Origin of the sequence: Neobacillus sp. OS1-32, from assembly GCF_030915425.1 — a bacterium.
Lineage (GTDB): Bacteria > Bacillota > Bacilli > Bacillales > Cytobacillaceae > Neobacillus > Neobacillus paridis.
The window spans coordinates 921,307-978,977 of record NZ_CP133263.1; the positions used below are offsets into that span (position 1 = coordinate 921,307).

The following is a 57,671-nucleotide window of genomic DNA, read 5'->3' on the forward strand; positions in this document are numbered from 1 at the left end:
TCAAATCAAAATCACTGTCTTCGCCTTAATAAAAGCTCATCAATCTGTAAGTTTTCTTTTAAATAGAAAGAAGATGAAAATGATGATGGATCGCAAGGCATTCTTTATACTAGGATTCATTATGTTTTTGACGATGACAGGTTATGGAATAGTGCTTCCTACATTACCATTCTTAGCAGATAACTTAAACCTTTCATCCGTACAAATGTCATCTTTAATTATCATCTGGGCCATAGCCCAATTGATAACGGCCCCGCTCTGGGGGCGTCTTGCCGATAAGCTAGGAAGAAAACCGGTACTGATATTTGGCGTATTTGGTTTTGGAGTTGCCTTCCTAATCTTGATTTTTGCTCAGAGTTATTGGCAGCTGCTTCTGTTACGGTTAATTGGTGCAGCATTGTCATCAGGCGCCCAGCCGGCAGTCTTTTCAATGGTAGCCGATCAAACGGAAAGGAAGAATCGCAGTCAATCGATCGCAAAGATGGGGGCTGTCAATGGTCTCGGCTTTTTATGTGGGCCTGCCGTAGGAGGTGTGTTTTCACCTTTCGGGGTATTGGTGCCCTTTATTGTTGCCGGTTCATTGGCATTTATCACGCTTCCATTCGCCTGGTTGTTCATTAAAGAAACCGATTTTCAAAGAGAAAATAAGAATCCTTCCGCAAAAGGGAGTGAGTCCTTATCCCTGTGGCAATCAATTGCGATGGTAACCAAGAAAGGATATTGGGACCTTTATACGATCATTCTCGGTTTATCTATTGCTGCATCCAGCCTTTTTGGTCTGCTGGGCTATTTTATGATCGCGCGCTTTGATTCGTCTCCTGAATTTGTAAGTCTTGCATTTAGCGCTCAAGCCGGTTTTTCCGTCATTGTGCAATTCTTTTTCCTGAAAAAGTTTACCGATTTTTTCGAGGAAGACACCATTTCCAAAATGGGGTTAATCATTTCCACCTTTGGCTATTGTTTAATCAGCATTTCTTCATTCGAATGGGTTGCCATTGCCGGATGTATGTTTACCGGCTTCGGTCAGGCGTTAGTACGTCCTATTGCGACAGCTATGTTGTCAAAACGCAACGAAATGGGTCAGGGGATTACGATGGGGTTGCAACACGCCATGGATAGCTTAGGAAGGATACTCGGTCCGCTTTGGGGCGGGTGGGTATTTGCCTACATGGTATCAGCGCCGTTTATTACCTCCGCGATTATAACCGCATTGCTTTTACTCATCGTGATGATGACTTCAAAGCAGCCGAAAATCCAGCTTAAGAAGCTGCGTCAAAAGGATACCGGACATAAAAATTACCACGCCTAAAACATATAAAAAAACTACTTTAGATCTTTTTTCTTGTTGAGCTTTTACCTTTAATCATATTGGAAAATAAATAAAAAATGGAGAGGGTAATATGCTGCTAACAGAATTAATGAATGAAAATATTAAAAAGTTTGGCGAGTACAATCTGCTCTATTATGGGGACAAAACGTATACAAATATTGAATCCCAAGCAATATCCCGGAAGGTGTCGAATGTGATGCGATCGCTGGGTGTTGAGAAAGGGGATCGTGTCCTGATCTGTATGCCAAACTGTCCCGAGGTGATTTTTTCCTATCAAGGCGTGTTAGGTACGGGGGCCATTATTGTCCCTGTGATGTATTTACTGCATGAAAATGAAGTGAATTTTATCCTCAAAAATTCTGAAGCAAAAGCAGTGATTACGTCATCTGCGATATTACCGAAAATGATCACCGCAACATCTGATTTAAAGGTTAAACCTAAGGTTATTTCTGTTGGTAAACCGAATCCAGCCGATTTATTACAAACGGATTTGGATGTGGTGGAATGGGATCAAGCGCTGTTAGCTGTTGAACCTGATGAAATCCAAGTTGAAATGAATGAAGCAGATGTAGCGGTGATTTTATATACATCAGGAACTACAGGTGCCCCAAAGGGTGTGATGTTAACACACAAAAATTTGTATGCCAATACTGCATCGGGGCTTTCATTGAGAGATGATAAAGATGATAGAGCAACGACAATCGGGGTTCTCCCGTTAGCGCATATCTATGGTTTTGGGATTATGAATGGAATGTTGGTTCTCGGAAGTTCTGTGGTCATTTTCTCAAAATTTGACGCAGAAGAAGTGTTTAAGGTGATTGAAAAATATAAGGTTAAGTCATTTGCAGCCGTTCCTGCAATGCTTCATGCGATGTTATATCATCCAAATGCGGATCAATATGATTTGTCAAGTTTGGAGACGGTAGGATCGGGGTCGGCAGCATTGGCCGTAAGTCTGCGGCATAAATTCCGGGAAAAATTCGGTGCTGAAGTCCGCGACGCCTATGGATTATCGGAAGCTTCACCGGGTGTAGCCTCACAGCGGAATAATATGCCGATCAAAGAAGGTTCGGTTGGGATTCCGATGCCGGGCGTCAAAATCAAGATCGTTGATGAAAACGACCAAGAAGTTCCAACTGGAGAGGTTGGCGAATTATTGGTGCAGGGCGACAATGTCACACCGGGATATTTCCGAAATCCGGAAGCAACGGAAAAAGCCTTGAGAAATGGCTGGCTTCATACCGGTGATTTGGCAAGAGTGGATGAGGATGGCTATTTATATATTGTTGACCGTAAAAAAGACTTGATTATTCGCGGTGGATTTAACATCTATCCACGTGACCTGGAGGAACTGCTGATTAAACATGAGGCTGTTTTGGAAGTAGCGGTGGTGGGGGTTCCTTCAGAAAGAATGGGAGAAGAAATTGTTGCCTTTGTCGTGAAGAAAGAAGGAAAAGAAGTAACCGAAGAAGAGTTAATTGAATATTCACAAAAACACTTAGCCAAGTATAAAACTCCCCGTCATGTTGTGTTTATCAAAGAGCTTCCAAGGAATGGTGTTGGGAAAATACTGAAAACAAAATTGAGGGAAAAACTTGAAAATGTAAATCTCAAAATCTAACAGAACTCCATTTTTTAGTAGAAAGGAGGATGTGTGATTGGCCGCAAATACAACACCACTCTTACAAGTGGAGGATATGAAGACGGTTTTTAAAACGAGAATGGGCGTTGTCGAAGCAATCGCCGGCGTGTCCTTTCACATTTCTAAAGGGGAAACGGTTGCGATCGTCGGAGAATCCGGTTCCGGCAAAAGTGTTTCGGCTTTGTCAATTTTAAGATTGCTGGATAGTAATGGGGAGGTTACCTCAGGAAAAATATTATTCAATCAGTTAAATTTAAAAGATTTAACTGATGCAGAAATACGCAAAGTCAGAGGAAACGAGATTGCCATGATCTTTCAAGATCCGATGACTTGTTTGGATCCGGTTTATACCATTGGGGATCAAATTATTGAAACGATTAAGATTCATGAGGATCTTTCGAAAAAAGAGTATAAAGAGCGCGCCATAGAGCTCTTGCGTCTAGTTGGGCTTCCTGATCCGGAAAGCCGGATTGATGCCTATCCCCATCAGCTGTCAGGGGGACAAAGGCAAAGGGTCATGATCGCCATTGCATTGGCATGCCGGCCCAATTTAATTATTGCAGACGAACCAACAACGGCATTGGACGTGACGGTTCAAGCACAAATTATGCAATTATTGAAAGACTTACAATCTAAATTTGGAACGTCTATTATCCTGGTGACACATGATTTGGGTGTTGTAGCGGAAATGGCCGATCGGGTGGTGGTTGTTTATGCAGGTCAAGTAGTGGAACAATCTACTGTTATCGATTTATTTGAAAAACCGGAACATCCGTATACGGAAGCGCTGATGAGAAGTATTCCGCGAATTGAAACGGATCGGAACAGACGCCTCCAAACGATCAAAGGCAATGTCCCCAGTTTAAAGGAACTACCTTCGGGCTGTCGGTTTCATCCACGCTGTCCGCTTGCTTCAGAAAAATGCGGGACTGAGGAGCCGCCTCTTTTTAAGGTAGGGGAAGGCAGGGAAAGTAAGTGTTGGTTAGCAGGCCGGGACTTGAAAGTAAAACGGGAAGCTGCTGATAAAGAAGAGGAAAGCGATGAAGCAGTAACAGCTTTCGAAAGTAATAAACACTTGGATGATCAACAATTATTATTAGATGTAAAAAATCTAAAGAAATATTTTCCGATCACAAAAGGCATCCTTTCCCGAACTGTTGGGCATGTTCGGGCGGTTGACGGTGTTTCACTCGATATTTATAAAGGCGAAACTCTAGGGCTTGTCGGCGAATCAGGATGCGGAAAGTCAACGGTTGGCCGTTTAATAACAGGATTAATCAAACCTACGGCAGGAGAGGTCGTTTTTGAAGAGAAACATCTATCCAAAATCAGCCGCCAAGACATGAAACAATTAAGAAGACGAGTTCAATTTGTCTTTCAAGATCCGTATAGTTCTTTAAATCCAAGGATGACGATCTTGGACATTATCGGAGAACCGTTAGAAGTCCACAACCTGGTGAAAGGAAAAGAGATCCAAAAGCGGGTCGGTGAACTTCTGGAAATAGTCGGTTTAGCAAAAAGTGATATGCATAAATTCCCGCATCAATTTTCCGGCGGACAAAGGCAAAGAATTGGCATTGCCCGTGCTCTGGCTACCGAGCCGGACCTATTAATTTGTGATGAAGCGGTATCAGCCTTAGATGTTTCCGTTCAGGCGCAGATTCTTAACTTACTAAAGGATTTACAGGTGAAAATGGGGCTTTCTTATTTATTCATCTCGCATGATTTAAATGTAGTCAAGTATGTGTCAGATCGAATTGCCGTCATGTATCTTGGAGAAATTGTGGAAGTGACCGATTCCGAAACGTTGTTTAATGAACCTCTGCATCCTTACGCCAAAGCACTTATTTCGGCTGTGCCCGTCCCGGACCCGAAGGCTGAACCGGACAGAATGATTTTAACAGGCGAGGTACCTTCTCCTGCTAATCCGCCAAGCGGCTGTAAATTTCATACCCGCTGCCCGTTTGCAATGGATATTTGCAAGCAGGAAAAGCCGGAATTAAGAACGATTTCTGAAGGACACACGGTTTCATGTCACTTGTACGGAAAGGAGTGAGGGCATGGCTGAATATATCATCAAAAGATTAATCTACAGCGTATTGGTATTACTTATTATGACTACCTTTATTTTCGTGGTAATGAGAGCTGTTCCCGGCGATGTAGTAACCCTTCAACTGGCCAATTCCGGAGCAACAGAGGAGCAAATGGCGGCACTAAAGTCAGAATTGGGATTGGATAAAGGGATAACGGCTCAATTAGGTGAGTGGGTATCCCATGCTGTTCAGGGTGATTTGGGGACATCTTTATGGTCAGGCAAAGCCGTGTCTGACGTCATTTTTGAAAGAATCCCGGTCACATTACAACTGGCAGTCATGTCGATGATTTTGGCGATTATCATCGGTATTCCGGTTGGCGTTATTTCTGCCGTAAAGCAAAATACATTAATCGATCATTTCCTACGTGTCATTTCAGTAGGCGGCTTATCCATTCCGAACTTTTGGCTCGGCTTAATTTTGCTCACAGGATTGTCATTGGCGTTAAACTGGATTCCGCCTTTAGGCTATCAATCCTTTGCAGAAAATCCTATCGTTAATCTTCAACAGATGTTATTACCATCGATCTGTTTAGCAATTACGTTAAGTGCCAGTATTGTCCGTATGACCAGATCCGCTGTGCTGGAGGTATTACATTCTGAATTTATTCGGACCGTTCGCTCCAAAGGAGCAAAAGAATGGGTGGTCATTTTTAAACATGCCTTAAGAAACTCGCTGGTTTCCGTCATTACGCTGATTGGTTTACAAGTCGGCTATCTGCTTGGCGGCACTGTGGTACTTGAATCTATTTTTTCGCTTCCGGGATTAGGGAACTTGATTTATGAATCAGTATTGTCCAGGGACTATCCCATCGTTCAAGCGGCCGTATTAATGTTCGGAACGATGTTCTTGCTTGTAAATTTAATCGTTGATGTCATGTATGGCTGGGTGGACCCAAGAATTCGGACTAGATAACTGCTGTATAAACCTGAATTCAGGAAAGGAAGTGAAAGAAATGTCTCAAGTTCAGTTAGATACGGATTTGCCAAAGGGAAGAGTAACAGCTGGCAGGAATCTGCATTTGAAAAAGTTCGGGGGTGAGTGCAAACGCTTTATTGTTACCCAGAAAATTGGCTTTGTCTCCCTTTTAGTGATCCTTCTTGTTATTTTAGTAGCCGTTTTTGCCCCTATCATCGCACCCTTTGACCCTGTAGCGCAAAATCGGGAAGCTATTTTGGCTGCTCCCGAACCTCAATTTTTCATGGGAACGGATGATTTGGGAAGGGATGTGTTTAGCCGGATTGTATATGGTTCCAGGATTTCTTTACTGGTCGGTTTTGCAACGGTAGTGATATCAATCTTCTTGGGGATTTTGTTAGGTATGGTCTCAGGATACTTCGGCGGTATTGTCGATATGGTCATTCAAAGGATTATGGATGCCATCATGTCCATCCCGGCGTTAATTTTAGCCTTATTTATCGCCGCGCTTTTGGGTCCAGCGATTCAAAACGTGATTATTGCCCTAACCATTATTGAGGTCCCACGATTTGCCCGGATTGTCCGCGGAGAAATGCTGCGAATCCGCGAAACCAATTATGTTGAAGCTTCACGATCAGTTGGGGCCAACGCAGTGAGGATTATTTTTAAACACGGCCTGCCCAATATGATGGCTCCTATCATTGTCATGTCAAGCTTAGCATTTGGGCAGACCATTATTGCTGAAGCCTCACTCAGCTTTCTTGGGATCGGAACGCCACCGCCTAATCCTTCTTGGGGATTGATGCTTAGTGATGCCAGCAGATATATGGAAAGTGCCCCTTGGCTGGTATTATTTCCGGGCCTGGCCTTAAGTCTTTTAGTATTAGCCTTTAATTTACTGGGAGATGCATTAAGAGATTTTCTGGACCCGAAAATGTCCGCTTAAATTTTTATAAGATTAAGAGGATCAAGGAGGTTTGTAAATGGTTAAAAAGCTAAGGTTGTATATAAATATTTTGCTGGCTGCTTTACTGTTACTGGGAGTGAGCGCATGTTCCTCGGGTACTTCCAAGAATACCAATGGAAAAACAAATTCAACTGGTGAAAAAGGCTCAACTGAACCAAAAAAGGGAGGAACCTATACCATACTGGCTGCTGCGGATCCTGATATGCTGGACCCTCATCGGCAGTCTTCTATCTATACGAATTCCCTTGCCGGGTTAGTGTACAATAAGCTGGTTTCCTTTGAAACAGGACCTGGTGTGGAATTTACCGACTATAAGGTTGTCCCGGATCTTGCCGAGCGTTGGGAAGTTTCTGATGATGGCAAAGTCTATACCTTTTATTTACGTGAAGCTTACTGGCAGGATAAACCACCCGTAAATGGCAGACAGTTAACGGCTGAAGATGTTGTGGCAACAATGGAAAGGATTATTAATTTACCTGGACACCAAGCTTCACTACTATCAGCCGTTGAAAGTGTCAAAGCAACAGATGACCGGACGGTTGTATTCACATTAAAACAGCCATTTGCCCCGTTTTTAAATTTCATGGCCAATCACTTTATGTGGATTTTGCCGAAGGAAGGTATTGAAGGGAAATTCGATTTTGCGACTGATATGATTGGTACAGGTCCATTTATTTTGGAGGAATGGAAGGACAATGTGCAGGCTACTTTCAAGCGGAATCCCAATTATTACGAGAAGGGCAAACCATATTTAGATAGGGTGATTTATAAAGTCGTACCAGATCAAAGCGCACGGATCGCCGCATTAAGAACCGGACAGGCGGAGGCAATTGGGCAGTTATCACCACAAGAACTCGCACAGCTTAAGAAGACGAATCCGGATTTTGACATTTTTGAAGCGTTATTTCCGACCCAGGAACAGGTATACGTAAACATGAAGAAAAAACCATTTAACGACTTGCGGGTACGGAAAGCGATTAGTCTTGCTATTGACAGGCAAAAAATGGTAGATAATATTTATGGCGGCGGGGAGATCAGTGGTCCGGTGAATCCTTCCTTAGGTGATTGGGCACTGCCTTTAAAGGATAGAGAACAACTAATGCCATACGATCCAGAAGCGGCGAAAAAATTACTGGCAGAAGCAGGCTATCCAAATGGATTTGACACGACTCTAATGGTTACAGATGGTTATGGGCCACAATTGGTTCGCGTTGCCCAATGGATTGCGGAGGATCTGCGAAATGTAGGTATTAATGCAAAAATTGAAGTAGTAGAGTATGCAACCTATTATTCTGAAAGATGGCCGAAAGTTGAATATGATATGGGAATCGGCTACCAAACTTATTTCCAGGAACCGGATGAATGGCTGCGTACACAACTTCATACAAACGGTGCGAAAAACTGGTATAACATCAGTGATCCTAAGCTGGATAAAATGCTTGATGAACAACGGTTGATCCTCGATCAGGAAAAGAGAAAAGAATATGTTCATGACATTCAACGTTATGTGCTGGAAAACTTGGTCAACCCGATTCCGATTTCAACCTATTATACGAAGACTCCACGACCTCCTTATGTTAAGGATTCGTATCCACATGCTTCCTATGGTTATGGTTACTTGCGGAATGTTTGGTTCGACAAATAAGACCGATCTATACAAAGGGTGATAGAAGCTAGTCTTTACTTCATGAAACATCCTCCGGTGCGGAATGCTATAGCGCTCATGTATTGGAGGGAAAATAATCGGAAAGTACACTATTACAAAGGATTTGAGGGATGTGCAAAGAATTGAAAAATTGGTACTGCCAACAAATTTCCCCATTGGTCCCGTCCATGCTTATCTTGTATTTGGAGAGAAGCTGACCCTGATTGATACCGGCTTAAAAACGGATCAGGCATGGAAAGAACTAAATATTGGGCTTGAAAGGCTGGGTTTAAAACTAACAGAAATTGAACAAATCGTATTAACACACCATCATAACGATCACGTGGGATTGCTTGATTGGATATTGGAGAAACATCCTACTGTCCCAGTGTTTGCTCATCGTGATACACTAACGTTTTTACAAGATGAAGACTACCTGGATTGGACCGGAGAATTTTTTGAGACGCTGCTCCAAGAATTTGGATTACCGAAAGAGATGGCCTACAAATGGGCATTCCGGAAACGCGGCCGTACCCTATCCAATAATTTAGAAATTGAAACGGTACTGCAAGAAGGTGATAAAGTGCCAGGTTTATCGGATTGGCAAGTGATTGAAACACTTGGGCATTCACAGGACCATCTCTCTCTCTATAACGCTAAAGACCAGATGCTTATTTGCGGGGATCATATTATTAAGGGGATGCATTCGGGGATATTTTTGGATGCGCCGCTATATGGAAAGCCAAGGGCAAGACCATTGATCCAGTATTTTCAAAACTTAGAAAAATGTAAAAATCTGCCGATCAAGCTTACTTATTCAGGCCATGGACCAGATATTGATCATTTAGTTGAGGTCATTAAAGCAACAGAAGAAAATATAGAAAATCGCCTTCAACGTGTTATCAATGCTTTGAAGAAGGCCAATGGGAGCGCCACCGGTTTTGAAATCACCCAGGATGTGTATCGGAGACGTTATGAAAAGGCGGTTATCACATTTGTGTTTGAAATCGTGGCAGTTCTTGATCTGTTAGAGGAACGGAACATCATCATTGCCGAAAAAACCAATGGGGTCTATCACTACCGTCTTGTAGATTACTAGAGGAAGAGGATAGTTTATTCCCTATATTTTGAATATTGTGATTAGGAGGAATAAAGGATGACCAAAAGATTTGAAGGAAGAACAGCATTCGTAACTGGCGGCAGCCGCGGGATCGGGAAGGCCATTGCCGAAGAATTCGCAAAAGAAGGGGCAAAAATTGCCATTATTGATATCAATGAGGAAGCCTTAAGTGAAGCGAGAGCGGAGTTTAGAGAAAAGGGTTATGAGATTCTAGCAATACAGGCGAATGTAGTGAAAGCAGCTGAAGTTGAAGCGGCAATAGAAGAGGTTGTAAATACGTTTGGCTCATTGGATATTTTAGTCAATAATGCTGGAATTATCAGAGATAACTTGCTGTTCAAAATGTCTGACAGTGACTGGGATCAGGTAATCGATGTTCATTTAAAAGGATCCTTTCATGCTGCTCGGGCAGCACAAAAATATATGGTACAGCAAAAATATGGCAGGATTATTAATATTTCCTCGACCTCTGCACTAGGAAACCGCGGGCAGGCAAATTATGCAACGGTTAAAGCAGGGCTGCAAGGCTTTACCAAAACGCTTGCAAAAGAGCTCGGGAAATATGGTATTACATCGAATGCCGTTGCGCCTGGTTTTATTGAAACAGAGATGACCAAAGCAACTGCAGAAAGAGTTGGCGTTCCTTTCGAACAATTTGTTAAGGGAGCAGCAAGCCGGATTCCAGTTGGCAGAAGCGGTAAGCCGGAGGATATTGCTAATGCCGTTGCCTTTTTTGCCGATGAGAAATCTTCTTATGTCAATGGTCAGGTTCTCTATGTAGCCGGCGGACCGACAAATTAAAAATGGGGAGGAGAAAATAAATGTATCGCGATGCAATCGGAAAGAGATCTCCAAAGGTGAAGAATGTTGTGGAACGAGGGCTAGTAAGAAGATTTGCCGAGTCCATTGGTGACTTACATCCCATCTATGTTGATGAAGAAACCGGAAAGAATTCACGTTATGGAAATAATATTGCTCCGCCAACTTTCCCGCGTGTCTTTCTTTCGGGAAACATCGAGGGGCTGAAGCTGCCTGGGAAAGGTTTAATTCACGGTGAACAGATTTATCATTACGAAAGGCCGCTTTTAGTAGAAGAAGAAGTCTTTTGTTATTCCGTAATTGAAGATTATTACGAAAAAGAAGGCAGCACAGGTAAAATGGGCTTTTTAAAAATGAAACGATACGGAGAAGATGCAAACGGAAAATTAATTTTTACCGAAGAGTCGGTCATCATTATTACAGAAACAGTCAGGAGGGCGATGCAGGTATGACGAGCATTACGGAGCTGCGCGCAGGCGAATCACTTCAGACGACACTTTCTCCTGTCTCCAGAATGGATTTAATCAAGTATTCTGGAGCATCGGGTGATTTTAATCCGATTCATACCATTGATGAGGAGGCAAAAAAGGCGGATCTTCCGGGGATTATTGCCCATGGAATGTGGACGATGGGAAATCTTCCAAAACTATTTACACCATATTATGAAATTGGTTTTATCCAAGATTATCAGATTCGTTTTGCTGGCATGGTTTTTTTAAATGATGTCATTACATTACAGGCTGAATTAGAAGATAAAACGGAAGAACATTTACATTTTAAAGTTAGCGCAATAAATCAGAAAGGGAAAGAGGTTATTAAAGGGAAAGTCAGATTTGCACTTTATTAATTCACTATCTATGTGAGGTGTATAGTCCATGAAAAGGGATGCTGTAATCGTATCGGCAGTTAGATCGGCTATTGCAAGGCAAGGGGGAACTTTGGCAAGAGTTCCTGCCCATTTATATGGAGCTGAGGTTATCAAAGAAGCGGTCAATCGAGTGAATCTTGATCCGGCACTCATTGATGATGTCATTTTAGGTAATGTATTAAGCGGTGGTGGGAATATTGCCAGATTAACCGCTTTACAAACAGGCCTATCTATAAATATCCCGGGTCTTACGGTTGATCGCCAGTGCGGATCAGGAATTAATGCCGTTGCTTTAGCTGCCCAAGCAATTCAATCTGGGGCCGGTGATATTTATATTGCTGGTGGCATTGAGAGCATGAGTCGCGCTCCTTACTTGTTGGAGCGGCCGGAACTTCCCTTTAGCCCAATGCCGCCAAAGTTCCGCGGTTCGCTTTTAGCACCGGAGGAAATTGGTAATCCGCCAATGGGGATTACAGCGGAGAATTTGGCAAAAAAATATAATATTACACGAGCAGAACAAGAATGAATTCTCGCTAAGAAGTCAACAAAAAATGGCGCGAGCAATGGAAGAGGGGCGTTTTGATGAACAAATTGTTCCAATCAAAATACCTGTGCGAAAGGGTGAACCGATTATTTTTAAGAAAGATGAACATCCTCGTCCAAACTCTACATTAGAAGGGTTGGCCAAATTATCTCCTGCATTTTTAAAAGATGGTACCGTTACGGCCGGCAGCAGTTCCGGACTGAATGATGCCGCCTCTGCTTTAGTCATTATGGCCAGAGAAAAAGCCGAAGAGCTTGGTATCAAGCCAATGGCCGTTATTCGGGGGACAGCAGTTGCAGGGGTTGACCCGAATATTATGGGAATTGGGCCGGTACCTGCTACGAAGAAGGTATTGGAAAAATTGGATCTTTCCTTAGAGCAGATGGATCTTATTGAACTAAATGAAGCCTTTGCCGCTCAAGTTATCGCCTGTGATCGTGAATTACAAATAGATCCGGAGAAACTGAATGTGAATGGCGGGGCGATTGCCCATGGTCACCCGCTAGGTGCAACCGGGGCCATTTTAATAACAAAAGCTGTATATGAACTGAAACGCTCTGACTCCAGGTACGCCTTGATTACGGCTTGTATCGGTGGTGGGCAGGGAATCGCCACGGTTATTGAAAGAGAATTAGATTCATAGATGACACCATTGAGTGATTGAAAGGATACGACTAATGAAGGATAAAATCATGAAAGAAAGTATCGACCTGTTTGATAGTAAGGGATTCAGTAAGACATCGATTCAGGATATTGTGGATAATATTGGTGTGACAAAAGGGACATTTTATTACTATTTTGAGAGTAAACAAGAGTTGTTACGAGATATCCATTTAAGTTTTATTGAAAACTTACTCCATCAACAGGAAGAAATGATTAGCGATAAAAATTTAAACAACAAAGAAAAGTTATATAAATTGGTTTATATAATAATAAGTGAAATCAAAACATCAGGCAAGAGTGCGAGAGTTTTTAATCGGGAGATCCGCCATTTGGAAAAAGACCATATAGATAATGTGAATTCAAAAAGGCGCGAATTTCGACTTAATTTCCAAAAGGTCATTGATGAAGGTATTAGAGAAGGAGAATTTAGAAACGATTTAAGAAGTGACATCGTGACTTTCGCTATCCTTGGTATGGTAAACCGCTCATATAGTTGGTATAATCCCGATGGTGAAATGTCGGAAGACGAGATCGTAAATCTTTATATGGAATTAATTTTGAACGGATTAACCAAATAGTTTTCTCATTCTCCCATTCAAGAAAATATAAAAATTAGAAATAGAGATTTTCCTGTCTAAACAGTATAATCAAGAATGGGAGTTGAGACAGTTTGAATAAAAAAGACATTGCAAATATCCGCAAACAATTTAAATTAGACAATTACCGGATGAATATTCGCGAAATCTTCAATGTATATGTAAAAAAGGAATCTGGTGAGATTTACCATCAAGTCTGTCGGCCGTTTCAAATGTTGGAGCAGGAAACGCAGGAATTATTTTTAGCTAACTTTAAAAAGATTTTGACCGGCCATCTTGATGCCAAACTGTTTGAGTTAAAATTCAAGCGGGATGTAGATTACAGTACCCAAACGATTCTTTTCGAAGGAATGCAGGCGGAATCTGAAGATTGGCAGGATGACATGCTGGAGATCGTTGGAAAAATGTTTGCCTACGCTGCCTACGAATTTGATACGGTAGTGACATTTATCCGCGGAGAATACCGCAAGCCAACTAAGAAAAGGAATTTAGAATCAGAAGAGGGCGGGGATGATGAGGTTTATGCCAATTCGTTTATCCTTTGCAGTCTGAATAAAACGGATCAGCCAAAAAAAGCTCTGCTGTTTGACTATATTGAAAAAGAATTTAAACCATCTCAAGGTGTGGATCCGATTATCAATTTGGACTCTCCGATGTCAGGCTTTCTGTTTCCTGCTTTTAACGACAATGCCGCCGATGCGAACCATATTCTCTATTGTGCCGGAAAAGTAAACCAACCGGATTTTACTTTTATCGAAAAAGTTCTTGATTGTGAAGACATTATCACCGCGCAGGAAGATAAGGACTGCTTTGACTTTATTTTAAAGGAAGTTATCGGGGATGAAGTGGACTCCACGGTCATTTCGAATGTTTATGAGGAAATTGATCGAGTAGTGCTGGAGAGTGCGGAAAAAGAAGAAGACGAAATTCCTACATTGGATCAGCGTGACATCGAACGGATCTTAACCGTCAGCGGCGTCGAAAATGTCGAACCAGCCAAAGTCGAGCATGCCTTCAAAGCGGTCGTAGAAGACGAAAAACATGAATTTAAAGCAAGCAGCTTAATTCCGAAAACAATCAAAATCAGCACCAAGGTGGCAGATGTCACCATCAATCCGAAGGACATGAAATATGTAAAGTACATCACGTACGAAGGAAAACGGTGCCTGTTACTTGAAGTGGATGAAGAAGTCGTGGTCGAAGGATTCCGGTTGGAAGCAAAGAGCATGTAACATTTTTGGAAGGGCTTTTCCAAAAAGGAAAAAGTCCTTCCATTTTCATTTAAAGGTTTACTACATCCTGATTAGAAAAAAGTCTTTCCAATTTTCCATCTTCATTTGTATCAAAAAGGCTTAAAAATGTTTCGGCTATCTGCGGATCAAATTGGATTCCTATATTTTCGCGAATCTCATTAAGCGCATAATCTAATTCGAGTTTATCCCGATAAACACGGTTGGAAGTCATCGCATCAAAGGCATCTGCTACGGCAACAATCCGCGCCACAAACGGAATTTCACTACCTCTTAAACCCAATGGATAACCACTTCCATCATATCTTTCATGATGGTACAAGACAATGTCTAAAACCCCATCTTCATGAAACCTGTCGACATTCTTAATCATATCGTAGCCAATCATCGGATGAGTTTTAATAACCTGATACTCCTCATCTGTCAATTTTCCAGGCTTGTTTAAAATCGTTTCTTGAATCCCGATTTTACCAATATCGTGTAATAATCCGCCAATATAAATCGTTGTGCACATTTCTTTTGACAACTTCATCTGCTTGGCGATCATAAGCGCATACTTTGCGACATTTTCGGAATGATGCATCGTATAGGAATCTCTCGAATCCAAAGCGTTCGAAAGAACCATGGTCAATTCTATTTCATTTTGCTCGACTTTTTGAGTGATTTTTCTTAACCCAACTGAGATGGAGACAATTAAAAGATATGTGAATAATTGAATAAAAAAGGAACCAATATCAATATTTTCAGCTGGTAGAAAAGCCCTGCAGAGAACAGTAAAAACAGTAAGTAAAAAAATCACCCATGCAGGCCGGTCATAAAATCCAATTCCTAAAAAAATCACGGTAATAACAAATAAAATAAAAGTATTACTGTGATTTTCCGCAACCAAACAATATAGGATACTGAGCATTAATAAGAGGAAATATCCGTAACGGAAATATGTATGATGGTTTAACCATTTATAAAATGTCTTAACTACCGTTCGTTTATACAATTGTTTTATTCTATCCAAAACTTTTCTCACTACTTAGACATCCTTCCGCTAAACACCTGAATTTAGGAAAGCTATATCTATAGTAGCATATCGAATCATGTCGATATATGACGAATTTTTAAAAAATATCTTACTTTCAATTTAAATAGATACCTAACTAAATTTTTTTCTATTTTCCTGGAAAAGGACGTGCCGAATTATTTGGAATATTGCATAATAAAAGAAAAGGTATATTTGAATTGGCCTTTGTTTACTGGCACAATGATTACTGAAAGGGTGGATGGCTAATCTTTGCAAATTTCATTTTTACCATTATATTTATCATCGGAATCTATTATTTATTACGGAATCTATTGCTTTTATCATCGGCAGCAACTGCCTCGAAAGATGCGCTGTATCCGAAAACGGAAGAAGAGTTTGCCGGTATTATCATTCCAAATGAATGGAAGCCAATGGAACCACTGACCAAAAGTTCAAAATCCTATCGACTTGTCAAATGGGGCACAGTTGTCATCCTTTGCGTACTAGCTGTTCTTTTGGTGTTAGTTGTCATGACTGATTGGCTGGGAGAATCATTTTTCACCTTGGCCTATATTTTTTTCATTCTTATTAATTCTGTTCGACATAGCGGCAATCTATTTATTTTACCAAAGGGAATCATCCTTAATGGTAAATTGGTTTTTTATCATCAAATCAAAGATTGTGAGACTGAACAAATTATTCGCTGGCATCCATTGTACGGCCTTGATGACAAAGTGAACAACGCCTATAAATTAACATTCAGGCTGAAAAGAACCCTTTTCCAGCCACAATTCATTGTAGTACAAACAGCTGCCCAACTGGAGCAAATTATCACTTTGCTGAACCAGAGAGGAGTTCGTTGTTATAAACAGTTGCCTGATCAAAAGGAGCGGGCACCGTATGTTTAAAAAAAGAGTACCAGGCAACCGAACCGATAAAAGAGTTGCCGGGTACTCTTTTCATCTTTCTACGATTATTCTTTTAAAGAGCAAACCTTAAAGAGCGGTCATTATACTTAAATCTCTAAGAATAGTTTTATCTAATACCTTTAAACCCTTATTTTGATAATGTCATAAAAATGAGAAAAATGATAGAAAAATAATCCTATCTGAGGAGATGAATCCTTGGAATTATAGGTTTGGATTATTTTGAAGAATAAGTAATTGGCTTAAAGCAAAGAAATCTATTCCATTTAACCAGTGGTGAACAACCTTCACCGCTATTTTTATGAAAAAAAACGAAATTAACAATTTTTTTTAAAATTATTTAAACAAATCTTGTAAATATTCTTTTAATTCGTAATATAGTGTGTTATTATTACTTCATTACAGTAATACTAAAATTATTTTCAGTAATACTAAAATTTTATTACTATACTTCAAAGGAGTTTCATATGGATGAAATTTATAAAAAAATCAAGGAACTGCGCCTATTAAGGGGTTACACCTTAAAGGAGCTAAGTGAAAAAACGGATCTATCGATTAGTTTTTTATCGCAAGTAGAAAGAGGGACGACTTCCTTAGCGATTACCTCCCTGAAAAAAATTGCGGATGCTTTAAATGTTAAAATTACTGAATTTTTCGAAGAAGAAAAGACACAGGAAGATTATTTAGTAAAAGCTGATCAACAAAAACCATTTAAATTAACTGGTTCAGATTTTCTTTACTCAAGATTGAATGGAGAATTTGCAGGAAGAATGCTTGAACCGCTATTAGTAAACATTCCCCCCAATCAAAAGCAAACGCAAAAATACGGTCATCCAGGGGAAGAATTTTACTTTGTGTTGAAAGGAAATGTTATTTTCTACATTGATGGTAAGGAATATGTCGTACGTGAAGGTGACTCAATTCATTTTCCATCCACGTGTCCACATTCACTGGAAAATCCTTTTAATGAAGAAACAATCCTTTTGTCAGTTTTGACTCCAGTTATTTTTTAACTGAAGTTTTCAAAATATCAAGCTTTATAGAAAGGTGGAGTATACATGCGTGTAGCAACAGACATTGGTGGAACATTCACTGATTTAGTGTATGTCAATGAAAATGGAGAAATTGGCGTGGCGAAGAGCCATACAACGCCTCCAAATTTTGAAAAGGGTGTCATTGATGTCATTGAAAAAAGTGGAATTGATCAAACAGCTATCCAAACATTTATTCATGGAACAACGGTTATTATCAATGCCTTGACGGAAAGGAAAGGAGTTAAGACCGGTTTGATTACCACGAAAGGTTTCCGTGATGTCCTGGAAATTGCCCGTGGGAACCGTCCTGACTTATTTAATGTTCGCTATCAAAAGCCGGTGCCATTTGTTGAGCGTTATTTAAGACAGGAAGTTGAAGAACGTCTTAACTATAAAGGTGAGGTACTCACGCTGTTGAATAAAGAGCAAGTAAAAGAGGTTATCGCTTATTTCCAAAAAGAAGAAGTGGAAGCTATCGCGATTTCCTATTTGCACTCCTATGTAAATCCTGTTCATGAAATTGAAACAAAAGAGTTGATTCATGAGCTTTGGCCAGAAGTGGCGGTTACTGCTTCGCATGAAGTTACGAAAGAATGGCGGGAATATGAGCGGACAAGTACAGCGGTGTTTAACTCTTATGTAAAACCAATTGCCGCATCTTATGTAGACCGTTTGCATGCAAAACTATTGGAAAATCATACAGACAGCCAAAATTATATTATGCAGTCAAACGGCGGAACGACAACATTTAATAGCGCTAAGCAAACACCGATTAATATGGTAGAATCGGGTCCAGTCGCTGGAATTTATGGTGCGGCGGTACTTGGAGAGATTATTGGTGAAGAAAATATTATTGCTTTTGACATCGGTGGAACTACTGCGAAGTGTTCTCTAATCAATAAAGGAGAAGTAAAGGTTTCAACTGACTATTTTATTGAAAAAAATGAGCGAAATGCTGGCTATCCCATTAAAGTGCCGGTGGTTGACATTGTAGAAATTGGCAATGGTGGCGGTTCGATCGCCTGGATAGATAGGGCTGGTTCCTTAAAGGTAGGACCACAATCAGCAGGTGCACTTCCAGGACCAGTTGCCTATGGACAAGGTGGGACTGAACCAACAACGACTGATGCCAACTTAGTTACAGGACGACTTTCCACTGAGAATTTTGATTACCAAGTGGACTTGGAAAAAGTTAAGTCTGCGATTAAAGAAAAGGTTGCTGATCATTTTGATTTGTCAGTTGAAGATGCAGCGTTGGGAATTATTCGCATCGCTAATTCTAATATGTTAAATGCCTTGAAGCTTATTTCTGTCCGTAAAGGACATAATCCACGTGAATTTTCGTTAGTTGCCTTTGGTGGCGGCGGTTCGATGCATGCGACCGCACTTGCGAAAGATTTAGGTGTGAAAAAAGTCATTGTTCCGGTCGCATCTTCAGTATTCTCCGCTTGGGGAATGTTGATGACCGATTTGCGCCATGATTATATCCAGACATATATTAGAAGGTTAAATCAGGTGGACTTGACTGAACTGAATAATGAATGGCATTCCCTTGAATCCCAGGCACTTATGCAATTTAAGGAGGAAGGTCTTGAGAAAAGTAGGGTATTGTTCACCAGGTTTGCAGATATTCGTTATCTTGGACAAGAACATACCGTAAAGGTTCCGGTTCCAAATGGAGATTGGACTTCAGAAACGATTTCAGGAGTGGTAGAGCGTTTCGGCAATCTTCATGAGCAGAATTATACATTTAAGTTGGAGGGAACCCCGACAGAAATTGTCAGCTTGCATTTAACGGCCTTTGGGAAGGTTGTAAAACCATCGATAAAGAAATTGGAGTTCAGCGGTAAGGCTGAAGATGCTTTAAAAGAAACACGCCCTGTTTATTTTGAAGAACAAGGCTGGATGGATACAAAGGTTTATCATCGTCATTTGCTTGGTAAGGATTGTAAGGTTTCTGGACCAGCAATTGTCGAAGAAACTTCTGCTTCAACAGTCCTTTATCCTGGTCAGACGTTATCTGTTGATGAATATGGAAATCTTATCATTGACACGGGGGTGGAGTGAAATGACACAAAATGTCAAACCAAAAGTTGATCCATTTACATTGGAGATTGTTAAAGATTCATTGATTGCTATCGGTGATGAAATGTTTATTGCCTTGGCAAAAACTTCAATGAGCCCAATTATTTATGAAGTTCTTGACTATGCCAGCGGCCTTACTGATGCGAAAGGCCAGTTATTAACACAGGGGAATGGTGTGACAGGATTTATTGGCATGCTGTCCGATATGGTGAAACAAACGCTGAAAAAATTTGGTGACGGTAAGTTAAAACCAGGCGATATCATTATTATTAATGATTCTTATGGCGGTGGGGGCTCCCATTTATCTGACGTTGGACTTGTATTGCCAATATTCTATAAAGGTGAACTGGTTGCTTTTTCGGCCAATAAAGCACATTGGACAGAAGTTGGCGGTAAAGACCCGGGATCCTACAGTAACGATGCAACGGAAATATTCCAGGAGGGTTTGCAATTCCCTTGTGTAAAACTGTTTAATGAAGGACAAATTAATCAGGCAATTGTTGACATTATTGAAGCAAATGTACGTTTCCCTGATTTGTCTCTGGGAGATATGTGGGCGCAGGTCGCTGCCTTAAGAACGGGTGAAAAACGAGTCATTGAATTATGTGACAAACATGGGAAAGATATCGTTCTTTCGTCAATTGATTACTTGTTGGATCACGGTGAGGAGCTTGCCAGACAAGAACTTCGCAAGCTTCCGAAAGGGACATATGAGACAGAAGGATTTATTGATGATGATGGTTTCGGAAATGGACCTTTCAAAGTAAAAGTTAAAGTGACCATCACAGATGAAAAATTTATTGCCGACTTTCGTGGAAGCCATCCACAAGTACCAGGACCGATTAATTGTTCCTATACTGCACTTGTATCAGCGGTCCGTGCGATATTCTTAGCAATTACCAACCCATCACAGGATGCTAATGATGGCGTATTCCGTCTTTTGGAAGTTATAACCGATGAAGGGTCTGTACTATCGGCTAAACGACCGGCTCCAGTATCAATTTATTGGGAAAGTATGCAAGCTGGTGCCGATTTAATATGGAAGGCACTTGCCCCTGTTGTACCACATCGTTTGTCAGCTGGTCATTTATTATCCGTCTGCTCGGTTGTTTTATCAGGTGTTCATCCTGATACAAAAGAGCCATTCCTGATTGTTGAGCCATCTGTTGGAGGATGGGGGGCTGCTGAAGGTCAGGATGGCGCAAGAGGACAGTTCTGTATTGGCGATGGTGAAACTTACAACGTACCAGTAGAGGTAGCAGAAACTAGATACGGCGTATTGGTCGATGAGTACAGTCTTCACACAGATGGTGCTGGTGCTGGCGAATATATCGGCGGTGCGGGGGTTGTACGCTCATATAGAGCATTGACGGATAATCAATCGGCTTCGATCACATTTGGCCGCCATAAATTTGTTCCATGGGGGATCAATGGAGGAAAAGACGGATCAGCAAATAAATTTTATGTGGAAAAGGTTAATGGAGAAGTAGATGGACCTTACGGAATTTATCCAAGATATCCATTAAATACCGGTGATGTTATAAAGCTCGTTACTGCAACCGGTGGTGGTTATGGCAATCCATTTAACCGCCCTGTGGAAAAAGTGGCGAAGGACGTAAAAAACGGTTATATTTCGATTGAACAGGCGCATGACGATTACGGTGTCATTGTGAACCCGGAAATGTTTACTGTTGAGGGCGTAACCTCAAAAAGACATCAGGGGGGAGAATAAAGTGGAAGTTTTGAACATTGAAAGTTTACCAGAAGATGTGAACGCTACCGTACCGTTAAAAACCGTTTTTTCACAGGCGTCTCTTTCGGGAAATTTAGCGATGGGCACCGTCACCATTCCACCAGGAAAAAGAGTTCCTCTCAAAGGAGTATCCAAACATGAGGAAAATGAATATTCCATCATCGTGAAGGGCTCGATTGTAACGGAGGTAAACGGAAAAGTTTATCGGGCATCAAGCGGAGAAGCTACTTTTATTCCAGCAGGAGAGGAACATATTGCCTATAATGACAGTAATGAAGACTGCAAAATTATCTGGGTATTAGTTGGATAATTAATTCCCCAAAAAAAGCCTTGCTAGGCAAGGCTTTTTTACTAAAGGGAATTTACGGAATATTGGTAATCATCAGTCAATAAGTTATATTAGAAAATATTAAAAGGAGTTGAATTTGAATGGAAGATGTTTCATTAAGAAAAGGAGGAAAGGATGAGGCTCTTGCGGCTGTTCCATTAAATCAACGGCAACATTGGATCTCACCTGCGATCATTTTTGGCGGTTTGGAATTTACAATACCTGTATTAATGGTTGGTGCGTCTTTAACCGCCAGTTTTGGTTTAGGAAAGTTATTATGGATATTGATTATCGCTTTATTCGTTTTTCAATGGATTGGAAATACACTTGCTGGATATATTGGTGCAAAAACAGGTCGCTCTTCTTCCGTTATTGCTAGAACAAGCTTCGGTTCAACACAGGCGAGATTTATTGTTGGACTCACAATCTTTATTGTTTCAATGGGTTGGTGGGCATTACAAACAGCCGTAGCAGGAAATGCGATTGCTGCCATGTTTGGAATTGATTATAAAACTGAATGGGTTTCGTGGGCCATTGTTACGGTTATTGCCGGACTTCTGTTCGCTTTACCTTCGATCATCGGATATTCTTCCATGAAATGGACCGATTATTTAGCGGTACCTGCTGGTCTTTTATTAATAGCCGGCGGAATCTTCTATGCATTAAAAAATACCGGCTGGGACAAAATTATGTCTTGGAACCCGGAGCCGCAAATGACCTTCCTTGCAGCAATTAGCCTAGTAATTGGAATCAATGTTTCTCAGTGGGTTATTGCATCTGATTATACCCGGTATGCCAAGCCTACTGTAAAAGATAATATTCTTATACCTTTGGGGATTGTTGCTGTGGGTTTTCCACTATTTTATGTAGGAGCGATTATGTCCATTGGTGTTGGCGATGCTGATATTGTTAATGTCATGATGAATCTTGGTTTTCCTGTTTGGGGATTCTTGATTTTGTGGCTTGCTACATGGACAAGCCAATTAGTAAACAACTATAGTATGGGACTGGCACTTGCCAATATGTTAAATGTCAACTCAAACAGGGGCCGTGCGCTGCTAACACTAGCTGGAACACTGGTATCAATTGTTATTGCTCTGGCAGGAATCCTTGATTATTTTATGGATTTCCTTTATATGACGGCATTAATTTATCCGGCCATCGGCGGTGTCATCATGGCTGATTTCTTCTTTATCCGCAAGCAAAAATGGGTTGATCATAAAGGTTGGAATTGGATGGCGACCATTTCTTTAGTGGTAGGAACATTATTAGGATATTACACCCAATATGTGAATCCAATCGGATTACCTGCCGTTCAATCAATTATCGCCTCCGCAATTGTCTATTTTGCTGCCATGAAGATAAAAGCAAAAGTCGCACCTGATCGGTTTACGGAAATAATAGATGAGCATGAATCAAAGCAAACAGAAGAGGAAAATGCAGTTTAGATATAGAAAAAAGTGATGAATAGGCCTCATCACTTTTTTTATGAATGCGGTTTGAATTACCACGAGGAACGTCCTAAGAATCTGGGTGGGTCCTTAATATTATTCGCAACAAACTGGGATATGACAAGCAGCTGGAACAATCGCAAAGACCTTGAAATTTAACAAAGATTACTTGTTTAGATAAAGGAGTTGCCCGGTACTCTTTTCATTTATCTTGACCTATTTACATACTCCTGGACCGTCTCGGCAGTCACGATTTTTCGTTCAGGAACAATGCGTAGAGGAATACTATTCATCTTCCTCGTTACCTCATTAATCTTATCGGTTGAAAAAGATTTGCCTTGTTTACAGAGTGATATGGCTTCTTCAATATACTTTTCACGCAATTCATCCAGCTGCAAAAATGATTGATAGTCTTGATTTTGCTTTTGCGCATGGCGAATTAAATCTTTATGGACGCTCATTATTTCCTCCTGCAGTCATTAAATTTATCATTATCATATCATGTTTTTTATACGATATTAGCGGGTTTTATAGATTTATTAGCGAATTTAATGGTTTTATTAGCGAATTTGAGTCATTTATTAGCGGAATGAAGGGTTTTATTAGCGATTCATTAAGAAGTATAGCGAGTTGCGAAAGTAAAGAATTCCTGACCTTTTGAAGAGTTTGTCTAGTGAACAAACACGTGGATTCGCTTGGTGGAAAGTTACGATCAAAATAGATTATAATCTAACTGAGGAAAATCCATCCAATAGCACATGAAAAAAACTGCAATCAGTGGGTTTTTCCATATTCCCGCTGATTTTTTATTTTGGAGGGTTGAAATTTGGACGTTATTCAAAAGGCGATCAATTTTGCTGCCATCGCTCACAGGGACCAAAAGCGGAAAGCGACAGAAATCCCTTATATTACACATCCATTTGCGGTAGGAATGCTTCTTCAAAAAGCAAATTGTTCTGTTGACGTTATTGCTGCCGGCATTTTACATGATACGTTGGAAGATACAAAAACAACTTTTACAGAGTTGGAAGAACATTTCGGCAGGAGGATTGCCAATTTGGTGTGTGCCGCGTCAGAACCTGACAAGAGCCTTCCCTGGCATGAAAGAAAGCAACATACGATTGATAGGCTAAAGGCAGCAAATTTGGAGGAAATCCAGGTCATTACAGCTGATAAATTGCATAACCTACAATCTATTCATGATGATTTGAAGCTTGTTGGTGATCAAGTCTGGGCGCGGTTTAAACAGGGAAAGGAGCAACAGCATTGGTATTATGCCAGTATCGTGAAGGAGCTAAACCCCAGAAAAAATGAATTTACCCTTATTGGAGAATTAGAGAAAGAAGTCAGGAATGTGTTTGAATCATGAACTTATTAGCAAATAACCAATAAACCATCAAAGTGGAAACTAGAGGTGTTTAAGATGAATAGCAACTTAGAAACTTGTACCGACCTAATTAAAAATGCTCAAAACATTGTTGTACTGACAGGTGCCGGAATTAGCACTGAGTCTGGTATTAAGGATTTTCGCTCAGAAACAGGTATTTATTCGATGGCACCTGAATATTTGCTCTCGCTCAATTATTTTTTTCGCCATCCTGCAGAGTTCTATCAGTTTGCCATCGAAAACCTTTATTACCCTGACGTCAAACCAAATCTGGGGCATGAAATATTAACAAAATGGGAGAAGCAGGGGAAAGTTCGCCAGATTATTACCCAAAACATAGATGGCCTCCATCAAAAAGCTGGCAGTCAAAACGTGATTGAGTTTCATGGAACGATCAAGGATGCAGCCTGTTTGCATTGTGGGGAAGTTTATTCCACGGAAGCAATGGTTAACCGGATGGAGGAAATGCAAGACTTTTACATTTGTGATCATTGTAAAACAAAGAGGGTACAAGAACGTTATATTAAACCGAATGTTGTCTTATATGGGGATGCTGGTGAGTGGTTTACAGCCGAGGGGTTTGAAACAATTATCCAACTTATCGAGCAGGCGGATTGTCTATTGGTATTGGGTACGAGTTTAAAGGTAACTCCTTTTTCAACCTTTCCACAATACAGAAGGCGTGGGGTCCCGTTGGTCATTATTAATAAAGGAGATACTCCCTATGATAACGCTGCTGGGGCCTTTGTTATCCATGATTCAATTGGAAAAACATTGAATAAAATTGATAAAGCATTATCTGGACTATAGAACGGTTGAATTTTAAAAAGGGCTTTAGGCCCTTTTTAAGTGCGTTTTTTTCGATGAGATCTAAAACGAAAAATGGAAAACTGTTTCTCACCAAGAAACAAAAAAATCGGCCTATCACTTATTGGTCGTTATTCCTTAAAAAGTTTTGAAAAACTGTACAGTTTTGTACTAAAATAATTTAATAGAATTGTTGCCAGAGTTTGGAGGAACGGTTTATGGCTGAAATTAAATCAGTAAAAATAGATGGGGAGAGTATCCACTTTTTTAACAGTGCCATTTATATTTATGAATCTAGCGAGGGAAACTCGTTACAAATCGATTTAATTATAACGGAAGTAGCATTAAAAAAGTATCAAGATCTTGACAATTTGATTGTTGAAATAGAATTAGACGACGGCAGAATGATAAACTCGATTATGCATGTGAACTGTGTAGCAGGCAGCCTGCCGCAGCTAAATTTATATACTGAACTTGATGATATTCAGGAATATAAAAATTTTTCGATAATCAACGAAAACGACCCGGAGTTTCCAAATATTAAAAAAGGTATTACATTGGAAGAAATTCGAAAGGTAGAAATGCCTAATGAAGACATTAAATTAAAACTAAATCTGCCAATTGACCAAGTGGAATGGCTGGTAAAACAAAAAAAGGCCGTATTAAACGAATTATTTAAAGAATTTATCTATGATTATTGGAAAAAGCAGAGGCTGCAGAAATAAGAGGGGGTTTCGGGAAAATCCACCCTACGATTAAATTTAACCAATCCCCCCCAATAAAGAGACCGTCTAATTATGGTATGTAGACGGATTTTGAATCGTAATCAAGCGCTTTCATTATTCGCTTAAGAAATAATTCCTTTCCTAAATAATTCTCCAACCGCATGTGCCCGATTTTTTGCCCCAAGTTTTTTAATCGCTGATTTTACGTATTGATTAATCGTTAATTCACTTATCGCCATTTGGTCAGCCATTTCTTTTGTACTTTCTCCTGTTGCTATTCTTTTCATTACTTCCAATTCCCTCCGGCTTAAAAACTGTATCTCGTCATCATTATTACCGGCAATCACCTTTCCAACCAATTTTCCATAAAGGGTAAAAGCCGATAGCAACTGATCGTCCATGATTGTACCTAGTTTAAATTCTGAACTACATATATAGCCAAATACAAACGAGTGATAGAAGATGGGAACAACTAACAGGGAATTATTTTTTGAAGAAATTGTATATTTATTACTCATTTGTTTGAGATATTCTGATCCGGTGCAATATTTTGCTTTTCTTTCACGAATCGCTGAAAAAATAATGGGGATTGAACGAATATCATCACGAATTTCCCCTATATGTACACCACCAGTTGAATTAAGGAAAATGATTCCTTCTGCAAGGTAGCCTAGAGGAGAGTATCTTAGTAAGTAGGAATCCAGGACAGGGAAGAGTTCCATGTAAATTTCTAAAATTTTCACAAGCTGTTCCTCATGACTTATAGGAGACTCTAGCCTTTGAATAGATTGTAAAATGGTATCATATAAGACCATAAAACATCCCCTTTTTTAAGGATAGTATACTCAAAAATTACGGAATATTCAAATATTTCTAAAAGAGTTATCCTTAAACTAGCAACATGTTATTTGCAGTCAAGGAAGGAATTGGTAAGGAGTTTGCAGATTACGATCATTTAAAGTTAGGGAGGTAGGTAAAAGTGGCAACAAATCAAGAGAATAGCTTTGATGCAGTCGTTTTAGGAGCTGGCTTTTCCGGGTTATACATGCTTTATCGTTTACGGGAAGCGGGCTTCTCCACCCGTGTGTATGAAGCTGGAGATGGGGTAGGGGGCGTTTGGTATTGGAACCGTTATCCCGGAGCACGTTGCGACATCGAAAGTATTTATTATAACTATACCTTCTCGAAAGAGCTTTACCAAGAATGGACTTGGACATCAAAATATCCGGCACAGGATGAAATTCTCCGTTATCTTAATTATGTTGCCGAAAAATTTGCTCTCCGCCGGGACATACAGTTTAATACTCGAATCACTGCAGCACATTTTGATGAAGCAAACAATCGTTGGACCTTACAACTAGATGATTGCACAAATGTGACAGCAAAGTATTTTATTTCGGGAGTGGGATGTCTTTCAGCAGCTAATCTACCTAATTTTAAGGGCCTGAATCGTTTTAAAGGCCAGTGGTATCATACCGGCAAATGGCCCAAGGAAAAGGTTGATTTTACCGGGAAGCGGGTTGGCGTCATTGGCACCGGTTCCAGCGGCGTTCAGGCAATACCGGTTATTGCGAAAGAAGCGAACCACTTAACTGTTTTTCAACGAACTCCTCAATATACGATTCCTGCAAGAAACTACCGCTACGACCCAGAGTTTATCAAACAAACGAAAGAAGACTTCGAAGAGGTTAAAAGACTCATGCGTGAATCCTCAACTGGCAGTGGCCTCTTGATTCGAAATGTTTCAGCACTGTCAGATCCGCCGGAAAAACGCCAGCAAGTTTATGAGAAGGCTTGGGCGGAAGGAGGATTTGCTTTAACCTCTGCCTATTACGATCTTTTTATCAATGAAGAAGCGAATAAAACCGCAGCTGATTTTATCCGTTCAAAAATAAAGGAAATTGTTCATAATCCGGAAGTTGCCGAAAAGCTATTGCCAGACTATTATTTTGGTACAAAACGCCCCATTTTGGATACTGATTATTATGAGACTTATAACAGAGAGAATGTTACTTTAGTTGATGTCAAGAAAGAACCCATTGTCGAAATTACCTCAAACGGAATTCGAACAAAGGAATCAGAATATAAACTGGATATCCTTGTTTTTGCTACCGGGTATGACGGGATGACAGGTCCATTATTTAAAATCGATATTCGCGGCAAGGATGGGGTAAAACTGAAGGAAAAATGGGAAGAAGGTTCGAAGGTACGAACTTATCTAGGTCTAGCGACTGAAGGTTTTCCCAACTTTTTTATGATTACGGGTCCAGAGAGTCCTTCTGTTCTAGTAAACATGCCTTCGGCGATCGAGCAGCATGTTGAATGGATTGCCGATTGTTTGCAGTTTTTGCGGGAGCATGAAGTGGAAACAATTGAGCCTACATTAGAGGCAGAAGAAGCATGGAGCAAACATTGTCGTGAGGTAGCGGAAATGACGCTTTATGTGAAAACCGATTCTTGGTACACCGGGGCAAATATTGCCGGTAAACCGCGTAGTTTCCTCATTTATTTAGGAGGCTTTGACAATTACAAACATAAATGTAATGAAGTTGCAGCTGCAGGGTATGATGGGTTTACATTGTCGCCGATAAAAGCTTTACATTAACAATATTTCAAATAACTACAATTCTCTAATCAAATTAAGTGAACCCCATAAGTCGGACTCAGAAGACCAGCGTTACCTGAAGAGATTGCAAACGTTGTTTGTTTTCTCGCTTCACCCGAAGCCAGTTATATGAATGGTTCAATTGTTACAATCGATGGTGGATTAACAGCTTAACAAAAAAACCGCGTTTAAATAATTATAAACGCATACATCATTGGAATAGTTTTTCATGAAAAGAATAGATTTTAATAATAAATGGACAAAGGAGAATTGATCATGAGAAATAGAATTGATCCTGAATTAGTAGAGACACTTGATTTATTCCCGCCGCTAGATTTGGATAATGTCGAGGCCACAAGAGCGGCAATGGCAGCAATTTCACAATCTATGGAAATACCAGTCGACGAGTCTGTTACCATTACAAACAGAATGGTACCTGGACCAAAGGATGCTCCGGAAGTGAGGGTACGAATCTATGAACCAAAGGAGAACAATGCTGTCCTCCCTGGTCTGTTGTGGATTCATGGCGGTGGTTATGTCCTTGGCGCCCCTGAAGGTGATGATGTCTTATGTCAACGGTTTGTGACGGAGGCCAATTGCGTAGTAGTATCGGTTGATTATCGCCTCGCGCCGGAACATCCATATCCTGCCGGATTAGAGGATTGCTATGCTGCGTTGAAATGGTTTGCTGAACAGGCGTCTGAATTAGGAGTTGATGCAGCAAGGATAGGGATAGCGGGGGCAAGTGCTGGCGGCGGATTAACCGCAGCATTAGCTTTGCTTGCCAGAGATCGAAAAGGCCCGGAATTATGTTTCCAAATGCCATTATATCCGATGATCGATGATCGAAATAATACACCATCTAGCCTCGAAATAACTGGGAATATGATTTGGAATCATGATTTAAACGAAAAAGGATGGACAATGTATTTAAATGGTGAAAACGGTAAGGACTCGGTTCCCCAGTATGCGGCACCATCTCGTGCCACTGATTTAACAGGCCTGCCATATACGTATACTTGTGTGGGACAATTAGATCCATTCCGTGATGAAACACTGGATTATGTAACACGCCTTTGCCGTGCCGGCGTCGACGTTGAATTCCATTTGTATCCGGGGTGCTTTCACGGATTTGAAGGTGTTGTCCCAACCGCTGCTGTCAGTCAAAGAGCACTGACCGAGTATATCGGGGCGGTAAAATATGTACTTAACCGTAATGTACTTGTAAGAAAAGGACAGTAATCTTCTATGTCGCTTATCGATGCCGTCAAGCAGTTAATGAATATATAGAAAAATTCCTTTCCAAAAAACGATAATAGCTGGCCAGTTTAATGGCTGGCTTATTTTTTTGCTCTTAAAAATTCCATTCAAAGAAAAACGAAAGCGATTCCTTTATGATAAGAATCGCTTTTTCACAAATCGATAAGTTTAATGCATCAATTTCATGCAAATAATGAATTGGATGTTATAAAAAGAGTTGGAGTAAGATAAGAAAGTGTCAAAAATATTTTAGCGAGGTAAATCGATGGAGTGGCATCAAATCCAATATTTTCAAACGGTGGCAGCCACCGAGCATATTACAAAGGCAGCGGAGATGCTTTCGATATCCCAACCAGCATTGAGCAGAGCGATCTCGAAGCTGGAAGAAGAGTTGGGAGTCAAGCTGTTTGACAGAAACGGCCGAAACATTACCTTAAATCAGTTTGGAAAACGATTCCTTTATCGTGTGGAGCGGGCCATCCGGGAAATGGAGCTGGGGAAACAGGAAATTCAAGATCTGATTCATCCTGAGCATGGAACCATTTCATTAGCGTTTTTACATTCACTTGGGATTAGTTTTATTCCGGAAATTTTAAGTTTATTTTTACGTCAATTCCCCAAAGTGAAATTTAACCTGAGCGAAGCAGGAGCTGGCCAACTCTATGAACAATTGCTTTCAGGTGAAACGGATATTGCTCTGGTTTCACATGTGGAAGACTACAAGGAATTTTTTCGCGAAACTTTATGGGAGGAAGAATTATTTCTGGCTGTTTCTGTCCACCACCCGTTAGCAGAAACCGAGGAGGTGAATTTACTCACCATAAAAAACGAACCGTTTATCGCCTTTAAGAATGGGGCCGGACTTCGGAGCATTACCGATCAACTTTGTAAACGTGCAGGATTCTCACCATTAATCGCCTTTGAGGGGGAAGAGATTGGTACGGTGGCCGGATTAGTGGAAGCAAATTTAGGTGTTTCAATCATCCCCAATTCCAAGTTGTTGGACCGCAATAAAATCAAATTGCTTCGAGTTAAAAAGCCGGTATGCAGCAGGCAAATTTGTCTAACCTGGATACAAGGGAAATATTTATCACCTGTTACAAAGAAATTTATTGATTTTGTACGGAACTTGTCAGTTGATCTGCATCGATAATTGCAATGCATGGTTTTGTGAAATAGCAGTAATTTTAGGGAATTCTTTTAAAGGACTTGAATATTTATGCAAAAGTTATGGACTAAAGATTTTGTGATTGTATCATTGGAAAATTTCTTCGCTTATTTTACTTACTATACGTTGATCTCAACGATTACCGTCTTTGCCATTGATCAATTTCATACTTCCACAAGTATGGCCGGATTATCGGCAGGAATTTTTATTCTTGGTGCGGTGTTCGGAAGACTGTTTACCGGAAGTTGGATTGATCGTATTGGATGGAAAAAGATGCTATATATTGGCTTTGCTTGCTTCTTAATCACGACGTTTTTATACTTTTTTATTTCCAACTTGCCATTATTAATTGTTCTTCGAATTTTGCATGGCGCCGCCTTTGGTGTCTGTTCAACATCGACAGGAACTATTGTCGCTAGTATTATCCCGACATCACGGCGCGGTGAAGGGACGGGCTATTATGCCTTAAGTACGACACTTGCCTCTGCAGTAGGTCCATTTCTAGGAATGTATCTTGTGCATCATGCCAGTTTTCAAGTTAATTTAATTCTTTGTACTTTCATCGTCATGATAGGATTTTTAGGAGTCATGATCTTAAAAGTTCCTAAAGTAGAAAAACCTATTGCTGATGTAGGGAATAAAAGAAAATTTAACATCAGTGATTATGTCGAACCAGCGGCCGTCCCGATTTCGATTATCAGCGCCTTTATCGGCTTTGGGTATTACAGTGTTTTGTCTTTTTTGACTTCATATTCTCAAGAAATTAACCTTGTGGAAGCGGGTAGTTTCTTCTTTATTACCTATTCGGCAGCGATTTTAGTTTCGCGACCAGTGATCGGCAGATGGTTTGATAAGACGGGAGGAAATATCGTGATGTATACCACATTTTTCCTATTTGCATTTGGACTGTTTCTATTAAGTCAGGCACATAACGGATTTGTGCTGCTGCTTGCTGGCGCTTTTGTCGGGTTGGGGTACGGGAACTTTTTGTCAAGCGCCCAGGCATTGTCCATTAAGGTTTCACCCAAACATCGGATGGGCTTGGCAACGTCCACGTTTTTTATGTTTACTGATGGAGGGGCCGGGATTAGTCCTTTTGTATTAGGAATGTTCATTCAAACAATTGGTTTCCGGGAAATGTATTTAGTCATGGCCTTCTTCGTTTTGGCCTGTTCGCTTTTATATTTTTTGATGCTGGGAAAGAGAAAAAGTTATGTACTTGAAAAAAGCTATCGTTAAGATTTTGCAACGATGACACGCCATAATAGGTGTGTCTCGCCCCGATCCATACGAAAAAAATTTATTTCTTAGTTTTTCATAAAAAAATAGTGAAAACCAAACATTCATCATGATATTTTAGTATAATAGTTGTCAGATAGGATGACGGGCGACATTTCATTTTATCTAATCACAAATTGTTTGGAGTATGGGTCATGCGTAAAAGAAATATTATCATCAGCAGTGTTATTGCAATTATTATTATCGGGACGGGCATCCTTTACTATCATCAGGCAACCCGGTTTAATGCCAACATTAAAATCAATGACACCAAGGTCGGCGGGCTGACTGCTGAACAAGCATTGAAAAAGCTCAAAGGAACAGTCTTGAAAAACGAAGTTTATGTTGGACAGAAAAAAATATTTAATGGTAAAGATTCCAAGATGGGCTTTACCAAAAATGATCTGACAAGTGTGGAAAAAATATTAAAGAAACAGCAGACGTTTTTTCCATCTTCAAGGGAAAAAAATTATTTGCTGGTTCCAAAGAAACAGGATCAGTATCGTAGCACTACGATGAAGAAGGAAGTAAAAGCAAAGCTGCTTTCTTTGAACAAGAGCTTAAAAGCTCCGGTAGATGCCGAGGCCCATTTAGAGCAGGGCAACATGACAGTCTCAAAGAGTAAAAATGGAACAAAATGGGATGTTGCCAAGCTGTTAAAGGATTATCAACGGCATAAATACAGCAGTGAAATTCATTTGAAACCTGTATACATACAGCCGGTCAGAGAAAATAGTCAGATTGTCAAACAAGAAAAGAAACTGCTGCAAAAACTGCTCCAGCAAACGATCGCTTATCAACTGCAAAATAAGGTATATTCATTAAAAGCCAGCGAACTAATTAAAAATGCTTCAGTTTCCAAAAACATGAAATATACCATTGACACCACTGAGCTTAACGCTAAGATTGCTGAAATCAATAAATCCCAATCCACCCTGGGTAAGGATTATACCTTTAAAACTCACTCGGGATCGTTAATCAAGGTAAAAGGAGAAACCTTCGGCTGGGCAATTGATGTCGATAAAGAAACGGAAATGCTGAAAAAAGCCTTCGAAAAGGGGAAAAGGTCGGTTGAAGCGGAACATATTTATGGAATCGGCTGGACTACCCGCGGCACTGGCTATAATACGACCACTAATTATGGAATCGGCGATACGTATGCTGAAGTATCGATCAAGGAACAGCGAATTTGGATTTATAAAAATGGTAAGCTGCAAGTAACATCTAATGTTGTCACTGGACGGCATAATACCCATGAAGATACACCACCAGGAGTCTGGTATATCATGTACAAAGAATCGCCGTCGATCCTTGAAGGAAGCGAAGTAGGCAATTTAAATTATTCCGTTAAAGTAAAGTTTTGGGCGCAATTTACCAATGGCGGCGTCGGCTTTCATGATGCCAGCTGGCGCTCAAACTGGGCAAGCAATGCCTACTTGGAACATGGCTCGGGCGGCTGTGTTAATACTCCGCTAAATGTAATGGAATCGGTTTATGCCAGTCTGATTCAATATGAACCGGTAGTTGTTTATTAAACTGATTATTTACGATAACTTGCTGTAATCCACCTTTTTTGGGTGGATTTTTGCCTTTTTTGGCTGTTTTCGTGTAAAATAATAAATTGGTGATAATTAAAACTTAAAATAGATAGCATGGAGGAAATGCGGTGGCCTACATATTAAAAAAGAATTTTAAAATGTTCTCATTAAATTCAAATCGACAACTAGCTGAGGAAATGGCCAAGCTTTTAGGTTGTGAGCTTGGGAAATGTTCTGTTAATCAATTTAGTGATGGAGAAATCCAGATCAACATTGAAGAAAGCGTTCGCGGCAGCGAGGTCTTTGTGATCCAATCTGCATCTGAACCAACGAATACACATATTATGGAGCTATTGATCATGATTGATGCTTTGAAAAGAGCATCGGCTAAAATGATTAATGTGGTTATGCCTTACTACAGCTATGCCCGGCAGGACCGAAAAGCACGATCCCGGGAACCGATAACAGCCCGATTAATCGCTGATCTGTTAGAAAAGACGGGGGCCACCAGAGTACTGACAATAGATTTTCACGCTCCCCAGGCGCAAGGATTTTTTGACATACCGGTGGATCACCTGACAGGCATTCCGATTCTTTCAGCTTATTTCGTCAAAAAGGCGTTGGACGATGTGGTCATTGTTGCACCGCATAATGGTGGTGTGGTCAGGGCAAGAAAAATGGCAAGTTGGTTAAACGCTCCGATTGCTTTAATTGACAGGCGGCGCCCGGAACATGATGTTTCGGAAATCATGAACATTGTCGGAAATATTGAAGGTAAAAATGCCATTATTATCGATGATTTAGTGGACACCGCCAAAACGATTACTACCGGTGCTAATGCTTTGCTTGAGAATGGGGCAAAAGCAGTTTATGCCTGCGGTACCCATCCTGTGCTATCTGGTGAGGCGGTCAGCCGCATCGAGTCTTCGGCGCTTAAGGAATTAGTGGTGACGAACACCATTGAGCTGCCAGAAGAAAAGCGCATTTCGAAAATTACTTCTTTGTCGATTGCCCCGCTGCTTGTAGAGGCGATTGAACGAATTCACAATGAAAAAGCGGTAAGTCCGTTATTTGAATAGGATTTCGTTACATTCAAGAAAACGCACGGCAGAAAGAACCTGTCGTGCGTTTTGCTATCGACGGGTAAACCAAATCCGTTGTATCTCCGAATAAACCCTCTTTAATAGGGAAAAGTACAGTCATATAATACTTTTCCAGCGCTGTTAGGGGGAGAATCGTTTGGAAGAAACAAAAGAGACAGACCGAAAAAGGGCCTTATTTAGAATTATCTGTATCGTGATGGTTGCGATACTTTTTGTTCCACTCCTTTATTCAGGAATTTATCTCAGCGCATTTTGGGATCCCTACAGTCGTTTTGACAAAGTGCCGGTTGCTTTTGTTAACCAGGATCAACCAGTTGTTCGCGATGGAAAGACCTATCATTTGGGCCGGGAAATTCAAGAAAGCCTCGAAGACAATAAAAGCATCGGCTGGCATTTTGTATCGTATGATGAAGCCAAACGGGGAATCAGAGGAACGACTTATTATGCGATGATTGTCATTCCTGCAGATTTTTCCAAAAAGATTGCCGAATCGAAAAAGGGAAAACTGGAACGGTCAACAATTATTTACGAAGGGAATAAAGGAAAAAACTATGTGTTCGCGCAAGTGTCCCAGAGGGCGGCGGAGAATATAAAAGAGAAAATTACCGGGACGATTCAGAAGGAAGCAGTGAAGGCGCTGGCAAAGGGTTTGTACGATGTGAAAGATTCTTTAAAGGTTGCCAGTGATGGAGCCCATGACCTGCGAAATGGAACGAAACAGCTGGCAGCTGGTTCTTCCCAGCTAGCCGCAGGAATTCATAATGCCGCAAACGGCTCACAAAAGCTGCAAGATGGGTTAGAAAAGGTGGCAGCCGGGCAAACAAAGCTCTCTACCGGGCTGAATACAATAGTCGGTGGCCTGGCACAGTTTAAGAGGGGGATAACGCAAAGTGCAAGTGATATCTCTGTCCTAACGGAGGGTGCAAATACGGTTTCAAACGAATTGCAGCAGTTGACCACCGTAATAGAACAAGCTAATCTTTCGCAAGGAGATCTTATTAGCCAATTAAAGGAGGCGCTCAGCCAGACTTCCGCCCTTTTAGAAAAAACGGACGATCCTGCCAGTATTGCCCGCGCAAAAGAAATCGTTACTCAGCTCAACACTACCTTGAATGGCAAAAATCCGGAAAAAAGATTAACAACTTCGGCCACCGGTGCCGAAGATTTAGTCAGCTTCCTTAAGAAGCTAAAAAGAGGTGCCGATAAGGTTGCAGAGGGAACAAAAGCACTAGAAAATGCAGCTCAAGGAGTGAATCAGCTGCTTGACGGAGCTAAAAAGCTGCAATCTGGAAGTCATGATTTGCAAAAGGGCTTAAATACAGCAGCGAATAAAACAGCGGAGTTGACGACAGGATTAACGAAATTAGAGACTGGAGCCAACCAGCTTAATGCCGGAATCGATTCCGCTAATCAAGGAGCCGGAAACTTGCAAGCCGGGCTAAAAGCCGGCTACGAAAAAATGAATGATCATCTGACCTTTACCGTCGAAGGGATTTCCGACTATGTAAAAAATCCATTGGCGATCAAAGATAAAACGATTAATAAAGTAAAGTACTATGGTGAGGGACTCGCTCCATATTTTATTTCCTTGTCATTATGGCTGGGGGCGATGTTAATGAACTTGGTTTTGTCGCTTATCAAACTGACAGATGTTATGGAAACTAAATTTCTTAAGACGTATTTAAGAACTTTTATCTCGGGTTCGATTTTAGTGATGGTCCAAGCTTTGATTTTATCGCTGGTCCTTGTTTTTGGCATAGGAATTGATACGGTTAATCAGCCTTTATTTTTTCTAGAGAATATGTTCATCTCGGTGGTCTTCTTTTCCATCATGTATGGGCTGGCGTATGCAATTGGGCTCATTGGGACGCCGATTGTGTTTATCCTATTCATTCTTCAGCTGGCATCTTCCGGAGGAACCTTTCCAATTGAAACGGCACCGAAATTCTTTCGTGTCCTCTCCCCCTTCTTCCCAATGACCTACACCGTAGAAGGGCTCAGAATGATTACAAGCGGGGTCAACGCGTCAAGGTTAATGACCATTATCATCATCCTTGCTGTATTCTTGCTGATCTTTTTAATTGGCGGATATATTTTAAATCGCGCATTCAAGGGACTAAGAACCATTAAAGCCGAATTGGATTAAACTGGGTTTTTATGCCTGACTTATCGTCAGCTCCCTTTGAAAGCGTTTTTTATGAAAATCCTTTGTAGAAAAAGGATTTTCTTTTTTTTAGCGAATATTGAAATTTTAATCAAACACTTTCATGAAAACCATCGCAGGTATGTTTTAGATATTTTAGAGCTGGTTTGGAGGGAAATGATGAGCAGCCGATTGATGGAGTTTCAGGAGCAGGTTCAGGAAATTGCCGCAGCGATTTCCGCCGCCTTGAAACTGGATACGGAAATTGTCGATGAAACGATGACGGTAGTTGCTGGCACGGGGCAAATCAAAAAACGGATTAATCAAAAGGAGGAAAATGGCTTTAAAGAGGCTGGTTTTTTATATGGCAGAGTGCTGACGACCAATCGCCCATTTATTATTGAAGATGCACGAAATGACCCACATTACGACCCTTCTGTGTTAACAAGTGAAACAGAAGAAATTGCCGAAATATGCAGTCCGATTCGCTATCAAGGAAAAGCCATTGGCGTAATTGGACTGCTTGCTTTTACCGTGGAGCAGCAAAAACAATTGATCGAGAATAAATATTATATGCTTGAGTTTTTAGGGCAAATGGAAAAATTACTAGCTGGAAAAATTGCCGAACAGGAAGCTATTAAAAAATTGCAGTTGACCACCAAACAACTCAACACGATTATTGAATCGATTCACGAAGGGATCATCGCAATTGATGAAGTTGGCAACATTAATCAAGTGAATCCGACAGCTGAAGCATTACTGGGGCAAACGAGAAAGACACTGATTGGCCGCCATTTGTCGGATATTTTACCCGGGTCGCCGATGCTAGAGGTACTGACCACTGGAATAGAATATAAAGAGAAGGAGGAGAGATACGAAATTAATGGAGTTCAAACCGACTTTTTGGTATCCACCTCGCCCATTAGGGGAGACCAACGGATTATCGGCGCAGTTGCTTCCTTTCGAAAAAGCGCCGATGTTCACAAACTCGCCTATTCGATGACGAGCCTGCAACGCATCTCTTCTATGGGAGAAGTAATTGGCGATAGTGGCCCGTTAAAGAAGGTAAAAGAACATGCTTTAAAGGTTTGCAACAGCAAATCAACGATTCTGATCACTGGGGAAACCGGTACGGGAAAAGGTTTACTGGCAATGGCCATCCATAATGCCGGCAATCGCCGGGAAGGCCCTTTTATTACGATCAACTGCGGCGCGATTCCGGAATCGTTATTAGAGAGTGAATTATTTGGTTATGATAGCGGAGCATTCACCGGGGCAAGCCGCCAAGGGAAAATAGGAAAATTTGAGCTGGCGGACAAGGGAACGATCTTTCTTGATGAGATCGGTGATTTGCCGCTGCATTTACAAATAAAACTGCTGCACGTTCTGCAGCATAAAGAGATTGAGCGGATCGGCGGGACAAAAGCGATTCCGATTAATGTCCGCGTCATTGCAGCTACCAATAAAAACCTCGAACAAATGGTTTCGGAAGGGGAGTTTCGAGCCGATTTATACTTTCGACTGAACGTCATCCCGATGACGATGCCATCGTTAAGAGAAAGAGCCGAGGATATTCCCATACTAATGGAGCATTTTTTAAAAAAACATTTAAAAATTGCTAACAAATATGTCGAACAGTTTGAGGAGGAAACGGTAGCTCTTTTACGGGAATATCCTTGGCCGGGAAATATCAGAGAATTGGAAAACGCCGTCGAATATGCGGTTAATATGGAGAGTACCACAAGAATTACACCGGCTAGTCTTCCCCGGAGGATCCTCAATTGGAAAAAAACAAATCGGCCTTCCAGCCAGCTAAGCCTGAAAAAACGAATTCAAATCGAGGAAAAAAGAATATTGTCACAATTACTTGGAAAATACGGGACGAGTGTGAGTGGCAAAAAATTGCTGGCTCAGGAATTAGACATAAGTTTAGCCACTCTTTACCGAAAACTGGAGGAATATGAGCTTCTCAAATATGAGAAAAGTTTCTAATATTTGAGAAATGGAGATCAGGTACAGCTTCATAACGACAAACTATAAATACTGAAAGAGTAAATCTTTAAAACTTCTCAGTTTTGAGAAATGTCATTAAGCAATAGCTTGCTATTATAGCACTATTATTTTGGCATGGTTCTTGCATTTTATTGATTTGAAACTTTTAAAATATGAAAAAAGGATGGATAAGATGCAAAAATCGAGAGAAGAAAGTTTAAGATTGGCTAAGGATGTTTTACATTTCATTGAAAGTGAAGAGCTTTCAACCGAGGAAAAACAGCAAATCGTCGATGACTCTGTTGAAAACTTTGAAAAATATGTGAATCGTGCGATTTTAAAACATCGTAAAGCAGCCTCTACGGATTTCTCTTTTGTCGAATGGGAAGGCGAGGGTGCAGTATTCCGTGATACAAAAGGCCGGGAGTTTATCGATTGTCTCGGCGGTTATGGCGTCTACCTGCTGGGGCACCGCAATCCGAAAGTGGTGAAAGCGGTTGAAGCGCAAATCAAACGATACGCTCTTCACAGCCAGGAACTGATCGACCCTCTCCGCGGTTATTTATCAAAGCTGGTTGCCGCGATTACTCCGGGTGATCTGCAATACTCCTATTTAACCAATTGTGGCACAGAAGCTAATGAGATGGCCCTTAAGCTGGCGAGAATTGCCACTGGGAAAAAATGCTTTATTTCCACGACCAATGGGTTCCATGGAAAAACCTTCGGCTCACTTTCCGCTTCAGGGAAGGCTGTATTCCGTGAACCGTATATGCCGCTTCTGCCGGGATTCTATCATGTTGAATATGGCAATGCCGACGAAATAGAAAAAATGGTGAAAAATCTCGAAGCAACCGGGGAAACCGTTGCCGGTATCATCGTCGAGCCGATTCAAGGGGAAGGCGGCGTGAATGTTCCTCCACAAGACTACTTTAAGCGTCTCCGGGAAATTTGTGATGAGCACGGCTGTCTACTGATTGTCGATGAAATTCAAACCGGAATGGGACGGACTGGAAGGATGTTCGGCATTGAACATTTTGATGTTGTTCCCGATATTATGACTTTAGGGAAAGCCTTTGGCGGCGGTGTTATGCCGATTGCTGCTATGGTCGCCCGCCCGCAGCATTGGAGCAAGCTGGAGGAGAATCCTTTCTTGTTGGGTTCATCAACGTTTGGCGGTAATCCGCTCTGCTGTGCAGGTGCTATTGCTGGTATTAAGACGATTCTTGAGGAAAATATCCCTGAAGTGGCGCGAGAGAAAGGAGAATATATTTTAACCCGTCTTGGTAAAATTCAAAGTCAATATTCCGATTTGCTGGTAGCGGTAAGGGGCAAAGGCTTGTTAATTGGTATGCAGTTTGCCAACAATGAAATTGGCTTCGATTTAGCGAAACGCTTATTTACTGACAACATCTTGGTTGGGGGTACCTTGAACAATGCCACTGTTATCCGAATTGAGCCGCCGGCAGTGATCTCCTATGAACAAATTGATACGGTCCTTAACGCGGTCGAGCAGCATCTTGGAGCAATGGCAAATGAGCCACAGTATCAAACGGTGCTTTCATAATTGGCGAAAGTCTACAGGCTTCACAGATATTATCTGAATATTACGAATTATACCTTCTTTTTAGTCTGTGCAAGTGATATAATAGTAATATATGGTATTTAATATCGTTTTTTCCATAGTTTTTATCCTAATTTAGTGTATTAGGCCAAAAGTGGAACTCAATTATTTTCAACCGGCTTAATATAAATAGAATGAGAACACCTGAAAGGGGAGTGGCAATATAAATTGAAACAATTGCTTACGATTGTAGCTAGAAAACGTTGGTTGTTTCGTATTCGGATCTAGAAGTAAAAAAATTTTAGGAGGACGACTGTTTGAGTTTTAATGTAGTGATTTTAGGAGTTGGCGGTGTAGGTCAAGTTTGTGCATCGGAAGTAGTCAAAAAAGAATATTTAACAAAATTGGTGCTGGCGGATATCTCGACAAAGGCGGCGGAGAAGCTTGCGCAAGCGCTAAGAAAGACGTCTTCTGCCACAATTGAGGTTTGCCAGGTAGATGCCAGTAATACAAAAAGTGTTGCTTCTATTTTGGATGATGTAAATGTACTCCTTCACGCAGGGATACCGGAATTTAATTATTCGGTAATGCAAGCATGTGTCGAAACGAAGACCCATTATATTGACATGGCTTCCGATAGCCCGGACGACCTATTAAAGCAACTGGATTGGGGTGATCAATTTAAACAAGCGGGTGTGCTAGGTATTATGGGGTTAGGTTGTGACCCTGGTTTTTCCAATATTGCGGCTCGATATGCAGCCGACCAGTTAGATACGGTTAAATCGATTACCATTCTCGACGGAGATAATTCCGAAGTTGATTATGAGGGCTTTTGCGCTTACTTTAGTCCGCAAACAGCGATTCAGGAGTGTTTGGCAAAGCCCAATTACTGGACTGCTAAAGACGGTTTACAATATTATCCTACACCATTTGCGAATAAGGATGAGTTTGAATTTCCCGACCCAATTGGCTGGTTAGACTGCTATGTCGTTGAACACGAAGAAGCAGTAACCCTCGGAAAGTCGATTGGAAAAGGATGTGAATATGTCGAGTTCCGCTATGCGCTTCACCCGGATTTCGTGAATACACTGAAGGTATTGAGTTATTTAGGACTTGATAGTAAAGAGCCGATCAATGTTGGCGGGGTAGAGGTTGTGCCGCGTGATGTCGTTGTCACGACAATGCCAAAGCCTGCTGAATTGGCAGGAAAAATTCATGGATATTCCTGTGTGGGCGCGTATGTAAAAGGAACAAAGGGCGGCCAAAATGTAGAACTGTATGTCTATACAATCGCCAACCATGATGAAATTTATGAAAAGGTGGGTTTCCAAGCAACGGTTTGGCAAACAGGCGTGCCGCCAGTTGTCGCGGTAGACATGATTGCCGAAGGGCTGTTGACCGAAACCGGCTGCATTCCACCGGAAAAAATTGATCCCGTTCCGTTCTTAGAGCGCATGCAGGCGAGAGGAATGGAATGGTATGTGATGAAGAAAACTAGTCCAATTATCAAAACGGCTTAATTATAAACAAATGATAAACAGTGAATAGCTCCTCTGGCAGGAGCTATTCTTTCAATCTAGTTAGAAAAGAAATGGAAGCGCTTTAAAGAGTTTAATAATGATAACAAAGCGATTAAAGGAGGCCGCTATGAATGTTGCTTCAATAATCCAATTCAAAAACGTAACAAAGCGATTTGGAAATAATCCGCCTGTTTTAGATAACGTCAGCTTTACCCTTGAGCGAGGAAAATTTTACACCCTGCTCGGTCCATCCGGCTGTGGAAAAACAACGATTTTAAGACTGATTGCCGGTTTTACCGAGCCATCTGAAGGCGAAATTTGGTTTAATGGTCATAAAATTAATCACCTGCCAGCCAATAAGCGCCAAGTGAATACGGTTTTTCAAGATTATGCGCTTTTTCCTCATTTAAATGTATTTGAGAATGTCGCTTTCGGTTTAAGGATTAAGAAGGTAAAAAAAGCCGAGATTGAGGCAAAAGTGAAACAAGCATTAAGTTTTGTCAATTTGGATGGCTATGAATACCGGGAAATCCGCGAAATGTCCGGTGGTCAGCGGCAGCGCGTGGCAATTGCCCGGGCGATTGTCAACAAACCGGAAATGATCCTGCTTGACGAACCATTATCAGCTCTTGATTTAAAGCTAAGGACGGAGATGCAGTACGAATTACGGGAACTGCAGCGCAGGTTAGGGATTACTTTTGTTTTCGTCACCCATGACCAGGAAGAAGCTTTGGCGATGTCTGATGAAATTTTTGTCATCAACAACGGAAAAATCCAGCAAAGTGGAACACCAACCGATATTTATGATGAACCGATTAATCGGTTTGTTGCCGATTTTATTGGGGAGTCCAATATTGTCGAGGGTAAAATGGTAGAAGATTATTTGGTTGAATTTGTCGGAAAAAAGTTTGAATGTGACGATAAAGGGTTTAATGCCAATGAACCGGTTGAAATTGTCATTCGGCCGGAGGATTTGGAGATTACCACCCCTGAACTGGGAAGACTCCAGGTACGTGTTGATTCGCAGCTATTTCGCGGCGTCCATTATGAAATCTGCTGCTACGATAAAGACGACAATGAGTGGCTTGTCCATTCAACGAAAAAGGCAAAAGTGGGGAAAGAGATCGGTCTTTCTTTTGATAGAGAAGCGATCCATGTTATGCGTCTTGGGGAGACAGAAGAAGAATTCGACCGCCGTTTGGAAACCTATGCGGATAAGGGGGATTCCGCGCAATGGAAAGTAAATTGAGCCGCAGCCTTTACTCGTTTTCTTATTTTTTGTGGATTGTGCTGTTTGTCATTTTGCCCATCTTGCTGATTGTCTTCTATTCTTTATTCGACATTGAAGGGAATTTTTCGTTCGTCAATTATCAAAAGTTTTTCACCGCCGTATATTTAAAAATGACGTTAAGCTCCTTTTGGTACGCCTTTTTAATTACAGGGATCACTTTTTTAATTGCCTATCCTACTGCCTATTTATTAACGAAAACAAAGCATAAGCAATTTTGGCTGCTGTTAATCATTGTTCCATCGTGGATAAATTTATTGTTAAAAGCATATGCCTTCCTCGGTATTTTCGGTACATATGGGGTGGCAAACAGTATTTTAAAAGTCATCGGTATGGGGGAACAGCAAATTTTATTTACCGATTTCAGCTTTGTGTTTGTATCAGTATATATCTTTATTCCGTTCATGATTCTTCCCATTTTTAATAGTTTAACTGAATTAAATCCGACCCTGTTGGATGCGGCCCGAGACCTTGGGGCTTCTGCGTGGACAACCTTTTATCGGGTCATTTTTCCGCTGACGATTGACGGGGTGAAGTCCGGCTGGCAGGTGACATTCATTCCAGCGCTTTCCTTATTCATGCTGACGCGGTTAATTGCGGGAAACAGGGTAATTACCCTCGGTACAGCGATTGAGCAGCAATTTCTTGTCACTCAGGATTGGGGCATGGGTTCGACCATTGCTGTATTTTTAATCCTGATTATGATTTTATTCATGTTTCTGACCAATACCCGAAAGCGGGGTGTGTAAGATGGGACAACATTTATCACCATTAGCAAAGATAGGATTAGCGGCCATCTTTTTCATCCTTTATGCCCCGATTTTCTTTTTGATCTTTTATTCCTTCAATAGCGGAGACACGATGTTTGACTTTAAAGGGTTTTCGATGCAGTGGTATCGCGAACTGTTTCATGATACTCGGATGCTGATTATTGTTTTAAACACGATTATTGTCGCCCTTCTTTCAGCTCTCTTTTCGACTATTTTTGGGATATTGGGCGCCTTGGCTATCTATAATGCCAAAAAAAGACAAACAAAAAATATGTTATTGTCATTAAACAATGTGTTAATTGTCAGCCCGGACGTCATTATCGGGGCTTCGTTCCTGATATTGTTTACCATCGCCGGAGTGAAACTCGGATTCTATTCCGTTTTATTGTCTCACATTGCTTTTAGCATTCCAATTGTAGTGTTAATGGTGCTGCCAAAATTAATGGAAATGAGCCCGTCGTTGATTGATGCGGCCCGGGATCTCGGGGCAAACAGCTGGGATGTGTTAACAAAGGTAATCATTCCGTTTATTTCTCCGGGGATCTTTGCCGGCTTTTTTATGGCCTTAACCTATTCCTTGGATGATTTTTCTGTAACCTTTTTTGTCACCGGCAATGGTTTTTCGACCCTTTCAGTAGAAATATATTCCCTAGCCCGCCGGGGAATTTCCTTAAATATTAATGCCTTATCAGCGTTACTGTTCTTAGTCACACTGCTGCTTGTGGTGATTTATCACTTCATTACGTTAAGAAATAATAAGGCGAGCGGATTGGGGGTTCAAAAACGATGAAGAAACTGCTGCAGTTTTTTCTGACGATCGTGATCGTGTCGGCAGCCCTGCTGATGGTGAATGCCAATTTGAACTCTTCTCAAGGATATTCAGGCGGTAATACACTGACGGTTTATAATTGGGGTGATTATATTGACCCCGATTTAATCAAGAAATTTGAAAAAGAAACCGGGATCAAGGTCATCTATGAAACGTTTGATTCAAATGAGGCGATGATGACGAAAATCGAGCAGGGGGGCACGAATTATGATATAGCCATCCCCTCTGATTATACGATTGTGAAGATGGTGAAAAAGGGTTTGCTCGTTCCCTTGGACCATTCCAAGCTTCCTAATCTGGTCCATATTGATCAACGATTCATGGATTTGTCTTTTGATCCCGGCAATAAATATTCCATACCTTATTTTTGGGGCACCGCTGGAATTGTTTACAACCCCAAAATGCTGGGCGGGAAAAAAATAACCAGCTGGAACGACCTGTGGGACCCTGAGTTAAAAAATCAAATTCTATTAGTTGACAGCGCCCGTGAAGTAATTGGAATGGGATTAAACAGTTTGGGGTATTCGCTCAATGATACGAATAAGCAGCATTTACTTGCGGCCAAGAAAAAGCTAGATTCATTGATGCCAAATGTAAAGGCAATCGTCGGGGATGAAATCAAGATTTTGCTTGCTAACGAAGAGGCCGCTGTTGGCTTCACTTGGTCTGGTGAAGCCTCGGAAACGATATCTAATAATGAAGACTTAGATTATGTTGTTCCAAAGGAAGGCTCTAACGTTTGGTTTGATAATATGGTTATCCCGAAGACCGTCAAAAATATCGAAGGGGCCCACAAATTTATTAATTTTATGCTTGACCCGAAAAACGCCGCCAAAAATGCCGAATATGTGGGCTATTCAACACCGAATAAAAAGGCCCTTTCCTATATGCCCAAAGACGTCGTGAAGGATAAGCGATTTTATCCAGCTCCGGAATTGACGGATAAGCTGGAAGTCTATGAAGACTTAGGGAAAAAGAATATCGCCTATTTTAATGAATTATTTCTGGAATTTAAAATGCATCAAGACTAAATATCCGTTTAAAAAGGAGTGTATAGCGTATGAGTATCAAAAAAATGTATATTAATGGTAAGTGGGTACTAAGCAGCAGTGGTGCGGTACGGGAGGTAATCAATCCGGCAACAGAGGAGATAATTGCTGAAGTGACCGAAGGGACGGTTGAGGATGCGATGGCGGCAATTGAGGCCGCACATAGAGCTTTTTATCAAGATGGCTGGGGGGAAACTCATGCTAGGAACAGGGCGGAGCTGTTGATGCAGGTTGCCGACCGGCTGGAAGAAGAAATCGAGAGGTTCGCTGTTCTTGAAACGTTAAATAATGGCAAACCATTAAGGGAATCCAGATATGATGTTGCCGACGCAGTCAACCAATTTCGATACTATGCCGGGTTGGCAACGAAACCGACTGGGCAGGTGTACGATGTTCCAGACGATATTCAAGCCTATGTGGTGCGGGAACCGATTGGGGTAGCCGGGCAAATTGTTCCCTGGAATTACCCGTTAGTGATGGCAGTACAAAAGCTGGCACCGGCATTGGCTGCGGGATGCTCGGTCGTGATTAAACCTGCTGAGCAAACGCCATTAAGTTTGATTCAATTATTTGAAATTATAGATGAGGTTGGCTTCCCACCAGGAGTTGTCAATCTTATTCTTGGCGAAGGGGCGACTGTCGGCGCAGAATTGGCAAGAAATCCTTTGGTCGATAAAATCGCCTTTACCGGGGGGACAGTGACCGGAAAGAAAATCATGAAAGCCGCAGCTGATACGCTCAAAAATATTTCGCTTGAGTTAGGCGGGAAATCTCCTAATATTGTTTTTGATGATGCTGATTTTGAAACAGCTGTTGATTATGCATTGTACGCAATATTTGCCAACCAAGGGCAAGTATGTTCTGCCGGTTCGCGGCTAATTTTACAGGAAACATTATATGACCGATTTGTCCCGGAACTGGTAAAAAGAGCAAAGGAAATTGTCGTCGGAAATGGGATGGATCCATCAACAGAAATGGGACCGCTGATCTCGAAACCGCATATGGAGAAGGTACTAAACTATATTTCTCTTGGAAAAGAGGAAGGCGCACAATTATTATGTGGTGGCAACCGCTTGTTCGAAAAAGGCTTTTTTGTCGCTCCGACCATTTTCAGTAACACCACTCCTGAAATGAGAATTGTCAAAGAGGAAATCTTTGGCCCGGTATTAGTGATTCAAACCTTTAAGGAGGAAGAAGAGGCTATTAAACTAGCCAATGACTCGCAATATGGCCTAGCAGGTGCTGTATTTACCTCCGATGGAGCAAAGGCACAGCGGGTAATCCGTAAATTGCGTGCGGGAATCACTTGGATTAACACCTACCATCCTACCTTTAACGAAGCGCCGTGGGGCGGTTATAAACAAAGCGGCATCGGCCGGGAACTGGGAACCTTTGGATTTGAGGCCTACCAAGAGGTAAAACAAGTAAATATCAATTTAAATGTCCAGCCCAGTGGCTGGTTTAAAAGAAAAGAGATGGGAACAGGTGTAGCTGCTAGTAAAATGTAGCTTTGAAGGTCTGTGGGACAAAATACTTGCCGAAACCCTGCAAAGTGTCTCATAGGCCAGTTCTATCTGAAAATTCCTTTTTTGGGGATAATAGAGCAGGTCTATATGTCAAAAACAATTACCAGTATCATAGAAACTGTATTCATATGTCTAAAAATACTGTTATAATATGTCTGAAAATTTGGACAAAATTTTATTGAATCCTTGTTTTTGCTAATGATAGTATTTTAGGTGGGATTGAAAACGTTGTCAATTCCTTTTGTCAATGATCTAACAAGGGAGGAAGGAACATTTGAGTCAAGTAACAGTAGATTTAAAAGAAAAGGTAGAAAAATTTTTACTGGGGAAAAAGAAACTGTACATTGATGGTCAATTTGTTGAAAGCTTCTCTCAAAAAACATTCGATACGTATAACCCCGCTACTGGTGAGGTACTGGCTGCTGTCTATGAGGCAGAAGAAAAAGACATCGACCGTGCTGTAAGAGCAGCAAGAAAAGCCTTTGATGATGGTCCATGGTCGAAAATGAGCGCAGCTGAGCGCAGTCGCCTGATGTACAAATTAGCGGATTTAATGGAAGAAAATAAAGAAGAACTTGCCCAATTAGAAACGTTGGATAACGGGAAACCCATTCGAGAAACGACAGCTGCTGATATACCGCTGGCGATTGAACATATGCGTTACTATGCTGGCTGGTCCACGAAAATCGTGGGTCAAACGATTCCTGTAAATGGGCCGTTTTTTAACTACACTCGTCATGAGGCTGTTGGGGTTGTCGGTCAAATTATCCCATGGAACTTCCCATTATTAATGGCGATGTGGAAGCTTGGTGCGGCACTTGCTACCGGTTGTACCGTCGTCCTTAAACCGGCAGAACAAACGCCGCTGTCCGCTTTATACTTAGCAGAATTAATCGAAGAAGCCGGATTCCCGGCCGGGGTTGTGAATGTTGTTCCTGGTTTTGGCGAAACGGCAGGTCAGCCGCTTGTAGATCATCCGCTAGTTGATAAAGTGGCTTTTACCGGCTCAACCGAAGTGGGTAAGCTTATCATGGAAAGAGCTTCCAAGACCTTGAAACGAGTCACGCTTGAGCTTGGCGGAAAGTCTCCAAATATCATTCTCCCGGATGCCGACCTTTCGCAGGCTATACCAGGCGCTCTTAATGGGGTTATGTTTAACCAAGGTCAAGTTTGCTGTGCCGGTTCAAGAGTATTTATTCAGAAAAAGCAATTTGATAATGTTGTAGCGGACATGGTAAGCCACGCGCAAAAAATTAAGCAAGGGGCCGGGCTCCATGCGGATACCGAAATTGGTCCGCTTGTTTCGATCGAACAACAAAATCGCGTTCTTGGCTATATTGAAAAAGGCCTTAATGAAGGGGCGGAGTTATTAACCGGTGGCGATAAGCCGTTTGAGCAAGGCTATTTTGTTTCGCCGACCATTTTTGCGGATGTTCGTGATGAAATGACGATTGCCAAGGAGGAAATCTTTGGACCAGTTATTTCTGCACTGCCATATGAAGATCTTGATGAGTTGATTGACCGCGCCAATAACAGTCAATATGGTCTGGCAGCCGGTGTATGGACGAAAGATGTTTCAAAGGCCCACTATATCGCCAATCGCCTTCGTGCTGGAACAGTTTGGGTGAACTGCTATAATGCCTTCGATGCAGCATCACCATTTGGCGGCTATAAACAATCCGGAATTGGCCGTGAAATGGGCTCTTATGCCTTAAACAACTACACCGAAGTTAAAAGTGTTTGGATTTCCGTTAAACAATAACCACTTTTTCAAAATAGAACAAAAAGCTCTTCTCAAGCAGGTTGAGAGGAGCTTTTGCACTCGTTTAGGAAATTATAAAATAGGACACTATGGATAACTTTCTACCGGGTTAGACTTGTCCAGCTCCAGCGCCCTAGCGGCTAGTGTCCTTCGCTCTCCGCCCTACGATAAGTCAACATCGAATCGCCTCCTGCTTCTGCGCCAAAGCTTATTCAACGAAGCTGATGTTCAGCTCGTCGCAAAGCCTAGGAAGCATATTCAGGTAGTTACTTGGCTCTTCGTGTTTCCTTTATCTCAGTTGGAGCGCTCCAGGCCATACGCCGCTGACCAGGGCGCTTGCGCTTTTGTTCCTTGGATCAGTATTATAGCTTAAAAAGAAAACATACACTCTTGTTAGCAATGTGTTTTGTGTTTACATAATGGGGAGTGGAAAAATGAACTTTGAAATGCAAAAAGCGAATCTGTTGGCTGAAAATATCAATTCTTTTATAAAATTTGTCCAGCGCAACTATGAAAACAATAATAGTTTTTCGTTAAATCGCGATAAAGTCTATCAGGTCAAGCTGTTAATCGAGGAATACAAGTTTCAAATTATCGCAGATGAACTTCAGAGAATCAATCAGTTTTCCTGGGATGCGAAATATACGCATTACTTGGTTAATCAATTTCAACAGGGGATGGATATTATTGATGAATATGTGAGAAATCACTACGATGAATTGTTCATTTTTGCGGCCCGTGTCTACACATTAAGAACCCTTAGCCAGGCATTTACAGGAAGAAACCTGTCTGTTTGACCACTTTTGTCGACAAACCAGCTGGATGTCTCTGTCCCTGGTGTAGATAACAAAACAGGAGCCAATCACCCATTTTCACAAGGCAGCTGGTTCCTGTTTCTTATAATATATTTTCCCTATGGCTCAGTCAGGCTTAATCCAGCTTTGAATACAAATAATACTTAGGGTTGCGACGAGCAGGGAAACAATCGATACATGGACCAGGACGGCGCCAAGACTTAAATGGGTATAAATCAAGAGCGCTCCACTTAAAGCCTGCAGCACAATGAGCAACAAACAAATTCCGCTTAAGCGATAGAGGTCCGGACGAGTCAAATGGTACTTTTTCGCATAGGCAAAAAGGATAACAAATAGGATTACTAATACTAAAGCAAACAGGCGGTGGATCACATCTACCCAAAAGGCATTCCCCACCACGGAAAAGTGCTCCGTCGGAATCGGAAAGCCGCGGAAGGCACCACCCGACCCTGTTTTTGAAACATAACCACCAAAATAAATGGCCAGGTATAGGAAGAAAAAGACAAACCAAGAAATATACGCAAAGGAAGTGGGCAGCCGACCCTGATGGCGAATGTTCTTTTCTTGATGATAAATGACATAGGAGATATTCGCCAATGCCGAGAAAGAGATAAGTGCAATCCCTAAATGAGCCGCCAAAAGGAACGGAGACAGCGGAAGAATAACGGTTAGCGCACCAAGCGTAGATTCCCCTAGGATTCCGACAATGGCAAACAGCACCAGCCATTTGATCGTCTGTGATTTATAGCGGAACCACGATATCGCCGACACGACAAATAAAAAAAGACTGGCAAGAACCACGACAATGCGGTGGGTGTATTCAATTACCGAATGGTAGTCAGTGAAATCCGGAATAAGCTTCCCATTACATAAGGGGTAGCCACTTCCACAGCCCATGGCGGAATTTGTCATTGTATCAATAAAGCCAATAATATTTACCAAAAATATCAGCGCAGCCGCCGTAAATGAAAGCCAAAAATAGCGCATAAACAAACATCCTCTTTTAAATTTCCGTATATTCCGGTGTAACAAGTGATAAAATAGAGAACTTCCCTTAGCGCCAAATGAGGTAAAGAGGGAAGCTCCTAGCAATCATTTTGATTAGTTTTTTTATTTTTTCAAGAAATATGTGATGAATTCTCGCTAACAGGCGTACAATTATTGAACCTGGGAGTTAAACGACATAATCCATATGGCCCCAGCAACAATTGTTACCACAAAAATAATCCCCAGAATTAAGGCCATTACATTGTAACGTGGACCTTCGCCGTCGCGAATATGCATAAAGAAGAACAACTGAACGACAAATTGCAAGACAGCAGCGAGCAAAATACTGACGGTCAGGGCGGCTTTTCCCATCATATGATTCAGAACGAGCACAAGGGGAATGACTGTCAACACGATGGAAAGAATAAAGCCGGTCACATAGGCTTTGATTGAAGCTGTATGTTCTTGGTTCGACATCGTTACATCACCCCCATTAAATAAACAACTGTCAGGATGAAAATCCATACCGCATCCAGGAAGTGCCAATAAAGGCTGACCAAGGAAACTTTTCTTGTCGTCACTGGAGTAATTCCTCTTTTGGATAGTTGAAAGAGGATGGCAATCATCCAAAAAATTCCAAAAGTGACGTGGGCTCCGTGTGTTCCGACGAGAGCAAAGAAAGAAGTAAGGAAGGCGCTTCGGGAGATGGTTGCTCCTTCAGCCGCTAGATCGGCAAATTCCTTCACTTCCAGCCCAACAAACGCCGCGCCTAAAAGTAGTGTGACGATCAGCCAGCGGATCAGCCCTTTTTTATTCCCTTTATGCATCGATAAGACTGCCAGACCGCTTGTAAACGAGCTGGTCAACAGAATAAATGTTTCAATTATAAAGTTAGGTACATTGAAATCTTTTGCCGAAAAGCCGCCTTCTGTGTGGGTCCGAAGCACCGCATAGGCAGCGAAAAAAGTGGCAAATAACAGACAGTCAGTAACAAGGAAAATCCAAAAACCTAATGTCTTTAGACCTTCCTGGTCAACATGACCGTGGTTCTGGTCAGAAACATGGGCAGAAATAGTTTGTGACATGTTCTCAAAGCCTCCTAATTTGCAGTCCGATGAACCGAACCGTGATTCCTTAATGCATTTTCCGTTCTTTTGATTTCTTCTACAGAAATAAAATGATCGGTATTGTATTGGAAAGACCGTGCGAATAAGGTGATAAATACACCAATTAAACCAGCAATACCCATCCACCACCATTCAAACGTAAAACCAAATCCGGCAATAAAGAAGCAAACCGCCATCAAAAATGGTATGCCGGAATTGTTTGGCATATGAATGGGCTCATATTTGACTGCTTCTTTTTGATAGCTTCCCTTTTGCATTTCTTGTTTTTGATACCACCATGCATCACGGCCTTTTACAACAGGCAGAATCGCAAAGTTGTAAACCGGTGGTGGAGACGGAATCGACCACTCTAATGTACGGCCATCCCAAGCATCGCCTGTTACGTCACGTTCACCATGTTTAATGCTATAAAGAATTTGCCAAACTTGGAAGATGAAGCCGATCCCCATCAAGAATGCTCCAACGGTTGAGATCATGTTGAGCGGCGCCCAGCCCATGTCCCAGCCCATGGTTGAGTTGTACGTATACATCCGACGGGTCATCCCCATGAATCCGAGTGCGTATTGCGGCATAAAGCAAACATAGAAACCAATTTGCCACGTCCAAAAGGCCCATTTTCCTAATCTTTCATTCAGTTTAATTCCGAAGATTTTCGGGAACCAATAATACATTCCGGCGAGATAACCAAAGACAACGCCGCCGATCAATACTTGGTGGAAGTGGGCGATTAAGAAATAGCTGTTATGGTATTGGTAATCTGCTGGTGCTGCCGCGAGCATGACACCAGTGGCACCGCCGACTAGAAAACACGGAACAAATGCCATAAACCACAACATTGGCTGAGTAATTCGAATCCGGCCCCGGTACATCGTAAACAGCCAGTTAAATACTTTAACACCTGTTGGGATTGCGATAATCATTGTACAAATGGCAAAAACGATATTGACATTTGCCCCGGCACCCATTGTAAAGAAATGGTGCACCCAAGTGTAGTAAGAAACAATACTGATTGCAATCATCGAAAACACCATCGAGGCATATCCAAAGATGCGTTTTTCGAGAAGGTTGCAACAATCTCGGAAAAGACACCGAAAGCAGGGAGAACCACAATATATACCTCAGGATGTCCCCACATCCAAATTAAGTTTACCCACATCATCGGATTACCGCCGCCGGTCATCGTAAAGAAGTGTCCGCCAAGCAGACGGTCAATCGTCAGCATCGCTAAAGTTGCTGTAAAAATTGGGAACACCCCAAGAATGGCGATCGATGAAGCTAAGACAGACCAGGAAAATAATGGCATATCCCTTAAGCGCATGGTTGGTGTGCGCATTTTTAAGATGGTCACGACAAAATTAATTCCAGTCATCAGACTGCCAATACCGGAAATCTGAATGCCCCAAATCCAAAAGTTTTGACCTGGTCCGGGACTGAAGTCATTTTCTGATAATGGCGCGTAAGACAGCCAGCCCGCATTTGGCGATCCGCCAATGACAAAGGAGATATTCAGGAGCATCGCTCCAAGAAAGAACAACCAAAAGCTTACCGCATTTAAAAACGGATAGGCTACGTCTCTGGCACCGATTTGCAGCGGAACGACCATGTTAAATAAAGCAAACATGAACGGCATCGCCATAAATAAAATCATGATCGTACCATGAGTGGTGAAAATTTCATTATAATGTTCTGATGCTAAAAAGTGGCTATTCGGAACGGCCAGCTGAATCCGCATTAAAACAGCATCTACACCTCCGCGGAAGAGCATCAGCAGGGAAGATAAGAGATACATAATACCGATTTTCTTATGATCAACAGTAGTAATCCATTCTCGCCAAAGCCAGCCCCATTTTTTAAAATAGGTAAGGTAAATGATAATAGCAAGACTGACTAAAATAATGGAAACATCTGCACCATAAATCATTGGGTCACCTGTGACAAAAAAATGCGAATTATCCATTTATAATTTTCCTCCTGATGTACATTATTTCTTCATATTCATGTCGGACATTGTCGTGTGATCACCCATATGATTCATGTGATCATAATAGATTCCGCCATTTTTATTAACAATGTCTTCAAACAGACCTATTGGGTAAGAAGAAAAACTTAATTCTTTTTCAAGACTAGGCTTGGACAATTTCTTATATCCAGCTTTTGTTAATACAGGAGAGTCTTTCTGAACCTGTTTGGCCCATTTATTGAACTCTTCTTGCTTGACTGCTTTAACCCTAAATTGCATATGAGCAAATCCTTTGCCGGTAAAGTTGGCGCCGGAGCCAAAGTATTCTCCGACTTTATCAGCTTGCAGCCATAATCCCATCGACATCCCGGGCATGGTGTATTCCTGTCCGCCCAATTGCGGTACCCAGAAGGAGTTCATTGGGGCATCAGAGGTTAAGATGAATTGAACTGGTACACCTGCTGGAATCTCCGCATAATTGACAGTGGCAATTTTTTTATCGGGATATGTAAACATCCACTTCCAATCTAATGAAGTTACTTGGACAACAATGGGATCAACGTCTTTTACCGGTGGTTTTGTCAAATTCATTGTTGTCTTTGCAGTAAATACACCAAGTATAGCGACAATTATAATTGGAATTCCCCACCAAATAATCTCTAGAAATTTATTATCATCCCATTCAGGCTGGTAAGGGGCCTTGTTGTTGGGTTTATCCCGGTATTTCAAGACAATATAAGTGAAAATACCGATAACAGGAATGATAATAATCGCGCATAAAATGACAGATAAAATAATCAAGTTATATTCCTGCTTCCCAACTGGCCCTCTTGGATCAAGTACAATAAATTTACTTCGATCGCACCCTGATAAAAGAGCTGTGCCCAAAAAGGCGAGGAGAGAAAGTTTAGCAGTTTGGATCCATTTATTCAATGTAAGTTCCCCTTTCGCTTTAAATACTTTTACTTTGTATACACTATGTTTATAGTAAAAACTCTATATTAATATATCAAAAACAATTACCTTTTTGTATTAATTTTAATAAAAAAATCAGCCGTTCACAAAATGTTCACAAACTATAGGAATAGGATTTGTTTTTGTAAAATAACAATAATTTGCTTAAATACAAATCAACTAAGGTTTACGGAAAATGTTGGGTATTATGGTATTGGTGAGTTTGAAAATGTTCCTATTCATTTTTTATTGTAAGAATGAAAAAAATTGTTGACACAGGATAGTGAGGTGTGTAATTATAATAAACGCAAATTATTTCGTGTACGAAATATTCGTATGGAAAGCATTCTTAAAAAAGAGGGGAGTTTAATGGAGAAAGCCTTTAATAACGAAATTTTAAAATCCTTTCATGCAATTAATAAGCTTCTTTTTCATGTGACAAAACAAGATGCGGATAAAAATGGGCTGACTGTTGGTCAACTTTTTACTCTCTTTAAAATTTCTGCCAATCCGAACATTGGTTTAGTGGAATTGGCAGATAAAATTAAACTGACGAATAGTACAGTTAGCGGAATTGTAAGTCGGTTAGTGCAAAACGGTCTGGTTGAACGGGAAGCTCTGCCACATGACCGCCGGTCAGTCACCATTCGATTAACGCAAAAAGGCGAACAAAAATTGGCGGAGGTTTTTTCGTCGGAATCTTTGCTGGTAGAAAAGCTTGAGCAAATCAAGCAGTTGCCGGAAGAGGAAATACAAAATCTTTTGAGGTTACATGAAAAAATTAAAAACATCTTAAGTGAATGAGGAGGAAAAATTTATATGAATGCAAAAAGAATGATTTTACTTAATATTATTATCTTGATCATCTCTGGTTGGCGGAGGTTTTACGGGCTACTATTATTACAATCAATCGGTAAACTATATTTCTACTGATAACGCACAAATTTCAGGACAGCAGGTTAGCATTGCTTCTCCTGCCGCCGGGAAGCTTGTAAAATGGGATGGTGCGACGGGAAAAACTTTTTCAAAAAATGAAACAGTTGGCACTGTTGAAACGGCCGGAGAAACTGGAACGGTTAAAATGGATATCAAAGCCCCGGCGGACGGAACCATTGTCCAAGCAAATGCGGTAAAGAATACCATGGTTGCTGCCGGATCACCTCTGGCTGTCAGTTATGACCTTGACCATCTCTGGGTGACAGCAAATATTGAAGAAACAGATCTTAATGATGTAAAAGTGGGGCAGGATGTTGATATTTATGTTGATGCGTTTCCAAACATCACGCTGACCGGGACAGTTAAAGAAATCGGATTAGCTACTGCCGGTACTTTCTCCCTGCTGCCAAAGAATAATGCATCAGGAAATTACACGAAAGAAACGCAGGTCATTCCCGTGAAAATTTCAATTGATCATTATGGAGAGAGGTTAGTTCCTGGAATGAATGTGACCGTGCGGATTCATAAGTAGGTGATCATATGTCAGTATATATCGCAGGTTATGTCCTCATATCCATTATCCTTTTGATCATCATCAATCTGATGGTAATAAAGAAAAAGAAAAGTAGAAAAGCTGCGCTGGAAAGCAGTAGGCAAAACTTTCAGGAACAGACAATTGATCAAAAAACCAGTACTTCTCCTGATGAAAAACTAATTATCCGAGAAATGGCATCGGAACAAGCGATTCACAGTTCTTCCGCTGAGAAAGTTTCGAATCCAGTAAAACAAAAAGAGGATTTCGTCCAAGGAATTCATCATTCTCCTAATGAGCATGAAGCAAAAGCAGAAAATCAAGATAGCAATGCGGAGTCTCCACCCAATAAATCAATGGAAATTAAAGGTGGGAAAGGGAAGATTATTGCAACGATGATGCTTGGTGCATTTGTGGCAATTTTGAATCAAACTCTGCTGAACGTGGCGATCCCTCATATTATGAATGATTTTGGCGTATCTGCCAGCACCGTTCAGTGGCTTTCCACGGGATATATGTTGACCAACGGCATTGTCATCCCGATAACCGCCTTTTTGACTGCCAGACTAGGGACAAGGAAATTATTCATTTTTGCGATATTTTCATTTACAGTTGGTTCCGTGATCTGTTCCTTATCGACATCGTTTTCGCTGTTAATGCTTGGGAGGATCGTCCAAGCTGCGGGTGCTGGAATTATCATGCCGCTATTGATGACGGTATTCCTAACAATTTATCCGCCTGATAAGCGCGGTGCGGCAATGGGAATTATGGGTGTTGCGATGCTGTTTGCTCCGGCACTGGGCCCTACATTATCAGGGTGGATTATTGGTCATTATTCCTGGCGTGTACTTTTTGATATCGTTATTCCGTTTGGCATCTTGTCGATCATCATGTCGATTGCTTGGATGGTTGATGTAATCGAAATTACGAAGCCCAAATTTGATACTGCCGGGTTTATATTCTCAACAATTGGATTAGGATTTTTACTTTACGGCTTTAGTG

47 protein-coding genes and 4 pseudogenes (1 of these 51 running past the window's edge) are annotated in these 57,671 nt (G+C 41.2%); 43 read left to right on the forward strand and 8 right to left on the reverse strand.

Annotated features, from left to right (window positions below):
• Window positions 1–73: 73 nt before the first annotated feature.
• The 13 genes and pseudogenes from RCG24_RS04800 to RCG24_RS04860 all read left to right on the forward strand — a co-directional run bounded on the left by RCG24_RS04800 (window position 74) and on the right by RCG24_RS04860 (window position 14,437).
• On the forward strand, window positions 74–1,309 hold the full coding sequence (locus RCG24_RS04800; RefSeq protein ID WP_374049124.1) for an MFS transporter: 1,236 nt from the start codon (window positions 74–76) through the stop codon (window positions 1,307–1,309).
• A 91-nt stretch (window positions 1,310–1,400) separates the two neighbouring features.
• Window positions 1,401–2,951 carry a class I adenylate-forming enzyme family protein gene (locus tag RCG24_RS04805; RefSeq protein WP_308078437.1) on the forward strand — a complete coding sequence of 517 codons (1,551 nt, stop codon included), beginning with the start codon at window positions 1,401–1,403 and terminating at the stop codon, window positions 2,949–2,951.
• A 76-nt stretch (window positions 2,952–3,027) separates the two neighbouring features.
• Complete coding sequence (locus tag RCG24_RS04810) at window positions 3,028–5,028, forward strand: ABC transporter ATP-binding protein (protein ID WP_202651707.1); 2,001 nt, start codon at window positions 3,028–3,030, stop codon at window positions 5,026–5,028.
• A gap of 4 nt (window positions 5,029–5,032) precedes the next feature.
• Window positions 5,033–5,980: a nickel ABC transporter permease gene (gene nikB, locus RCG24_RS04815; protein WP_308078438.1), complete on the forward strand. Its 948-nt coding sequence runs from the start codon at window positions 5,033–5,035 to the stop codon at window positions 5,978–5,980.
• A gap of 40 nt (window positions 5,981–6,020) precedes the next feature.
• Window positions 6,021–6,929: an ABC transporter permease gene (locus RCG24_RS04820; protein WP_202651509.1), complete on the forward strand. Its 909-nt coding sequence runs from the start codon at window positions 6,021–6,023 to the stop codon at window positions 6,927–6,929.
• A 37-nt stretch (window positions 6,930–6,966) separates the two neighbouring features.
• On the forward strand, window positions 6,967–8,595 hold the full coding sequence (locus tag RCG24_RS04825; protein ID WP_308078439.1) for an ABC transporter substrate-binding protein: 1,629 nt from the start codon (window positions 6,967–6,969) through the stop codon (window positions 8,593–8,595).
• 133 nt (window positions 8,596–8,728) lie between these two features.
• On the forward strand, window positions 8,729–9,694 hold the full coding sequence (locus RCG24_RS04830; RefSeq protein ID WP_308078440.1) for an MBL fold metallo-hydrolase: 966 nt from the start codon (window positions 8,729–8,731) through the stop codon (window positions 9,692–9,694).
• A 57-nt stretch (window positions 9,695–9,751) separates the two neighbouring features.
• The gene (gene fabG / locus RCG24_RS04835; RefSeq protein WP_308078441.1) at window positions 9,752–10,516 is read left to right on the forward strand and encodes a 3-oxoacyl-ACP reductase FabG; all 765 of its coding nucleotides are present in this window, start codon (window positions 9,752–9,754) and stop codon (window positions 10,514–10,516) included.
• 20 nt (window positions 10,517–10,536) lie between these two features.
• Window positions 10,537–10,986, forward strand: coding sequence for a MaoC family dehydratase N-terminal domain-containing protein (locus RCG24_RS04840; protein WP_202651504.1), 450 nt, complete (start codon window positions 10,537–10,539; stop codon window positions 10,984–10,986).
• The gene (locus tag RCG24_RS04845; protein ID WP_308078442.1) at window positions 10,983–11,381 is read left to right on the forward strand and encodes a MaoC/PaaZ C-terminal domain-containing protein; all 399 of its coding nucleotides are present in this window, start codon (window positions 10,983–10,985) and stop codon (window positions 11,379–11,381) included. Before RCG24_RS04840 ends, RCG24_RS04845 begins: the two co-directional genes overlap by 4 nt.
• Window positions 11,382–11,409: 28 nt before the next feature.
• Window positions 11,410–12,589, forward strand: a pseudogene (locus tag RCG24_RS04850) (acetyl-CoA C-acyltransferase).
• A gap of 34 nt (window positions 12,590–12,623) precedes the next feature.
• Entirely contained in the window at window positions 12,624–13,187 is a 564-nt protein-coding gene (locus tag RCG24_RS04855) for a TetR/AcrR family transcriptional regulator (RefSeq protein ID WP_308078443.1), read from the forward strand.
• Between the two features lie 92 nt (window positions 13,188–13,279).
• Window positions 13,280–14,437, forward strand: a complete 1,158-nt coding sequence (locus tag RCG24_RS04860) for a DUF4317 domain-containing protein (RefSeq protein WP_308078444.1) — start codon at window positions 13,280–13,282, stop codon at window positions 14,435–14,437.
• 49 nt (window positions 14,438–14,486) lie between these two features.
• Here the strand turns inward: RCG24_RS04860 and RCG24_RS04865 are convergent, their stop codons facing one another.
• Window positions 14,487–15,479: an HD-GYP domain-containing protein gene (locus tag RCG24_RS04865; protein WP_308078445.1), complete on the reverse strand. Its 993-nt coding sequence runs from the start codon at window positions 15,477–15,479 to the stop codon at window positions 14,487–14,489.
• A 323-nt stretch (window positions 15,480–15,802) separates the two neighbouring features.
• Here RCG24_RS04865 and RCG24_RS04870 point away from each other — a divergent pair, with 323 nt between their 5' ends.
• From RCG24_RS04870 to RCG24_RS04895, 6 genes are all read left to right on the forward strand, one after another.
• A complete protein-coding gene (locus RCG24_RS04870; RefSeq protein WP_308078446.1) occupies window positions 15,803–16,378 on the forward strand; it encodes a hypothetical protein in 576 nt (191 codons plus the stop codon).
• 485 nt (window positions 16,379–16,863) lie between these two features.
• Entirely contained in the window at window positions 16,864–17,409 is a 546-nt protein-coding gene (locus tag RCG24_RS04875; protein WP_308079115.1) for a helix-turn-helix domain-containing protein, read from the forward strand.
• 45 nt (window positions 17,410–17,454) lie between these two features.
• The gene (locus tag RCG24_RS04880; protein WP_308078447.1) at window positions 17,455–19,497 is read left to right on the forward strand and encodes a hydantoinase/oxoprolinase family protein; all 2,043 of its coding nucleotides are present in this window, start codon (window positions 17,455–17,457) and stop codon (window positions 19,495–19,497) included.
• A 1-nt stretch (window position 19,498) separates the two neighbouring features.
• Window positions 19,499–21,247 carry a hydantoinase B/oxoprolinase family protein gene (locus RCG24_RS04885; RefSeq protein WP_308078448.1) on the forward strand — a complete coding sequence of 583 codons (1,749 nt, stop codon included), beginning with the start codon at window positions 19,499–19,501 and terminating at the stop codon, window positions 21,245–21,247.
• A 1-nt stretch (window position 21,248) separates the two neighbouring features.
• Entirely contained in the window at window positions 21,249–21,578 is a 330-nt protein-coding gene (locus tag RCG24_RS04890) for a cupin domain-containing protein (RefSeq protein WP_308078449.1), read from the forward strand.
• A 119-nt stretch (window positions 21,579–21,697) separates the two neighbouring features.
• Window positions 21,698–23,044, forward strand: coding sequence for a purine-cytosine permease family protein (locus RCG24_RS04895; RefSeq protein ID WP_308078450.1), 1,347 nt, complete (start codon window positions 21,698–21,700; stop codon window positions 23,042–23,044).
• A gap of 209 nt (window positions 23,045–23,253) precedes the next feature.
• Here RCG24_RS04895 and RCG24_RS04900 read toward each other — a convergent pair whose 3' ends face one another.
• Window positions 23,254–23,508 (reverse strand): DUF2533 family protein, encoded by a 255-nt coding sequence (locus RCG24_RS04900; RefSeq protein ID WP_308078451.1) that lies wholly within the window; start codon window positions 23,506–23,508, stop codon window positions 23,254–23,256.
• A 365-nt stretch (window positions 23,509–23,873) separates the two neighbouring features.
• On the opposite strand from RCG24_RS04900, the gene RCG24_RS04905 reads away from it, so the two are divergent.
• The 3 genes from RCG24_RS04905 (at window position 23,874) to RCG24_RS04915 (ending at window position 25,966) form a co-directional block, all read left to right on the forward strand.
• Window positions 23,874–24,416: an HD domain-containing protein gene (locus RCG24_RS04905; protein ID WP_308078452.1), complete on the forward strand. Its 543-nt coding sequence runs from the start codon at window positions 23,874–23,876 to the stop codon at window positions 24,414–24,416.
• Between the two features lie 54 nt (window positions 24,417–24,470).
• Window positions 24,471–25,244, forward strand: coding sequence for an NAD-dependent protein deacylase (locus tag RCG24_RS04910; RefSeq protein ID WP_308078453.1), 774 nt, complete (start codon window positions 24,471–24,473; stop codon window positions 25,242–25,244).
• Window positions 25,245–25,459: 215 nt separating this feature from the next.
• Window positions 25,460–25,966: a hypothetical protein gene (locus RCG24_RS04915; RefSeq protein ID WP_308078454.1), complete on the forward strand. Its 507-nt coding sequence runs from the start codon at window positions 25,460–25,462 to the stop codon at window positions 25,964–25,966.
• A 122-nt stretch (window positions 25,967–26,088) separates the two neighbouring features.
• Here the strand turns inward: RCG24_RS04915 and RCG24_RS04920 are convergent, their stop codons facing one another.
• Complete coding sequence (locus RCG24_RS04920; protein WP_308078455.1) at window positions 26,089–26,781, reverse strand: response regulator transcription factor; 693 nt, start codon at window positions 26,779–26,781, stop codon at window positions 26,089–26,091.
• Between the two features lie 164 nt (window positions 26,782–26,945).
• Between RCG24_RS04920 and RCG24_RS04925 the strand changes: the two genes are divergently transcribed.
• From RCG24_RS04925 to RCG24_RS05010, 18 genes and pseudogenes are all read left to right on the forward strand, one after another.
• Window positions 26,946–28,571, forward strand: coding sequence for a flavin-containing monooxygenase (locus tag RCG24_RS04925; RefSeq protein ID WP_308078456.1), 1,626 nt, complete (start codon window positions 26,946–26,948; stop codon window positions 28,569–28,571).
• Window positions 28,572–28,628: 57 nt separating this feature from the next.
• Window positions 28,629–28,745 (forward strand): annotated as a pseudogene (locus RCG24_RS04930) (SDR family oxidoreductase); the annotation flags it as partial.
• A 102-nt stretch (window positions 28,746–28,847) separates the two neighbouring features.
• Window positions 28,848–29,813, forward strand: a complete 966-nt coding sequence (locus tag RCG24_RS04935) for an alpha/beta hydrolase (protein ID WP_308078457.1) — start codon at window positions 28,848–28,850, stop codon at window positions 29,811–29,813.
• Between the two features lie 283 nt (window positions 29,814–30,096).
• The gene (locus RCG24_RS04940) at window positions 30,097–30,984 is read left to right on the forward strand and encodes a LysR family transcriptional regulator (protein WP_308078458.1); all 888 of its coding nucleotides are present in this window, start codon (window positions 30,097–30,099) and stop codon (window positions 30,982–30,984) included.
• A 66-nt stretch (window positions 30,985–31,050) separates the two neighbouring features.
• Entirely contained in the window at window positions 31,051–32,238 is a 1,188-nt protein-coding gene (locus tag RCG24_RS04945) for an MFS transporter (protein WP_308078459.1), read from the forward strand.
• A 194-nt stretch (window positions 32,239–32,432) separates the two neighbouring features.
• The gene (locus tag RCG24_RS04950) at window positions 32,433–33,812 is read left to right on the forward strand and encodes a L,D-transpeptidase family protein (protein WP_308078460.1); all 1,380 of its coding nucleotides are present in this window, start codon (window positions 32,433–32,435) and stop codon (window positions 33,810–33,812) included.
• A gap of 131 nt (window positions 33,813–33,943) precedes the next feature.
• On the forward strand, window positions 33,944–34,894 hold the full coding sequence (locus tag RCG24_RS04955) for a ribose-phosphate diphosphokinase (RefSeq protein ID WP_308078461.1): 951 nt from the start codon (window positions 33,944–33,946) through the stop codon (window positions 34,892–34,894).
• 160 nt (window positions 34,895–35,054) lie between these two features.
• Window positions 35,055–37,064, forward strand: coding sequence for a YhgE/Pip family protein (locus RCG24_RS04960; RefSeq protein WP_308078462.1), 2,010 nt, complete (start codon window positions 35,055–35,057; stop codon window positions 37,062–37,064).
• Window positions 37,065–37,238: 174 nt separating this feature from the next.
• Window positions 37,239–39,053, forward strand: coding sequence for a sigma 54-interacting transcriptional regulator (locus RCG24_RS04965; protein ID WP_308078463.1), 1,815 nt, complete (start codon window positions 37,239–37,241; stop codon window positions 39,051–39,053).
• Window positions 39,054–39,246: 193 nt separating this feature from the next.
• On the forward strand, window positions 39,247–40,617 hold the full coding sequence (locus tag RCG24_RS04970; protein ID WP_308078464.1) for a putrescine aminotransferase: 1,371 nt from the start codon (window positions 39,247–39,249) through the stop codon (window positions 40,615–40,617).
• A gap of 314 nt (window positions 40,618–40,931) precedes the next feature.
• Window positions 40,932–42,134, forward strand: a complete 1,203-nt coding sequence (locus tag RCG24_RS04975; protein WP_308078465.1) for a saccharopine dehydrogenase family protein — start codon at window positions 40,932–40,934, stop codon at window positions 42,132–42,134.
• A gap of 127 nt (window positions 42,135–42,261) precedes the next feature.
• Entirely contained in the window at window positions 42,262–43,383 is a 1,122-nt protein-coding gene (locus RCG24_RS04980; RefSeq protein WP_308078466.1) for an ABC transporter ATP-binding protein, read from the forward strand.
• A complete protein-coding gene (locus tag RCG24_RS04985; protein WP_308078467.1) occupies window positions 43,368–44,171 on the forward strand; it encodes an ABC transporter permease in 804 nt (267 codons plus the stop codon). Before RCG24_RS04980 ends, RCG24_RS04985 begins: the two co-directional genes overlap by 16 nt.
• 1 nt (window position 44,172) lies before the next feature.
• Entirely contained in the window at window positions 44,173–44,982 is an 810-nt protein-coding gene (locus RCG24_RS04990) for an ABC transporter permease (RefSeq protein WP_308078468.1), read from the forward strand.
• Window positions 44,979–46,052: an ABC transporter substrate-binding protein gene (locus RCG24_RS04995; protein ID WP_308078469.1), complete on the forward strand. Its 1,074-nt coding sequence runs from the start codon at window positions 44,979–44,981 to the stop codon at window positions 46,050–46,052. The genes RCG24_RS04990 and RCG24_RS04995 overlap by 4 nt, the downstream gene beginning before the upstream one ends.
• A 29-nt stretch (window positions 46,053–46,081) precedes the next feature.
• Complete coding sequence (locus RCG24_RS05000) at window positions 46,082–47,578, forward strand: aldehyde dehydrogenase family protein (RefSeq protein ID WP_308078470.1); 1,497 nt, start codon at window positions 46,082–46,084, stop codon at window positions 47,576–47,578.
• A 292-nt stretch (window positions 47,579–47,870) separates the two neighbouring features.
• Window positions 47,871–49,358, forward strand: a complete 1,488-nt coding sequence (locus tag RCG24_RS05005; RefSeq protein ID WP_308078471.1) for an aldehyde dehydrogenase family protein — start codon at window positions 47,871–47,873, stop codon at window positions 49,356–49,358.
• Between the two features lie 434 nt (window positions 49,359–49,792).
• Window positions 49,793–50,155 (forward strand): hypothetical protein, encoded by a 363-nt coding sequence (locus RCG24_RS05010; protein ID WP_308078472.1) that lies wholly within the window; start codon window positions 49,793–49,795, stop codon window positions 50,153–50,155.
• A gap of 123 nt (window positions 50,156–50,278) precedes the next feature.
• Here the strand turns inward: RCG24_RS05010 and RCG24_RS05015 are convergent, their stop codons facing one another.
• From RCG24_RS05015 to qoxA, 5 genes and pseudogenes are all read right to left on the reverse strand, one after another.
• Complete coding sequence (locus tag RCG24_RS05015; RefSeq protein ID WP_308078473.1) at window positions 50,279–51,160, reverse strand: COX15/CtaA family protein; 882 nt, start codon at window positions 51,158–51,160, stop codon at window positions 50,279–50,281.
• Between the two features lie 171 nt (window positions 51,161–51,331).
• Window positions 51,332–51,637: a cytochrome o ubiquinol oxidase subunit IV gene (cyoD, locus tag RCG24_RS05020; protein WP_202651432.1), complete on the reverse strand. Its 306-nt coding sequence runs from the start codon at window positions 51,635–51,637 to the stop codon at window positions 51,332–51,334.
• Between the two features lie 2 nt (window positions 51,638–51,639).
• Window positions 51,640–52,245: a cytochrome (ubi)quinol oxidase subunit III gene (locus RCG24_RS05025; protein ID WP_308078474.1), complete on the reverse strand. Its 606-nt coding sequence runs from the start codon at window positions 52,243–52,245 to the stop codon at window positions 51,640–51,642.
• A 14-nt stretch (window positions 52,246–52,259) separates the two neighbouring features.
• Window positions 52,260–54,244, reverse strand: a pseudogene (locus RCG24_RS05030) (cbb3-type cytochrome c oxidase subunit I).
• A 24-nt stretch (window positions 54,245–54,268) separates the two neighbouring features.
• Entirely contained in the window at window positions 54,269–55,180 is a 912-nt protein-coding gene (gene qoxA, locus RCG24_RS05035) for a cytochrome aa3 quinol oxidase subunit II (RefSeq protein WP_235887794.1), read from the reverse strand.
• 390 nt (window positions 55,181–55,570) lie between these two features.
• Here qoxA and RCG24_RS05040 point away from each other — a divergent pair, with 390 nt between their 5' ends.
• The 3 genes and pseudogenes from RCG24_RS05040 to RCG24_RS05050 form a co-directional block, all read left to right on the forward strand.
• Entirely contained in the window at window positions 55,571–56,005 is a 435-nt protein-coding gene (locus RCG24_RS05040; RefSeq protein ID WP_308078475.1) for a MarR family winged helix-turn-helix transcriptional regulator, read from the forward strand.
• Between the two features lie 15 nt (window positions 56,006–56,020).
• Window positions 56,021–56,669: pseudogene (locus RCG24_RS05045) on the forward strand (efflux RND transporter periplasmic adaptor subunit).
• Between the two features lie 8 nt (window positions 56,670–56,677).
• Window positions 56,678–57,671, forward strand: the 5' portion of a protein-coding gene (locus RCG24_RS05050; RefSeq protein ID WP_308078476.1) for a DHA2 family efflux MFS transporter permease subunit. Its footprint extends 878 nt past the window's final position; 994 of the gene's 1,872 nt are visible here — the first part of the coding sequence; it begins with the start codon at window positions 56,678–56,680; its stop codon lies off the right edge, out of view.

Excerpts from the sequence above, each read along its gene's own strand:
- RCG24_RS04800 (WP_374049124.1), top strand. The coding sequence starts at position 74 with ATGAAAATGATGATGGATCGCAAGGCATTCTTTATACTAGGATTCATT.
- RCG24_RS04805 (WP_308078437.1), top strand. The coding sequence starts at position 1,401 with ATGCTGCTAACAGAATTAATGAATGAAAATATTAAAAAGTTTGGCGAG.
- RCG24_RS04810 (WP_202651707.1), top strand. The coding sequence starts at position 3,028 with ATGAAGACGGTTTTTAAAACGAGAATGGGCGTTGTCGAAGCAATCGCC.
- nikB (WP_308078438.1), top strand. The coding sequence starts at position 5,033 with ATGGCTGAATATATCATCAAAAGATTAATCTACAGCGTATTGGTATTA.
- RCG24_RS04820 (WP_202651509.1), top strand. The coding sequence starts at position 6,021 with ATGTCTCAAGTTCAGTTAGATACGGATTTGCCAAAGGGAAGAGTAACA.
- RCG24_RS04825 (WP_308078439.1), top strand. The coding sequence starts at position 6,967 with ATGGTTAAAAAGCTAAGGTTGTATATAAATATTTTGCTGGCTGCTTTA.
- fabG (WP_308078441.1), top strand. The coding sequence starts at position 9,752 with ATGACCAAAAGATTTGAAGGAAGAACAGCATTCGTAACTGGCGGCAGC.
- RCG24_RS04840 (WP_202651504.1), top strand. The coding sequence starts at position 10,537 with ATGTATCGCGATGCAATCGGAAAGAGATCTCCAAAGGTGAAGAATGTT.
- RCG24_RS04845 (WP_308078442.1), top strand. The coding sequence starts at position 10,983 with ATGACGAGCATTACGGAGCTGCGCGCAGGCGAATCACTTCAGACGACA.
- RCG24_RS04855 (WP_308078443.1), top strand. The coding sequence starts at position 12,624 with ATGAAGGATAAAATCATGAAAGAAAGTATCGACCTGTTTGATAGTAAG.
- RCG24_RS04875 (WP_308079115.1), top strand. The coding sequence starts at position 16,864 with ATGGATGAAATTTATAAAAAAATCAAGGAACTGCGCCTATTAAGGGGT.
- RCG24_RS04880 (WP_308078447.1), top strand. The coding sequence starts at position 17,455 with ATGCGTGTAGCAACAGACATTGGTGGAACATTCACTGATTTAGTGTAT.
- RCG24_RS04885 (WP_308078448.1), top strand. The coding sequence starts at position 19,499 with ATGACACAAAATGTCAAACCAAAAGTTGATCCATTTACATTGGAGATT.
- RCG24_RS04895 (WP_308078450.1), top strand. The coding sequence starts at position 21,698 with ATGGAAGATGTTTCATTAAGAAAAGGAGGAAAGGATGAGGCTCTTGCG.
- RCG24_RS04900 (WP_308078451.1), bottom strand. The coding sequence starts at position 23,508 with ATGAGCGTCCATAAAGATTTAATTCGCCATGCGCAAAAGCAAAATCAA.
- RCG24_RS04910 (WP_308078453.1), top strand. The coding sequence starts at position 24,471 with ATGAATAGCAACTTAGAAACTTGTACCGACCTAATTAAAAATGCTCAA.
- RCG24_RS04915 (WP_308078454.1), top strand. The coding sequence starts at position 25,460 with ATGGCTGAAATTAAATCAGTAAAAATAGATGGGGAGAGTATCCACTTT.
- RCG24_RS04920 (WP_308078455.1), bottom strand. The coding sequence starts at position 26,781 with ATGGTCTTATATGATACCATTTTACAATCTATTCAAAGGCTAGAGTCT.
- RCG24_RS04935 (WP_308078457.1), top strand. The coding sequence starts at position 28,848 with ATGAGAAATAGAATTGATCCTGAATTAGTAGAGACACTTGATTTATTC.
- RCG24_RS04940 (WP_308078458.1), top strand. The coding sequence starts at position 30,097 with ATGGAGTGGCATCAAATCCAATATTTTCAAACGGTGGCAGCCACCGAG.
- RCG24_RS04945 (WP_308078459.1), top strand. The coding sequence starts at position 31,051 with ATGCAAAAGTTATGGACTAAAGATTTTGTGATTGTATCATTGGAAAAT.
- RCG24_RS04950 (WP_308078460.1), top strand. The coding sequence starts at position 32,433 with ATGCGTAAAAGAAATATTATCATCAGCAGTGTTATTGCAATTATTATT.
- RCG24_RS04965 (WP_308078463.1), top strand. The coding sequence starts at position 37,239 with ATGATGAGCAGCCGATTGATGGAGTTTCAGGAGCAGGTTCAGGAAATT.
- RCG24_RS04970 (WP_308078464.1), top strand. The coding sequence starts at position 39,247 with ATGCAAAAATCGAGAGAAGAAAGTTTAAGATTGGCTAAGGATGTTTTA.
- RCG24_RS04980 (WP_308078466.1), top strand. The coding sequence starts at position 42,262 with ATGAATGTTGCTTCAATAATCCAATTCAAAAACGTAACAAAGCGATTT.
- RCG24_RS04985 (WP_308078467.1), top strand. The coding sequence starts at position 43,368 with ATGGAAAGTAAATTGAGCCGCAGCCTTTACTCGTTTTCTTATTTTTTG.
- RCG24_RS04990 (WP_308078468.1), top strand. The coding sequence starts at position 44,173 with ATGGGACAACATTTATCACCATTAGCAAAGATAGGATTAGCGGCCATC.
- RCG24_RS04995 (WP_308078469.1), top strand. The coding sequence starts at position 44,979 with ATGAAGAAACTGCTGCAGTTTTTTCTGACGATCGTGATCGTGTCGGCA.
- RCG24_RS05000 (WP_308078470.1), top strand. The coding sequence starts at position 46,082 with ATGAGTATCAAAAAAATGTATATTAATGGTAAGTGGGTACTAAGCAGC.
- RCG24_RS05010 (WP_308078472.1), top strand. The coding sequence starts at position 49,793 with ATGAACTTTGAAATGCAAAAAGCGAATCTGTTGGCTGAAAATATCAAT.
- RCG24_RS05015 (WP_308078473.1), bottom strand. The coding sequence starts at position 51,160 with ATGCGCTATTTTTGGCTTTCATTTACGGCGGCTGCGCTGATATTTTTG.
- cyoD (WP_202651432.1), bottom strand. The coding sequence starts at position 51,637 with ATGTCGAACCAAGAACATACAGCTTCAATCAAAGCCTATGTGACCGGC.
- RCG24_RS05025 (WP_308078474.1), bottom strand. The coding sequence starts at position 52,245 with ATGTCACAAACTATTTCTGCCCATGTTTCTGACCAGAACCACGGTCAT.
- RCG24_RS05040 (WP_308078475.1), top strand. The coding sequence starts at position 55,571 with ATGGAGAAAGCCTTTAATAACGAAATTTTAAAATCCTTTCATGCAATT.